This window comes from Prevotella sp. Sow4_E9_plate, from assembly GCF_052116205.1.
Taxonomy (GTDB): domain Bacteria; phylum Bacteroidota; class Bacteroidia; order Bacteroidales; family Bacteroidaceae; genus Prevotella.
Genome location: NZ_JBQKLN010000026.1, coordinates 1 through 52,500 on the forward strand (window position 1 = coordinate 1; position 52,500 = coordinate 52,500).

The window sequence follows — 52,500 nt, forward strand, 5'->3', positions numbered from 1 at the left end:
ATTGTCTACTTTTGCAAATGAAAAGGAACGAAATTTGATAGATATGTGTACTTTTAAAAATATAAATAATTAATAATCATTTTTTGTGTCCACTTTGGGGAACTGCTACAACTGCTACAATTCACGCATATTATTTCTCGGATTTGAGTATTTTATCGCCGATTATTTCTCGGATTTGAGTATTTTATCGCCGATTATTTCTCGGATTTGAGTATTTTAACGCGATTTATTTCTCGGATTTGAGTATTTTCACTACATTTGCACCTATTATTCAAACAGTTACGATTATGACAGAATATATACATAGAAACATAGACTCAGAACTCATCGCCTGGAAGGAAGATTCCATGCGGAAACCCTTGCTGCTTCGTGGTGCCCGACAGGTTGGAAAATCATCAGCAGTTAAAAACTTTGGAAAGCAATTCGAGTATTTCGCCGAGGTAAACTTCGAACGTAACAAGGCAATCAAAACCTTCTTCCAGGGGGATATTGACGTACGATTGATTGCTAAAAAAATCAGCAGCTATATCAATGTCCCTATAGAAGCAGGTAAGACGCTTCTCTTTCTCGACGAAATCCAGGAATGCCCTGAAGCCATCATGGCACTACGCTTCTTCAAGGAAGATTATCCTGAGCTGCATGTCATAGCCGCAGGATCACTTCTGGAATTTACGCTTCAGGAACTCCCTACTTTTGGAGTAGGAAGGATTCACTCGCTCTTCATGTATCCGATGACTTTCGATGAATTTCTGTATGCCAATCACGAAGAAGGGCTCATCCTTCTCCGAAATGAAGCATACGGAAACCAGTCTTTAGATCAAGCCTTCCATGATAAACTCGTGGAATACTTCCGCACCTACCTGCTTGTTGGAGGCATGCCGGAATCTGTTCTGGCATGGACCAAGACACACGATTTCAACCGATGCAGAAACATCCAGGAAGACATCATACTGACATACGAAGATGATTTCAGCAAGTATAAAAAGAGAGTCAACCCAAATTTACTGCGCACAACGATGCGTGGTATCTGTCATCAGGCAGGAGAGAAGTTGACATACAAGCAAATATCTGCAGATTATCAGAGTTCACAAATCAGAGAAGCCCTCCGTCTGTTGACACTTGCAGGAATCGTTACTCCTGTGGTCGCTACCTCGGGCAATGGTATTCCGCTGGATGCGGAAGCTGACGAGAAAAGCATGAAGGTTCTCTTTCTGGACCCAGGATTACTGTTAGCTGTGCTTCAACTGGAAGGCTACCTGTCTCAGCAGCTCATAGAACTTATTTTAGCCGGCACCCCTCAGGAACTTGTCAATAAGGGAGGTGTAACAGAAATGGTTGCCGGACTCGAGATGATGCGTTACAAACCATGCATCCAGCGCCAGAAGATGTTTTATTGGGAGCAGAAGGGGAAGAGTGTTGCCGAGATAGACTATCTGGAAATCCACAACATGAAGATTACCCCTATCGAAATCAAATCGGGCACCCAGGGCGGCATGAAGAGTCTCTGGCTATTCATGAGAGAGAAAAAGCTCACCGAAGCCTTCCGTTGTTCCTTAGAGAATTTCGGATCATTTGATTACATTGACAAGCAGGACGATGACGCCATAAGGCATGTCACCATACTGCCTCTCTATGCATTATCCCTATTGAGAAGCCGTTAATAGTCTGCAGAAATACTCAGACCGTATTATGGGCATCGGGTGCCCAAAGTAAGAGCCTGGATTTGGGCATCATCCAAAATTACGTCCCGACGTAGACTTTACCACATGGCAACGTAACCATTCATACGTCCCGACACAGAGATTCCTGCGTCGCCATGTAATTTCAAGGGCATCGGGAGAAAAAAACAATCCCTTGCGGCATCGCTGCCGCAAGGGATTCTCATCATCTTTTTACCTTATACAGAAAACTTGCGTTAAAAAACGCACCAACTCTTAGAATTTATATACCACAAAACTATTTGCCTTCATCTTGACATTCAGGACGTTACCGTTAGCCAGAGCATCAGATACTATAGGAACAACCACGTTCTTGTTGTCAATCTTGTTCTCTGCCTGGATATCGTCGGCATGGAGAACGGTTACCTTACCAGGGTTCAACTTCTTGATGCCATTGAAGGTTACGTTGATTTCCTTCTCCTCGTTAGAAGTGTTGGCAATCTTCACGATGTAGCTCTTGGTTGTCTTGTCGAAACAAGCGGTGGCATAGAGACCATTCTCGCCAGCTACCGCCTTGCCGTTCTCGGTAAGTTTTAACACATTGGTACCCTTGTTCTCGCCGTAGAGCTGCTGAACATAGTAGTTGGCAGAACGGACAGAGCTGAGGTTATCGAACCAGATGAGGTCCGGACGCCACTGCCATCCCTCTACATGAGCGAAGAGAGGTGCATAGGTAGCCTGATAAACCACATCGGCATTACGCTCCAAACCCGTCATGAAAGCTGCCTCAGAAAGCGCAGCCTCCCAAGAGTTAGGATCGTGCTCGGCATGGGCAGCATACTCGCCGGCAAATACCTTAGGACCCTTGCGGTCGTACTTGTCGTAACGGCTGGCATTGTTGCGGAACCACTCAGGGCTCTTGTAGTAGTGCTCATCCACCATGTCTACGCCCAACTTGCGCATCTGCTCCCAACCATAGTCGAAATCCTTGCCATCAGCAGATGGACCTGATGAACCGCAGATTTTGATCTTAGGATACTTGGAATGAATCTGCTCCATGAACTTCTGCAGACGCTCAGGGTACATAGGTCCCCACTGCTCGTTACCGATACCAATCTGCTTCAGATTGAATGGAGCAGGATGACCCATATCGGCACGGAGCTTACCCCACTTGGAGGTGACAGGACCATTGGCAAACTCGATGAGGTCGAGTGCATCGTCGATATAGCTCTGGAGATCCTTGACTGCCACATGCGCATTAGGATCCTTATCATCGTTCTGATACTGGCAAGCCAGACCTACAGAAAGAATAGGTAATGGCTCTGCACCAATCTTCTCTGAAAGAAGGAAATACTCATAGAAGCCCAAGCCCAATGACTGATAATAGTTAGGGAAAAGGCGATGTGGGAAGGTATCTCTCCAGCGGTTCTCGTTCAGAGGACGGTTCTCAGGAGCACCCACAGAGTTCTTCCACTCATAACGGGTATCGAGGTCGGTTCCCTCTACGATACATCCGCCAGGGAAACGGAAGATGCCTGGCTTCAGGTCGGCAAGATCCTGTACGAGGTCGGCACGGAGACCATTCCAGTTATCTTCTGGGAAGAGAGAGATATGGTCGAGGTCTACGCTCTCAGAACCCTTCTCCAGATATACTCGCATCAATCCCTTAGGATCGGTCTGAGGAGAAGTAAGGGTAGCAGTAAGCTTCTGCCATTTATTATTGGTGATGTTGATGACCTGCTTGGCAATGACATCATTCTTTGAATTGACGAGTTCTACACGAATCTTGCCCTGCTTGCCATCGATGAGATGAAGACGGCCATATACGGTGAAATCGTACTTCATATCCTTCTTCAAGCCCATGCCGAAGAAGCCACGGTTCTCAAGACCGGTCTGCTTCTCACGTGCGCCAGCGCTCTCAAGTGTTACATAATGAGGATTGCGGTCGAAGGCAGGTTTTACGTCGCTGAGGGTTACATTTCCGAATGTATTCCATCCCATCAGACGCTGTGGAAATTCGAAGGAACGGTTCTCTACCATCTCTGCATAAAGACCACCATCGGCACCGAAGTTGATATCCTCGAAGAAGATACCGTACATGGTAGGCTGGATTTCTGCTCCAGGCTTGTTAGCCTGAACAGTAAACTGATGCTGTGCGAAAGCTCCGAGTGAAGACATCGCCAGCAATGCTGCTGCGAAAATTTTTGCTTTTCTCATATTGTTCGTTATTGTTTATTTTTAGGCTGTACCTACACTTTTCCGTGATAGGTGGTGCAAAGATAAAAAAATCCACCCCAAATGAGGTGGATTTTCTGTTTAAATATATTGGATTTTTATCCAAATCCCTGTTTTTCTACTATTTATCTAATGGAATGAGCACGAAAGTGAAGTTCTTATCGCCATAATGGAGGCGATATTTCTCCAAAGGCCATGCACCCCAAGAGTTCTCACCAGCCACACCAGAATGCTCTGCATCGAGGAAGAGATTGGTGAATTTTGACTTCTTCAGGTTGAAACTGTGACGCTGATCCTTGTCATCACCATCATCCAGTTCTTCTGTATCGAAGTGGATAGCGGAAGCATAGAATGGCTTGCAGCTCTTCACCTTGAATCCGAAGCCGGAAGCATCGGTCTGGTTCCACCAGCGCATATCGCCCTTGGTTCCACTCTCCTGTGGACGGATGTATGGGAAGTACTGGTTGTCGGCATCAGCGCTGTAGATTCCGATACGCATGCAGTCCTCACGGTCTGAATAGTTCTCGATAGGACCACGACCGTAATACTGGCTCTTGTCCATATCGTATGGCAACTGCATCAGCATACCGAAACGGAACAGATCGCTGACCTTGGCATCATCAGAAGCATCAAACTCCTGGCTTACCTTCATCGCACCGGTGTTAGGCATGATGAGATATTCGATTTCCAGCTCGCCCTTCACTTCTGGCATCTCATAGGTTGCACAGATATTGATGGTGTTTGTCTTCTTATCCTTTTCAACAGCTACACCCTTCAGGTTCATGACAGGGTTCTTCCAAACCTTGAACTTCTTCTGCAGACCTGCACCGAAATCATTATCGGTAGGAGCACGCCAGAAGTTTGGCTTCAGGGTACCGCCCTCGCCGAGGAGCGACTTACCACGATAGGTATATTCAGAGATGAGACCGGTGGTACGGTTCACCTTCACGGTCAGATCAGGAGTAGTAACGGTGATATCCTGCTCGCCCTTCTTGTCGACGAGCTTAGCCTTCACCTTCTTGCCGTCCTGAACTTTAGCCATGTTGTCTGCACAATGACCGCAGCACTTCTTCTCCTTCACTGCCAGCTGGGCATAAGCCACAATCTGACCAGCCTCCATCAGAGGTTCAGCCTTCTTCAGACGGAAGTCGATGTTGAGGAACACCTCCTTGCCCTTTACCTTAGAAAGGTCGTAAGGGATGGTGAAGTTCTTGGTCTGCTGGGCAGCCACTTCGATATCAGCGATGGTACCGTTCTGAGTCTCCACGCCATCCTCAATGAGGCTCCATGCCAAGGCATAGTTGCCTAAATCGCGGAAGAAGTTCTCATTGTGTACACTTACTTCGCCCTTCTCGGCATTCACCATCTTAGCCCAGATGTTCTGATACTGGTAGGCTACCTCGTAGGCATGAGGATTGAGCTGACGGTCTGGACCGATGATACCATTGCAGTTGAAGTTGTTGTCGCTAGGGTCGTAATTGTTGTAATCGCCACCGTAGCAATATTCTATCTTGCGGAGCTCTTCATTGCTCATCTTCTCAGGATTCTTGATGGTCATCGGCTTCAATACCTTGCGGTGCAAGCCCTGGTCAACGAAATCCCAGTCGAAACCACCCTGGAGGATAGGATACTTGCGAATCAGATTCCAGTAATCCTTCAGGTTACCGCCTGAGTTACCCATGGTATGGTTGTACTCGCACTGGATGAGCGGCATCGGACTGTTAGGGTCCTTCGCATACTTTTCACAAGCACTTACAGGATAGTACATAGGGCAGAAGATATCGGTACCCTCGCCTCTGCGAGCCTGCTCATACTGAACCGGACGGCTCTGGTCCTGGCTCTTGATCCACTTGTAAGCCTGCAGGAAGTTATCGCCCATCACAGTCTCATTACCCATACTCCAGGTTACGACACTAGGATGATTGAAGTACATGGAAACATTGTGCTGGTTGCGCTCCAGAATCTGCTTGGCAAACATCGGCTTCTTGGCAGCTGCATCATCGCCATACTGGAAACCGTGACTCTCCTGGTTAGCCTCAGCTACCACATAGATACCATACTCATCGCAGAGCTCGTACCAGCGTGGATCATCAGGATAGTGGCAAGTACGGACAGCGTTGATATTCAGGCGCTTCATAATCTTGATATCCTGAATCATGCGCTCCATGCTCAATACGTAACCTCCGTCAGGGTCCATCTCATGACGGTTGGCACCCTTGATGAGCACAGGCTGACCATTGACAAGGAACTGCTTGTTCTTGATTTCCACCTTGCGGAAACCTACCTTGACAGGAGTCATGCTAGCCGCCTTCATAGCGTCCTTCTTCTGAGCACCCATCAGGGAAACCTGGAGTGTATATAAATAAGGTGTCTCGGCACTCCACTTCTGAGGATTAGCTACCTGCAGAGAGAAATTGGCAGTACCGTTCTTTGCCACGCCGGTGGTGGTTGCTACCTGCTTGCCGTCCTTATCGAAGAGGGTGAAGACGAGCTTGCCGTTACCCTTTACCTTGGTAGAGATATTGAGCACACCATCCTTGTAGTTGTTTACAAGGTCAGGAGTAACACGGATATCCTCCAAATGCAACTGGGCATCGCGGGCAAAGAGATAGCTTTCACGAGCCACACCGCTCAAGCGCCAGAAGTCCTGATCCTCATCCCAGGAGCCATCGCACCAGCGGAAGGTCTGGAAGGCAATCAGATTCTTGCCCTTCTTCAGATAAGGAGTGATGTCAAACTCGGCAGCCACCTTGCTATCCTCTGCATAACCGGCAAACTTGCCGTTTACATAGAGATAGATGTTGGAAGTAACGCTACCGAAATGGGCTACAACCTGCTTGCCATCCCAGTTGGCAGGGATGTCGATGATACGGCGGTAAGAACCAACATGGTTGTCCTTGGTAGGAACAGCTGGTGGCTGCTGGTCGAAATGTCCGCGCCAGCCAAAGCCTACGTTCACATATTCCGGATCACCGAATCCATTCATCTCCCAGTTGCCTGGAACATTCATGGTCTTCCATTTGGAATCATCAAGATCTTCCTTGTAGAAGTCGGTAGGACGCTGGTCGGCATTAGCCACCCAGTTGAACTTCCAGGTTCCGTCGAGCGAAAGGAAATACTTGCTTTCCGTCTTGTTCATGTGCAGGATATCATTGCTCACAATCTTACCGTCTTTCTCAGAAACCCAGTCATCTGCCGGATAGGTGAAGAAATTGGTGTGCAACGGAAAACGATTGATGGCATTCACCTGAAGGTCGTGCCATTCTGTGTAAGTTGGCTGCTGGACGGTCGCCTTATTCAACGACTTAATGGCAGCCTTCGGTTTGGTTGCACCGAAGGTTGCCATAGCCAATCCTGCCAAACTTAATGTAACGAACAGTCTCTGTTTCATGTTTGTCAGTTGTTATTAATACTATTTTAAATTGATATATACCTTATTATATACAAGCATCTTACTTGATGGCAAGATACTTATCATATTCGCAGGCAGTGAGAAGCATGGCTCCCACACCGAAGTTTGCCTGAGAGTTGGCATCAACAGTCTGACCAGGGATGGCTCTCTCGCCGATAGGCTGAACATATCCCACCTTGCCATCAGGCTGAACGGCAGTCTCTGTCAGATAAGTCCAGGCACGGTCGATGACCTTCTTGTACTCCTTCTTGTTGAGATAACCATTGTTGACACCCCAAAGCATACCGTAGGTGAAGAAGGCTGTACCGCTGGTCTCAGGACCTGGAGCGTGCTCTGGGTCCATCATCGAACGGGTCCAGTAACCTTCCGGCTGCTGGATTTCAGCTACCGCCTTAGCCAGTTTCTGGAACTTGTCTACGAAGAACTGATAGTGCTGGTAGTCCTTTGGCATATCCTGAAGCACCTTAGCCAAACCTGCGAGAACCCAGCCATCACCACGAGCCCAGAAATCCTTCTTGCCGTTGGCACTCTTGTGCTTTGGATAAACGTACTTGCCATCACGGAAGTAGAGGTTGGTCTCCTTGTCGAGCATAATCTCATCGGTGGTGAGGAGATTATCGTAGAGTTTGTCGAGATACTTGGTATCGCCGGTAAGCTTGTACATCTTGGTCATCACAGGCATCACCATGTAGAGGGCATCGCTCCACCACCAGTAATCTGTTGGCTGAGAGTAAGCCTCGTAGTGCATCACCTCCTTGGCACGCTTCACCATATATTCTGATGCTGCGGCATTTCCCTTGGCGGCCTCGATGTTATAGAGGTCGATGTAGGTCTGGAAGCAAATCTGCCAGTCGCCGAAGAGAACGTGATCTTTTCCCTCGCCGTATGGCTTATACTTCCACTTGGCTGGGTTTGCCTCTGTAGCACCGGTCCAGTCGTTGTGTTCAGCCCAACGGATAGAGTAGTCGAGCATTTTCTGGTCCATGAGCATCTTATATACTTCCATGTTGCCGGTATGATAAGCGGCATTGTCCCAGAAGGCACGAACCTCAGGCTTGTTGTTAGCCTGCCAGTAGTTATTCACCTTGGTGATGAGTTCCACCACCTGCTCATGATTCCATTTCCTGGAAGCCTTCACTTCCTTCTTATTCTGTTTCTTGACCTTAGCGGTCTTCCTGGCTGGCTGTGCTGCACTCAGAGGCAAAGCCAAGGCTGCAGCTGCCAACATCATCAATATCTTGCGCATGATTAATTATCAATTATAAATTACCACTTGTCCTTGGTAACAATCTCGTCCTTCCAGTGATGGTCCTTAGGGAACTGCTGGTTGTTCCATGCCTTCACCTGGGTCCAAGGCTGTGCTGCATCTGTCCAGAACGGATGATCGGCAGGCAGGCCGAGAGGCATGAAGGCAAGGGTGGTCATATAGAGCGAGCCGTTGTTGGTATACCAGTCGGCAACGTTCTTCTGGCTGTTTCCGCAGAAACCGATAGAGAGATAACCCTTCTCATTGAAGTTGTTCTCCTGGTCGAACATGCGATGCAGCACCTTGGTCAGGGCTGCACGAACCTGACCATTGCTCAAATCCTTAGGCAACTTCTGATACCATGCCATCAGAGCAAGCGGCTGCATGGTTGCCATGCGGTAAGGAATGCTTCTGCCGAAAGCCGGGAAGGTTCCTTCCGGAGAGATGAATCTTTCGAGAATGATGCTGTACTTCTGGCAGCGCTTCAACTCCCGGTCGTAGTACTTCTGATAGTCGAGGCGGGAATTCACCTTGGCATCCACCATCGCCTGGAGTGTTTCCAGATACATCGGATGGAACACATAGCTGCTGTAGTAATCGAAAGCGAACGAAGGACCGTCAGCATACCAGCCATCACCTACATACCACTCCTCTACCTTGCGGCAGGCAGAATTGACGCGATATTCATCGAAATCGCCACCCGCCTTTGCCATGAAGCTCTCGATGGTAGAAGAGAAGAGAAGCCAGTTGGTATAAGGAGGATCGATGTGGCGGAGCTTGGCAAACTCCTTCAGGTATCGCTGCTTGGTCACCTCGTCCAAAGGCTTCCAGAGTGTATCGTAAGCCCGGAGGAAACTCTCGGCGATATAGGCTGCATCAACCAGGTTCTGACCGCCGATGCCCCAGCAGAGATAGTCAGGGTTCTGAGGATCTACGGCATTCTTGTAAGAAGCCAAAGCCCATTCACGCAGCTGCTTGCGCTGCTTACCTTCGGCTGTAGCATCATCAGGAAGGGTGAGCCAAGGAGCCACACCAGCCATCAGTCTGCCGAAGCACTCCATATAGAGCACCTTCCTGTTGCGGTTGTCGAAGCTTGGACTGAACTCCGTCTGCATGTTCTTCTGCAGCTCGCCCTTAGCCATGTTCTCCAGAACAGGCTGGGCCATCTTGTAGGCAAGCGAGCACCAGTATTGGCGGTCGCTCTGCTGTACTGTTTTTTTCTTGGCAGAAATTCCCATGAAAGGAAGCAGCGCCAAGACAAGGGTCATCATGATACTCTTAAATATATAATTCATAGATAGTTGTATATTGTTTGTTGTTATTAATAATTGTAAGTTGAAAGTTGCCGGTAGCCTCAGCTAAGCAACTGCAAAGATATGTATAATTAATTAGAAACAAGCAGAGCGACCGTATTTTTTATTGTTTTTTCAACACTGGTGTACCGTTTTCCCAAGAAATAGGCACCCAGAGGTGACGACTGTCGCTCAAATGCTTCGGATTCCACATATCTGCCATGAATACATATTCGGCGCCATGGAACATCTTCTTCTGTGCTGCAGTTTCAACCTTATATATATAGGTACCCTGTGCACCGAAGGTCTTGTCGGCACCCTCACCACGGCAAGGATTAGGCAACTGCTCCCAAGGACCATAGATATTCTTAGCCTTGAACATGCGGGCAGCATTTGGAGCCCATCCGGTACATCCGCTGGTAATCATCCAGTAGATGCCATCCTGCTTGAAGATGGTTGGAGCCTCGTTCTGTCCGCCGGCAGCTACTCGTACGTAGCTGCCGTTGTGCTGCATGTAATCATCTGTCAACTGTGCGATTTGGAGTGTTAAATTTTCCTCTGAAGAATAGATATGGTAAGCCTTGCCATCATCGTCGATGAAGATGGTCATATCTCTAGACATCTGTCCTCCCTCAAAGTCTCTCATCCAGAACATGCCGCGCTCTATCTGCTTGCGCCATTCCGGAGTCCACCAGCTCTTCAATTCCGGGAAGAGAAGCTGATGCTTGAGGTCGGTAGTATCTGGCTTGGCGAACCCTACAGGATAGATACCCGGATTCACTCTTCCAGAACGGATGAACTTGAAAGGTCCGAAAGGAGTATCGCTGGTAGCCACACCATAGCGGGCTGCAGCATATCCCTGCCCCTTCAATTCGAGATGGAACCACATGACGAACTTCCCGGTCTTCTGATTATAGAGAACCTTAGGGCGCTCGATGATGCAACCACCCTCGATGTCGCTGCCTGGTTCATTAGAAACAGGGAGCACCAATCCATGGTTGGTCCATTTCTTGAGATCCTTGGAAGTAAAGCAGCTTACGCCGAGAGAGCTGTAAGGCTTGCCATCCTGCGAACGGCTTTCGCCATACCAGTAGTAGGTACCCTTGTAGTTGAAGATGTTGCCACCATGTGCATTGATATGCTTGCCGGTATTGTCTTTCCATACTCCTCCGTCCATCGGAGCCTGAGCCAGAGTCGGGAGACAAGACATCATCCACAACATGATAAATGTGAATAGTTTATTCATTTTACTGAAGTTATTATTAAGTTAGTGAATACGCTAATTGTTTATTCCGATTGCAAAATTAAAGAAAAAGCCCCTTTTCGGGGTCTATTATTCGGTATAAAAGGGATACAAATCGGGAAAATGCAGGAAAACAAATGCAAATCATCACTTCTCCCCCTCTACAAATTTGTTATTTACCATAGATGGCTTTTCCTATCACCATTCTGCGCGAAATGATGTATGATGTATTTAGAATCTTTGCATCAATAGTATTTATGAATACAGCTTCATAGAAACGACAAAAAGGGTGCATCATTAACTTATGACACACCCTCTTACTTCATATTTAGCAGATAAAAATATTATTTTTCATCAACCTCATAACCTGGATTTTGCTCCAATTTAGCATCCTTGTTAAGCTGAATCTCGGTCAAAGGAATCGGTAATAAGATATGCTTATTTGCATCAAAGCCAGAGATTCTCTTATTTTCTGATTTCTCTGCCCACTTGGTAACCATCATATTAACACGATTAGCAAGTTGTCCTGTTCTCATTAATGTGAAGCGTCGGTTTTCCTCGCCTACCAGTTCTCGGATACGCTCATCAAGGATGAAATCGATGGAAATATCAGAAGCACTAACCCTGCCAGCTCCAGGAGCAATCTGTCGATAATCCTTGAATGCACGGTCACGGAGAACATTGATATCATCAGCTGCCCCCTGACTATTGCCCTGACGGAAACGAGCTTCAGCTCTTAACAAGTAGGCTTCAGCAAATCGCATCAAAGGAATATCCTTGACCATTGCATACCCAAAGTCATCTGTAGGGTCGTATGCACCCCACTTTGTTGTATGTGGATACATTACATTCAAAGTGTCTGCTTCATGGCAATATACTTTATCACCCAATCCAATTGTAATCTTCTTGACAACTTTACTTTCGTCATTTTCCCAATATCCATTAGCATTGATACCAATGGTTGCCTTATCTGCCTTCGGTTGCTTGTTACAATAGATGGTACGACGGATATTGAAGTTGGAGTTACGGATGTCACCTTCCTCAAAAATTCCATATTTTACATAGTTACTCAAACGAAGGCGACCGTTTCCACGTCCACCTATAGAATCAGCATTCTGCATAAAGTCTGATAACTTGTGGAAGGCAGGAACCCAGTTACGACGCTGCTGTGCATTGTCAATAGTACCGCCAGATACAGAAGTATTATATTCCTGTTCATAAGTCCATATTCCTTCGGTATTACCTTGGCTTCGGCGTTGATTTCCCCAACGGAACATATCATGATAGTAATCACCAGCCTCACCCGTAAATTTACCATAACGTTCAGAAATCAGCTTGTAATTTCCACTGGTAATTGTTGGGGTTATAGCATCTTCAGCTTTCTTATAGTATGAGTTGTCACGCATACCTATACGAAGAAAAGCTTCTGCTGCAACCATACGAGCTGCATCCTTGCTAATTCGTGATTCTTTTGTCAATGCATTCACTTCAGGAAGACCTGCAATAGCCTCAGTGATATCCTTCTCTATCTGAACGTCAATCTCTGCCACAGGTGTACGAGTATAGTCTGTTTTTGGATTAGACGCAGACTCTGTTATCAAAGGAACTGCTCCCCAACCAGTAACCAACTTGTTATAACAATAAGCACGGAAAAATTTAGCTTCTGCTACACACGCTGTAGCACTGGCATCTTCTCCATTGGCTGAGATAATTTGATTTGCACCATTGATGATGCTATATAGTCTTTCCCAATAAAGACGTACGCCTAAACTCTCAGAGTTCAGCTCTCCATACTTATAGAATGGAACCTCTGAACCCTCTGTGTCGCCAGGAGCACCGACATCAGTACCATCTTGCCATATTCCCCAGAAACCTTGAGGCCATGATATTCCTAAAAGTTGACCTATCTGATAGTGTAAACCTAAAACTTTAGCATTCACATCAGAAACATCGGTTCCATAGTTAGAGTACATCTTCTCATCAAGAAAGCTATCGCTACATGATGTGCTTCCCAATGCCAATACAGAGGCTACTGCAGAAGCAATTATAATCTTATTTAGTTTCATTGTTTTCAATTTTAGAATGTCAAGTTGATTCCGAATGTATAACTCTTTGTCATTGGATAGTTGTCTTCCCAATTTCCTGATCCACGTCCATCCTGGCGAGTTTCAGGATCCCATCCTATCCAATCGGTAAAGGTGAAAAGGTTGCGACCAGTGAAGTATACAGTCAAGCCACCTAATCCCACTTTATGCATGGTTGTTTCTGGAAAAGCATAACTCAATGTAACATCTTTAACACGGGTAAAGCTTGCATTCTGGGCAAATCCATATCCATGTTTATTTGAGTTTTTGCGCAAAGAACGCCATTCATTACTCTTATTCTCTGGAGTCCAGTAGCCAATCTCTGTAGTTGTATTACGACGACCCATCTCATCTCCAGCCATACCAATAAGATTATTATTCTTCTTCATTCCCTGCACAGTTTGGATGAATACACTCAGGGACAAGCCTTTGTAGGTAAAGGTATTGGTAATACCTCCAATCCATTTTGGAGTAGTCTGTCCCTTAACATGTCGGTCGTTATCATCTATCTTACCATCGTTATTACGGTCTGCCAACTTTACGTCACCAGCTTCTGCTACCGGATCCCATTTCTTATGTAATCCAGCGGCTATTTCATCTTCCTGCCAGATTCCTACCATATCATAATCATAGATTACACCGATAGGCTGACCTATGAACCAACGGTTGCCCAAATCGTCCTTACCATCACCATAGAGATCCTTGATGCGGTTCTGGTTCCATGAGAATACCAAAGTTGTTCCCCAAGTAAAGTCCTTGGTAACAATATTCTTTGAGTTTACAGTAAATTCTACACCCTTGTTGGCTGTTTTACCCATATTGGCATATACATCACTGAAGCCTGACACCTTAGGCAAATTACGCTTCAGAAGCAAACCTGTTGTTGTTGAAGTGTAAATATCCAAGTTTCCATTGATACGATTATTCAACAGTCCAAAGTCTAATCCAACATTGAAAGTTTTGGTAGTCTCCCAAGAGAGGTTGGAATTACCCATACGACTATTTGGAACAAGACCTACTACAGAATTTTTACCCATAGCAAATTTTTTCACGTCCATTTTCATCAATGTCTGATATACGCCGATTGCCTCATTACCTGATTTACCATATGAAAGGCGAAGCTTTAAGTTATTCAGCCAATTCTGAGACTTCTGCATGAACTGTTCGTTTGCAATATTCCAACCCAATGCTACAGAAGGGAATACACCATACTTGTTATTCTCTCCAAATACAGAAGAACCGTCACGACGTACAGTAAATGTAAACAGATAACGACTATCATAAGAATAGTTCAAACGTCCCATTTGTGAAACGGTAGTGTATAAATCTGCATAAGATTTCACAGAAGCAGACTCTGCACCTTCCAAATTATCAAATCCGAGGTCATCATTGATAAACTTGCTACCTTTAGCTGTTGACTCCGAATATTTTTTACGAGAAGCAGCATACAATCCCGTTAAATCGAAATGATGCTTTTCGATATCCTTTGCATAAGTAAGGATATTCTCGATAGTATAGGTCTGAGTATCCTTGTTGATGATTTCACCAGTTCCATTCAGATCATTAGCTGCAGCACCTGTATAGGTATTTGTACGGGCTGGCGCATAAGAGAAACCTGCATTGAGTTTATATTTCAAGCCAGCTAATGGTTTCCAGATGTGTCCGAAATCCATTTCAGCAAAACCATTGATGCTAACATTCCATTGACGACGTTCTGCCTGCTTGGTCTGGCCGATCATAGGATTGGCCCACAACTGCTCTGAATACATAGGATAAATGCAGTAGCTACCATCTTCATTATACATCTTTCCCCAAGGAGACATAGCCTCTGCATTCAAGAAATTTACACGTCCTCCATCACGGTTATGAGATGCAATATAGGTGTTAGTTCCCACCTTCAAATAATCGGTAACATCCATATCAATATTGGTGCGGAGAGAATAACGTTTATAGTTGAATCCCTTCAATACACCTTTTTGGCTCAGATAATCACCAGAAACATAGTATCTGACTCTTTCTGCACCACCTGCGACACTGATATTATGGTCTGTGATAATTCCTGTTTGTGAAGCTTCATCATAAATCCAATCTGTCTGAATACCTTTCTCATAATTTTCAGCTTCATTTGCATACTTAACATTATCATTATACATGCTCTCACCAGGATTGATAGCAATATAATCCTTGTAACGCTGGATAATCTGGTTTCCATCGCAGAACTTCAATTTATGAGAAAAATCTTCTAAACCGATATAGCCACTATATCTGATAGTAGGTTTTCCTGATTTACCATGCTTGGTAGTAATCAGAATAACACCATTGGCACCATTGGTACCATAAATAGCTGTGGCAGAAGCATCTTTCAAGATTTCCATTGATTCGATATCAGAAGGTGCAATATCATTGAGAGAACCACCAGTCTTGTTGATAGGCACACCATCAACTACAATGTATGGTCCTGAATTAGCATTAATAGAGTTTTGACCACGTACCAATGCACTTGGAGCATCACCTGGAATGGAAGAACTTTGAGTAATGGTTACACCGGCTGCCGCGCCCTGAACAGCCTGCAGCACGTTAGTAACAGGAAGTTTCTCAAGGCGTTCTTTGTTTACAGATGTTACAGACCCCGTAACATCCGACTTTTTCTGGACACCATAACCTACGACAACCACCTCATTGAGTGTCTGGTTATCGTCCTGTAACGTTACCTTTACTGGTCCTTTACCGACCTTAATGGTCTGTGTTTTAAAACCAACATAGGAGATTTCTAAAGTTGAACCAGGAGCTGCGTTCAGAGTAAAGTTACCATCAAGGTCAGTAACTGTACCTCCTTTTTGCCCCCCTACTTTTACGGTAGCACCGATAATAGGTTCACCGTTGCTATCAACGACTGTACCTTGTACCTTACCTGACTGCTGTACAATCTGTACAGAAGGAACAGCCATAACAGACTGAGGAGAGAGAGCTAAGCCTGAGGCTATAGCAGCTAACGCCATCAATCTTCTAGACGTGATGTTTAGATTTACATTTTCCATTAGTTGTACATTTTTGTTAGTTATATACTTTTTTGTTATTTATATTTGTTTATTCTCGATTGTCATTTGCGGATTTACCAAATCTCGCCCATAGAATGTTCTTTGTTCTAGGTGCAAAATTCGGTCTTTTTTGTTAATATAAGGAGAAAATTTCGATATTCATAGGGAACATATCGTTAAAAACTACTTTTTTTTACCCTTTTTACTAAAATATTTATAACTTTGCAGCAAAAATTAAGAATCTAAAAATAACAGGTAAAAGACATGAAAACAACCATCTTTCACATCCTTATCGGTCTGATATGCTTTGCCACCCAGGTCAAAGCACAGGATTTTCCGTTCCGTTATCTCCCTCCTATCACCATTGCGCCTACCGAAGAGGCAAGCTGCATGTTCTTCGACAAGGAAGGCATGATGTGGGTGGGAACCAATGCAGGAGTGAAATCATACGATGGCTATCATGTGAAAACCTACAAGACGAATGCTTACCAGCCAGGCATTCTGCCCAACAACACCATCCGTTCCATAGCCGAAGATCATCAGGATAATCTTTGGCTGGGAACTCGCAACGGTCTGGTAAGGATGAACAAGCGCACCGGAAAGTTCAAGACTTTCTTCCTGCCAGATGAATCTCAGCGCATCATCTATACCCTCTTCGTATCAAAAGATGGAACTTTATGGATTGGAACTGATGGCGGTCTCTCCTACTTCAATTCCAAGACAGAGACGTTCTATACCTATAATAATAAGAATGCATGGCTCATTGATGAGGATGGCAGCAGAAAGAAAATGCCCGGCTATAGCGTGAAAGCCATCATAGAAGACAGAAACGGCGACCTGCTCATCGGCACCTGGTCGTCAGGTCTCATGCGCTTCCGCCGTGGAGGCAATACCTTCTACCGCTATCCGCAGCTCAATGCCACCAATTCCGCCTACTCCCTCTTCCTCGACAAGCACAACCACCTGTGGGTGGGAACCTGGGGATATGGCGTTGTACGTCTGGACAATCCGGGAAATGTACGACAGCCGAAAATGCATCAATACCCGTATAGCACCAGCCATTTTGATACCTTCTATAAGATAGTACACGACCCTGTAACAAAAACGCTCTGGGCATGTACCCGAGAAGGTGTGTGCTATCTCGAAGAAGATATGCCTAATGCAGAATGGAAAGGATATACCTCTATCGGCAACAACCCTCTCAACTTCAACAACGATATCGCTACCGATGGCAAAGGCAACATCTGGCTCTGTACGCAGAACAACGGTATTCTGCAGGTCAACACCCAGCCTTCGCTGTTCAAACTCTGGAATCTCGATACCAGTCATACTCATCTCACCATCAACTACTTATATTCCATACTCACTACCGATGGCGAAAATTTCTGGCTGGGATTGAATCCATACGGCATCGCCCTGCACAACCGAAAGACAGGTAAAACACTCTTCAACCAGGAAATTCCGGGATTTTCTGACATCCCATCCAGAGCCTTTACCACAAGTATCTCGGATATTGCCCAGAGAAGCAATGGAGAAATCTGGATAGCCAACAACAATTATGGCGTCATCGTCAAGCCATTGGGTAAACCAGCCTATCAGATTACGCACGAAAAGCATCCATCCATCATACAGGATAATTTCGTCAACACCTTGTTCAAATCGAAAGATAAAGTAATGTGGATAGGACAGCGCAACGGCTTGAGCATCGTAACTCCTGACAATCAGGGATATCGGATCACGATGAAGGAGGGAAAGAAGAACTTAACCTTATGCGACATCCGCCATATCTCGCAAGATAAGCAAGGAAACATCTGGCTGGCTACCGATAATGAAGGTATCATACGCATATCTGGCAACGCCAGGAACAAGAAGACTTTGAAATTCAAACAGTATAATCCAGACCATCATAACTTTGCCATTGATGATGCCACCGCCTGCCTCGAAGACTCGAAAGGAAGACTCTGGGCTATCTCAAACAGTGGCGGACTCTTCCTATATAATAAGGTGGAAGACCGTTTTGAACCAAAGAACCATGAATATCATCTGCCGGGCGACCGTGTGCTCACCATCAAGGAAGACGAGAAGGGTAATCTCTGGCTCACCACCGACTATGCCCTCGTGAACATCATCTGGGGCAATGACAGCGAAAAACCGCAGGACATCACCTACTTTACCAGCGAAGACGGCATAGGAAATGTTCTCTTCTCGCCAAATACGGCATGCAAGTATGGAAAGGAGCTCTTCTTCGGAAGCCGAACCAGCTTCTTCTCATTCATGCCGTCCATGAAGACTAGGCTAAAAGGCAATAGAAGTCCCAAGCTGGTGATAACAGATATCATCATTGATGACCTGCCATTCGCTCAACTCGATTCTATCGACAAGGAAGAGATTTCGAAAGAGATGCCAGACTATACCCGCAAAATCACGATACCGGCAAGGGTGAAGAAATTCAACGTGGAGTTCTCTCTCCTCACCTACGGCAATACAGAGAAAAACGTATACGCCTACCAGCTGAAAGGTTATGACGAAGACTGGCAATACTGCGCCAAAGGTGTCCATAGGGCTTCCTTCCAGAATCTTCCTTCCGGAACCTATCAACTGAGGGTAAAGGCTACGGACGGTTATGGTCATTGGCAAGAACTGCCCTACACCATCACCATCAAGGTGCTGCCGCCATGGTATGCCTCCAGAATAGCCTTCATGCTCTATATCCTGATGCTCATTGGCGGCATCTTTGCTACTGCCAGATGGTATAAGGAGCGGGTGAAGACCAGAAACAGCCTGCAGATGGGAGTTATCCTCACCAATATCACCCACGAGCTGCTCACCCCTCTTACCATCATCTCTGCCACCATCTACAAACTCAAGGCGATGGCACCACAGTATGAGGAAGATTACCTGGTGATGGACTGCAACATCAACCGCACCACCCGGCTCCTGCGACAGATTCTAGAAGTAAGAAAGTCGCAGGCAGGACAGCTGCATCTGCTCGTGAGCCGCGGCAACCTGATTTCGTTCATCGAAGAAGCCTGCGAGAATATCCGTCCGATGGCTGAGCATCAGAAGGTTACGCTATCACTGGAGAAGCCGAAGGCAGAAGGCACGGCATGGTTTGATGCAGACAAGATGGATAAGATTATCTACAACCTGCTCTCCAACGCCATTAAATATAACAAGGTGGGAGGCAAGATTGATGTATCGCTCAGTCTCAGCAAGGATCAGGCGGTCATCACGATTGCTGATAATGGCATCGGTATGTCGAAGAAGAAGATGAAGCATCTCTACACCCGATTCTTCGATGGCGACTACCGCAAGCAGAACATGCCGGGAACCGGCATCGGACTGTCGTTGACCCACGACCTGGTGAAACTGCATCATGGCGATATCCAATGTGAAAGTCAGGAAGGCGAAGGTACTACCTTCACCATCACCCTGCCTATCAGAAAAAGTGCGTATGCACCAGACGAAATAGACAACTCTGACAAACCAAATGCTGTAAACCAGGAAGCCATCAGACAGGCAAGCCAGGAAACGAAGCTGGATTCCCAACCTGCTTCCGATGACAAGCCTAAGCTGGCACCAGTCCACCAGAGCATCTTCATCCGCAAGAATGCAAGCAAGATCCTGGTGGTTGAGGACAACGAGGAACTGCTCGCCCTGATGCTGCAGGTATTGAGCAAGAACTATCATGTGTTTACGGCAAAGAACGGAAAGCAGGCAATGAGCATCATCATGAAGGAGAAACTCGACCTCGTGGTGAGCGACGTGATGATGCCAATCATGGATGGTATCGAACTGACCAAGCAGCTCAAGTCTGACAAGAGCTTCTGGCAGCTGCCTATCATCCTGCTCACCGCCAAGAATAAGGAAGAGGACAAGACCGAGGCTTATGCCACAGGAGCGGATGCCTACATCACCAAGCCATTCAAGTTTGACGAACTGGAAGTCCGCATCAATGCCCTGCTTGCCAACCGCAAGAAGATGATAGAAAAGATTCAGGCTGAAATTTCGCTCCAGACAAGCGCTGAGGACGAAGCACAGGCTGCATTACATTTGAGCAACCCAGACCAGGCATTCATCACTCGTGCCACAGAGGTAGTGATGCAACATCTTGCAGATGGCGATTACAACCGCGAGTCTTTTGCCAAGGATATGGCGATGGGTGAATCCACCCTATATAATAAGGTGAAAGCCACAACGGGACAAACGGTCATTGCCTTCATCACCAGCATCCGCCTGAAGGAGGCTCAGCGCATCATCCGGTCGAACCCAAACATCCTGATCAGCGATGTGGCAATACAAGTGGGCTTCAACACCCCGAAGTATTTCTCTAAGTGCTTCAAGAAGGAGTTCGGCATCTTCCCGAAGGAGTATGCTGAGCAACTGAAAGATATCAAATAAATACTATCTCCCTGCCACTATTCTGCGCGAAATCCATAGAAACCTGTCGTAATCTCATTTTTTTGTAACTTTGCGACAGGTTTCACTAATATGAGATAGACATGAAGGAGAGTATTATAAGCAGAGAACAGCAACTATCTGTTTGAAAAATAAGGAAATGCACCATTAAACTGGCGAAAAAAAGACGGACAAATTGAATTTGTCCGGCCCTTTTGCCCAGGCGTATATAATACACTGATAAACAAGTATTTAGAATCCTCTGGACAATTTGTCTGTGTTATTTTTTTTCGAGAACCCTGAAAGAATGGCAAGGTTTCCACCTAGCAGATGTATTCCCAAGAAGAAAACGATGCCTTCTCACAAAGGAAACGGTGAGTTTAGGGAGAGAAAGCTATGAGTTAGGATTTTTAACATAAAGCTCTAATGCGACCGGACAGGCACCAGAACACTACGAAGGGTCTATACGCCACCTGTTCATCGTGGCATATAGACCCTTGTCGTTTCCTGTGTGGTGCAATGTGTACCAAACCTGTTAATTATAAGTAATAAAAACAAAAAACTATCGTTTTTGTTACTTATACGAAACAAAAAGAGTATCTTTGCGGAAAGTTTTACTCGTATGAAACAAAAAATATTAGAAAGACTAGGGTATTCCAATCGTATCGAACGCATGTTTGGACGTGGAATGATGATTGCGTTGACGGGTCAGAGGCGTGTCGGCAAGAGTTGTGTGATGCGGCGAATTTATAATCACATCGCTGAGAATGAAGAAAATCACGTTATCTATATAGATAAGGAGAAAACCTCATTTGATATGATAGCCAACTATCAGAATCTGGAGGCTTATGTAGCAGCCAACATCGTTGAGGGTAAGGAAAACTATCTGTTTATCGATGAGGTGCAGGAAATTTCTGATTTCGAGAAAGCACTCCTCAGTATCCAATCGGATGATACCTGCCAGATTATGATTACCGGCAGCAATGCCAAGATGCTGTCGGGCGAACTGGCAACTCGCTTGAGAGGCAGATATATAGCTTATCGCATTCGAGGACTCTGCTATGAAGAGTTCCTGACGTTCCATGAACTGAAGGATGATGATGCTTCCTTGAACCTGTATCTGCAGTATGGCGGGCTCCCTCAGTTGCGCCATTTAGGGTTGGAAAATACTGATTTGGTAGAAGATTATCTTGACAATGTGTATAATACAATAGTGCTTCGTGATATCATAGAGCGAGAAAACATCAGAAATATACCATTGCTGCGAACGCTGCTGAAGTTTGTGAGCGATAATATCGGTAAACAATTCTCTGCAACGAGTATTGTAAAATTTCTGAAGAGCCAAAACACCGAAACGTCTGCCAAGATGATTCTCACGTATTTGGAGTATTTAAACAATGCTTTTATTATCGATCGAGTCAACAGATACGACATTCATGGCAAGCGACTTTTCGAGTTAGGCGACAAGTTCTATTTCGAAGACCTGGGAATCAGAAATCATATTATAGGTGGCAACAGGCGTTTTGATATAGAAAAGGTGATGGAGAACGCTGTATATATCCATTTGTGCAGGATGGGTTATAAAGTATATGTTGGTCAGATGTATAAGGCTGAGATTGATTTTGTAGCCGAGAAAGCGGATAGTGTGGCGTATGTGCAAGTTACCTATCTGCTGGCTTCTGAGGAAACGGTAGAGCGTGAATTCGGCAATTTGAAATTGATAAAAGACAGTCATCCCAAATACGTGATTTCTATGGATAGGCTTTACAGTCAAACCAATATTGATGGCATTAAGCACATTCATCTGCGAGATTTTTTGAAAATGACGACTTTGGTTTGATGCCAGGTAGATTACGAATATCACCATATAATCAAGAGTCTATACGCCACCTGTTCATCGTGGCATATAGACCCTTGACTTTTCCTGATTTCAGTAGACACTTTTTTACTTTATAAACTAGAAAGGTAGACACTTTCAATTTAATAAAACTGAAATAGTAGACAACATCAATAAAAGGATAAAAGCGAGATGCTTTGTAAAGAAAAGCTAAAAATCATGATACTTTGATGATACTTTTTGTAAAGTAATCCAAAAAATACCATTCTCTTATACAGCTATAAATCAAGTACATACAATATATTCTCAACCAAAGAATAAGACTTTGAGACTTTTTCTCACGAAAAAACTTTTTTCGCGAGAAAAAGACAAGTAAGAGAGTGGGGCATAAACTTTACCTCGTCCCTACGAACCGGTATTTCACTTTTGTCATCGGATAGTTATCGTTCAGTCGCAGAATGATGCGATAGACGTTATCCTTCCACTGCGTCTTCATGATGCCATCCGTCATCTGCACCTTTTCTACGGATGCAGAAAGATACTGCGCATCATATTCCAGACGAACCATACCGCCCTGAAGGAGGATTCTGCCAGCCTTCTGAACCACCGGCTTGCCATACGCCATCAGGATAATCTGATTATCAAAGACCTGACCATTCTGTCGGTCCTTCTCTGTCTGCAGGGAATCGAGCTTGTACTGTTCGGTTACTTCTACCCAGTTATATTCTCTATCCAGGGCAATGGTACGCTGCCATTTATCCACATGCGCTCCCTCGGTATAAGCCTTTTCGAGATTCAACGACAGGGAAGAAACACCATCTGCAAAGACATGATTTACCTTCTCGGCACGATACTTCCTGCCATCCTTCTGCTCCAGACCATTGATGATAGGAACGTTGTGATATGCCGAACGGCAGTTCATCAGCTCAAAGCGCTGGTTGCTGAACGACTTCGAGGTATAGGTATCACGTCCCAGGTCGATAACCACCGGCTGATTGTTGTGATAAACAATAAAGTTGCCGATATCGTTGTGGTTATGGCTTTCGGCATTGTTACCGCCTTTCGCCGCCACAAACCAGTTCTTGTTGCTCGCCACCATAATCTGGGAATTTACCAGATAGGCATCTTCCGTCTTAGGCTCTACAGACGCTGTTGCCTGATACTTCGGCAGCATGGAGAGGAGCATCAGTTCCCTGCCCAGCTTCGGATAGTTGCCCGATTTCAGGAAGAGCGTAGTAGGCTTGAGGGTATATTGATATTTCTTGCCCACATAAGCTGCCAACTGCATCATCTGCAGGTTCTGGAGATAGGCTCCATAAGGAAAGAGGATGTTGATGTTCGGAACGTTCTGAGCCTGCGCATCCGAGAAATTCACGAAGGTAAGGTCGTTGATATACATCGTAGTGATGAATCTACCCATATTCTCCACCTTCTTCTTCTGAGCTTCATTCAATGTCAGAACCGCCTGCTTGGGAGCAAACTGCATGAAATAGAGCGACTCGAAGAACGAGGCTCCGGCACAGTCCCAGTAGCTGACGCCTTCCTCGCAACCGCCATCATCGGGATAACCCTTCAGAAAGGTTCGCAGACATTGCTGCACTCCCTTGAAGGCAGCATCTCGCTGCTTGGCATCTGATTCGCAAATCAAAACAGTTTCCAACCAGTTGCTCGTAATCCAGGTATTCCAGTTGTTGGCATTGTTCTTCCAGCCCTGCGGCTGGTTCAACACTGGTTGCAGGAATCGGCGTTCTATCTCGTTTCTCACCTGATCGCAGAGTCCCTTTTCCTTCCTGTTGATTTCATCTTCCAGCATATAGAGGGTCCATGCAAGCATGCCTGCCGTCTCTGCATTGAAGAGATCTACAGGCTGGATATCCTTTTCAGGATGGTCTTTCGGATAATGTGCCGGGATTCCCCACCAGGGTTCCTTCTCTATAAAATAATGTAAGCCCTTGCGGATAGAGGGCAGAAACCGTCCCCTGCCCTGCATGATTTCTGCCATCACCAGACAGACAAACTGTTTTCTGATACCAAAGCTAGCTTCCTCGTATCGGGTACGGTTACCATTGGTTCGGAACTCGGCAAAAGTTTCAGCAGGGATGGCATTCCAAGGTTTCTTCTGATAGAGATTGCCCAACCGGATATAATCGTTGCGCATCGCCACCGGCACCTGCTTCTGCCAATACTTGTCACCAGCCTTCGGGAAAGGCACAAAAAAAGCCTGGGCTTTCATCAACATGGATGAAAGCACCAAGCCTAATATCATTATCAATTTCTTAGTCATATCGTTTACTTTTTGCGTACAAAGTTACGAAATAATAACAAGACCTAAGTCTAGAAAAAGATAATTTTAGAGAAAATATCGCTTTAAAGCGGTATTTTACGAGAGAGAATTTCACTTTTTCCTCAGTTTATACCTCCAGGACTTACTACTTCCTCAAAGAATTGGCTGTCAATTCCAGAAGGCTCTGCAGATATTCATCGTCTGTATCCTTCTTCATCTTATTCAGCGAAGTGGCGCAGAATTTCTTCTCATCGGCATTCAGCAACTTGCCATATCCCTTACAAAGCTTGACTATCTTGTTGGCTACACCCGTCTGGAGGGTACGTCGAGTTACCTGATTTCCCAAATAAGCGTATTGGTCACTGGCATTCTTAAAGGCAGCACGGAGCGTGTTGAGTTGCACCATAAACTCAGCCGCATCCTTTGGCGGAGTCATCTCCAAGTCATAACTGCGAGCCAGATTCCTGTTATACTTGACGTTGCCCAGGTAAACAAGAGAATCCAAACCTTGAACAGCATTCATCTTATAAGATAATGATATCTTATAAGCTTGCGGATCCTTGGAGTAGAACTTATATACACTGCCCTTTACCGAACGATCCATTCCCTGATACCATACCAAGGCATAAACATATCGCATGGTAGAATCTTTGCTGTCACGGAAATACTGCAGGTTATAGTTGCGGTCTTTGTGAGTACCAAACTCGTAAGTCATGGAATTATCCTTGCCATACCCCACCCGATTCGTTTCAAGACTGAGAGAGCCCGCTTTCTTGGTAAAACTAATATAAGCGAGGCGACTATTGCTCAATAAAGCCTTTTGAAAGGTATCCACCATTTTCTGCTTTCTCTCAGGAATAGCGAACTCAAATCCCTTCATCATACCTATATTATAGGTATTCATCGTGGAAGAAGTAACGAGGTCGTCTTGCAATAAATCCTGTACGAATTTATCAAAAGCCTGGTCGATAGCCGGTATAGGCTTCTGGGCATGGCAAGCCGAAGAGAGCACCATCAGGCAAGCCACAAATGCTAATTTAAAAGTTGTTTTCATATTCTTCTTCTTTTTAATTGTTTCTTGTTAATAAACCTCCTGGTCATCACTCACATGGTCCTCATCATGCACATTCTCCTCACCTTCGAACGAGGCACTGGCAATATCGGCATTGAGCGACTGGGTCTGAAGAGCATCGACGAGATAGAGTTTGAAGAACATTTCGTTCTGCTGTGCCTCCATCTCCCGGAGATGCTCATCGGCAAGCTTTTCCGGCTCTGCCAACAAAGAATCGGTAGCAATATTCTGAGCTATCCAAAGCTTTGGAGGAGCAGGAGCAAACAGATGCTGACGATATTGCCTCTGCTTGTGCTTCCTTGTCTTGGGAAATACGGAATCACCCGACTTTTTTATCTTTTCAGGCATGGAAAGATTGGCATCTGTCGATTTCTCCTCGTGGACAACAGCAGAATCAACATCCTCCTGAATCGTTCTTCCATCGAGTTGAGCCATCTTCGAATCATCCTGATGCCCTGTCTGTCGCCCTATCCAAGGAATGGCAATCACAAAGAGCAGGGCGATGGATGCAGCCATACCTATCGGCAACCATAGGCGACGCATTCGTGCCTTAGTCTTCGGATGAGCATCTTCTACATGATTCTCTGCCTCATAGTCGAGGGGCATCCCCTCATCGAAATATCCAAACATCAGCTGATATTCCTTCAAGTCATCGCTCACATCGGGATGCTGCCGAAACCACTCCCCTAGCAGAACCTCCTCTTCCAGGGAAGTCTCACCAGCCATAAACCGGTCAAGCAACAAACGTATGTCTTTTTCTTTTTCGTTCATATCCTATTTCCTCCTTTATTGATTATACATAAGAGCTATCGACATCTTTTTCTGATTTCCTGCAACATCTGCTTTCTTGCCCTCGAAAGCAAGACTGATACAGATTCAGGGGTGATGCCCACGATTTGCGCTATTTCCTCAGAGCTTTTCTTCTCTACCTGTCGCAGATAAAGCACCTGATATTGGTTGGAGGGCAGCGCCTTGAGGCGTTTTTGGAGCCACTGTTCGTTCTCCGAGTTTTCCACTTCCACATCGGGCGGCGCATAGGGGCTAGGCGACTTATCGAAAGGCTGGGCATCTATCGAAATCATCTTCCGCTTGCGAAAGAAGTCGATGCAAAGATGCTTGGCTATGCAGCCCATCGAACCTTTGGCATGAGCAGCAGACTGAATATCATCCTTGATGGCCCAGAGCTTGAGCATCGCATCCTGTGCGATGTCCTCAGCCTCATCACAGCCAACGCCATAACCCTGACTGATCTGCAAGGTTATCTGCCGCAACTGCGGAACGATATGGATGAATTCATTCTCTGTCATTTGCCCTTTTTTGTTTTATTTGTTCAAAACTACAACATAAACGGAAAAGAAGTGTTTTTCTTAATGGGATTAACCTATATTAACAAGAAAGCCTGGCAAACACCCTTGCCAAGCTTTCTTGATTTAAAAAACTATTTATTACTTATCCATAAACGACAAGCCCTGATAGAACCAGACATTCATCTGGTTGGCGCCACGATGATTCCAAGCATAGTAAGGAATCAGGGTGAGCTTCTGGTTCTTGACAGAAACGGTGCAATCAGCAGCCTGGTCGAGCACCTGAGAAGAGGTCTGGATAGCCTTGACAGAGAAGGCTGGAGCGCCCTTAGTCTCTGTGTTCTCGATGCTGTAGTTATCTACCAGCGAGAATGCAGGCTTCTTGGCCATTACGGCACGGAGCACTGGCTCGTTCTGATTATCCACAGCCTCAGCGCAATATACCAATGGTCCACGCTCTACGGCAACCTTACCCTTATCATCTGCTACCTTGCCATTAGCAACTACTGTACGAACCGGCATATCGAAGTGGATGCGGATGACATCGCCCTTCTTGATGTTCTTGACAGGGAGATAACCCTTGTTGGCATCGAGGTCAGCCTCCACAGCCTTGCCGTTTACGGTTACGCTATAAGCTGGCTTCTCGGCATCGCTATACTTGTAAAGATCGCTAGGCACCACCTGGTTGCGAACCCATCCAGGAATACGGACCAGGAGGTTGGCATTCTTTACGCCGCTCTTCTTCACAGCAATCTTGATATCGCCGTTCCAAGGATACTCGGTAGTCTCCTCCAGAACCACATCCTTGCCATTCACCTTGATGGTAGATGTATTGCCGGCAAAGAGATTCACATAGATATTGTTGTCCTTCACGCCATAGAGATAACCTGGAACAGAAGGGATGAAGCGGCACAAGTTACTCGGGCAGCAGGCACATCCGAACCAAGGCTGGCGGGTGGTGTTGCCATCGGCATTAAACTTATACTTGCCATCGCTTGACAATGGGTTTGGATAGAAGAATCTGCCGCCATCCATGCTCATACCAGAGATGACACCATTATATAAGGTACGCTCCATGCAGTCGATATACTTGCTCTCGCCGTGAAGCAGGAACATGCGCTCAAAGAGATAAACCATAGAGATGGCTGCACAGGTCTCGTTGTAGGCAGTCATGTTTGGCAACTCATAGTTATCACCGAATGCCTCACCGGCATGGCGGGCACCTACACCACCAGTAAGATAGTACTTCTTACCAACGATGTTTTCAAAGATACGGTCAATCACCTTCATATAGGCAGAATCCTTGGTCAGGGCTGCCACATCGGCAATACCGGCATACATATATCCGGCACGCACCGCATGACCTACCGCCTCATTCTGCTCCAGGATAGGAGCCTGACTCTGAGAATATGGGTTGCGGATATGAGTCTTGCCACGATAGTCAAGCAGATACTTAGCCTCATCCAGATACTTCTTCTCACCGGTCAAGGTATAGAGACGAGCCAAAGCCATCTCTGCAATCTGATGACCAGGAACGATGGTAGCCTGTCCTGGATTAGGTCCCACTTCCTTTACCACACAATCGGCATAGCGCTTGGCGATGTTCAGGAACTTGGTGCTACCCGTAGCCTGATAGTGAGCACAGGCTGCATCTACCATGTGACCGAGGTTGTAAAGCTCGTGGCTCGCCTCCTCGTCCTTGACCCAACGCTTATTTCCCGACCACCCGTGTGGATGCTTTGGGTTGATGGTACGGGCGGTATAGAGATAGCCATCTGGCTCCTGTGCCGCAGCTACCACATCGAGCACGCTGTCGATGTAAGCCTTCAACTTCTTGTTCGGATAAGTCTGGAGGATGTAGCTGGCACCTTCGATGGTCTTATACACATCGGTATCATCGAAAGAGAAGCCCATGAACTTGCTTACATCCCACTCCTTGGTATCCAACCCCGGGTGGTTAGGATGCTGCAGGGTATAGGCAGCCATCTCGAAGTTCTTGTAACGGTGCTCGCTCTCACACTTGCTGAAAGCCAATGGCACGGTTACCTCTCGGGCAGCCTTCAGACGGGCACCCCAGAAAGTATTCTGTGAAATCTTCACACTAGTAAAAGGAACCTGAGTAAATGGATAACCATTGCTCAATGTCTTTGCATTCTTCTGCGCCATCGTAGGCATTGCCACGGCTACAGAGAGCAATACTGCAGAAACTAATCTCTTCATATTGATAGGTTTAAAATTTATTATTGTTATATGTTTTGCGGTGCAAAGATAATAATAATTTTCGAATATAGTGTAAATCAGACAATAAAAGATGGGTGCTTATCGTTAAAAAGTAACGAAAGCTCCCATCTTTCACCTTATTTCTGGATTTTACCTCTTTACTTTTAAAAAGCCCTTTTTACTATTTTAGCTTTTTACTTTTTTACCTTTCCAAGATCAGTCCACCCTTAGGCTGCATTTCCACCTTCAGGTTTCCCTTCTTATCCACCTTCACGTTCTTCATCTGCGATACAGGCCAGAGTGCCTTCTTGTCCTTGCTGGCTGTTTCATGATAATAGGTAACACTCTTGCCGGCAAGCATTGGCAGATTCAGGGTGAGTTTCATCACCTGGTCGGTGCCGTTCAAACCTGCCACATACCATTTATCACCATGGCGACGTGCCACAACCGCATATTTTCCAGGATAACCCGCGATGAACTTGGTCTCATCCCAGGTAGTAGGAACGCTCTTCAGGAAATCAATCTCATGCTGAGGAAGCTCAGAAAGATTATTCGGATAGATGGCGATGCACTGGATAGCTGCCTGATTCATGATAGCCGAAGCCATCTCGAAAACATCGGTGGTATAACGGCGATGACGGCTCTTGTTATCCTTAGAGAGATACTTGTTCATGATGGTACCACCCCAATCCATCGCTCCCACAGCATTACGGCAGAATGGATGCATGGTGAGTTCGAAAGCCTCCTGCTTGGCATGATAATCAGAGAAGAATACATTCTCTGAAGCCAGTACAGCCTCGCTCGATACATAGTTAGGATACATGCGCTCCCAACCTCTTGGCAAAGTACAGCCATGGAAGATAACCTGAATGCCATAATCGTTGGCATCGCTGAGGATGTCTTCATACTGCTGCATGGTATGCTGCTTGTCACCACCAAAGAAATCCACCTTGATACCCTTGATGCCGATGCTCTTCATCCAAGCCATTTCCTTCTTGCGGGTCACGATGTTATCCATAATGCCACGAGGTCCCTGAGGTGCATCGTTTGCCACGCCATTGGAATTATACCAGAGCATCAGACTTACATTCTTGCTCTGCGCATACTTGCTCAATTCGGCAATCTTGTCTCTTCCAATTTGAGTATCCCAGAGTGCATCAACCAGCACATATTCAAATCCCATGGTAGCAGCCAGGTCGATGAACAGCTTCTGGTCGTTATAGTTGCAGGAACCATCCTGCCAGATGAGCCAGCTCCAGGCATACTTGCCTGTTCCGTATTTCTGGGAAGCCTCGAATCTTGGCTCCACTACATCGTATGGAATAGTGGTCTCTACCAATGGCTTCAAATCAGAACCCACGGTGATGGTTCGCCAAGGAGTGGACCCCGGAAAGATGAAGGCGCCCGATGTAGAACCTATGCCATCTGCCTCTTTCTCCATCGGGAAGGCTATCTGATAACCCTTTGCTGCATCGTAATCGCTGATATGACAACCCGGATAGTTGCCGTGAGTACCCGTCTCGCTGACCAATACCCAGCCATCGCCGCCTACCTTGAAGAGGCATGGGAAGGTATAGCCATGACCATAGCCGGATTTTGCCGTTAAAGGCTGATCTACCTTGTAATCCTCCTCATAGCTTGGTTTGGTTCGGGCAAAACCAATGAGCGGATCCGACTGTGGACAGAGGTAAGTGGTGGTTACCTTTGGAAGATTGAAGGCTGTCTTCTCTTCGTTTACGATGATATGCTGAGCCTTCAGTTGATCAAAAGTATAACGGAATGCCACGTCATTGTTGCTCACGTTGAAGGTAACCGTCATCGGCTGCTTCTTGCCGTTCAGATAAGTCACGTTGAGCTGGTTGGCATGATAATCTACATGCGAAACCTTGCCGGTACGGAGATCATAGCTCTTCTCCACCTTTGCTTCTTTCTTATTCTGATAGGTCAAGCCCTGACTGAAATCGCCCACATTGGCAAGGAGTCCGAGCTGCGATTCCTCCATCATTCGCTTGCCTGCATAGTCGATGGAATAATAGAGTTTGCCATCGCGGTCTTCCACCACGACATTCAACTTACCATCAGGAGAAGTGATGGTATTCTTTTCGGCATAGGCGCCGATGCCAGCCATCAATGCCAGCGCTACTGCTAAAACGTTTTTCTTCATTTCCGATTGCGTATAGTTTAGTTATGATTATATTTTTGTGATTGCAAAGATACAGAATTTAAACGATTATCATGTCCTCAAATCGATAGAAAAAGTATATAATTCATCATTTTGGCACAAATCATAAAGTTTATGTTACAATACAGACAATCCTTTTGAGAAAACTTTGGTGCGGTCAGTTTTTTATATTAACTTTGCAGCATAATAGCAAAATAAGACAATGGAAAAAACAAAACAGATTCCTTACCGTGCCATCGCCTTAGACTTGGATGGCACCTTGACAAACCACGAGAAGGTGGTCACCCCAAAGACTCGTGAAGCTCTCCTTCAGGCATCAGCCAAGGGAGCAGTAATCATCCTTGCTTCCGGTCGACCTACCTACGGCATCGAACCGGTGGCAGAATGCCTGGAGCTGAACAAGCAGGGAGGATACATTCTTTCCTATAATGGCGGCAATATCGTGAATGCCAAAACTGGCGAAAAACTCTTCTCGCAGTTCCTGCCAGATGAAGTGATACCAGAATTATATGCGTATGCCGAGGAGAACGGTCATGCCCTGCTGGGATATGCCGGCAACGAAATCATCACCGAGATGCCGGATGACCAGTATGTCAAGGAAGAATCACGCATCAACAAGATGAACATTCGAAAGGTAGAGAACCTATTTGAAGCCCTGGAGCCTCATCCAACCAAACTCCTCATGACCGGAGATCCATCGGATATGCTCAAGGCAGAGGAGGAATTAGTGGAAAAGCTGGGAGACAGAATGGATATCTTCCGCTCGGCTCCTTTCTTCCTGGAACTGGTTCCTAAGGGTATCGACAAGGCTAAGTCGCTGAGTCGTCTCTTAACGAAAATCAACCTCACCCCTGCCGATATGATTGCCTTTGGCGATGGCTACAACGACCTCAGCATGCTGAAGCTTGCAGGCATGGGAGTGGCTATGGAGAATGCTGCACCAGAGGTTAGAGCCGAGGCCGACTACGTAACTTTATCGAATGAAGAAGACGGTGTGGCAGCTGCTCTCGAACACTTCAACATGTAAATTCTACCACTTCTTCACTCATAAAGTTCGAATCATTCATATTTCAAGAAATCCCCCTACTTTGGGGGATTTTTTGTTATTCTCTATTGGAAAATTCGTTACTATCAGGTGTTTTTTCGCTATTATTCTGCATTTTTATAGATTTTCGAAAAACAATTATATAAAATCGAAACACATCCCAATGGAAAAGCCCTACCTTTGCTAGGTCAAATCATTTTAGTATGCAGAATATGTGTTCTGCATAAGATGAATTTGAGTGCCAAAAATAAATATCAATGACACAAACAAGACATAGGCAATCCAAAAAAAGATGCGAAAACGCTGGAACTCGCTTGGCGAGACATACTCAAGCAATTGAGCCTATAGGTATTCACTCGGCGAAACACCGAACTGCTTCTTAAAAGCTACAGAGAAATGAGCCGCAGTACTAAAACCAGTCAACACGGCTATTTCAGAAATACTGTACTTGCCTTCACGCAGCCAAGCTGCTGCTTTGTTGAGCTTATACTTACGGAAGAAGATACCAGGTGTCTCGCCAGTGAGTTCCTTAATCTTGTAATTAAACTTCGCCGGACTGATCAGCATGTCGCGACACACGGTAGCCACATTCAAATCCTGCTCCGCAGAACGTTTTTCCATCCATCCGTATAATTCATCCATAAACTTCCGGTTCACCCTAACAGAACCATGATGAAGTTCTACCAGACGCTTTACATAATAGAGTCCGATACCCGTACCCCAACCATACAGATCAGAATCCTGCGAATCAGCCAGCTGGTAATAGCGCTTGAAAACATCCTGCATCCTATCCTCAGCCATCAATTTGCCACTATTGAAGACAGATACCTTCAGAATATCATCGTCAACATGGGCACTTATTCTGATTACACCGCCAGGCGAAGTATGCTTCAAGGCATTGGTAAAAAGATTGCCCATGATTTTCTCCACCTTATCACCATCCAGCCACATCAGGTAGTTACCTTGCTTGATGACCAGTTCCAGTTTAATGCCTTTCACCCTGGCAGATTCTTCAAAGGAAGCTACCTGCTGACGCAACTCTTTCGCAGCATCAACCTCTACAACCCTAAGGCGCAGCTCATCGGTCTCCTGCTGGTTAAAGTCGAGCATCTGGTCGATAAGCCTCAGCATTCTATTCACACTTTATACAGACATGATTCAGGATGCGATGCACCGAATCGGGCAAAGCCTTGTCGGCATTCAGCATCATCAGCGGACCGGCAATGATGGTGAGAGGGTTACGAAATTCGTGCGAGATATTGGCAAAGAATTTCATATTCATCTCCTTGGCACGCTTCTCGCGCTCTGTTTCACGCTGTTCTTCCAGAAGACAAAGATGATTGGTACGGGCCTTCAGATAGAGCCTGTTGAAAGTATAGAGCACGAAAACGATGATACCAAAATAGAGCAACCATGCCGCTGACGACCACCAAGGAGCCGGCTTGATGATAATCTCTATCTTACGCTCTGCCAATGCAGGACGGTTCATGGAAGAAATCAATCGCAGATGGAAGGTGTATTTACCTGGTGCCAGATTGGAATAATGAGCCACACATTCGTAAGTAGGTGCCTGCCAATCCTTATCATAGCCCTCTAACCGATACTGACACAACAATGCCGAGCGACGACTGAAGGAAGGATAATAGAAACTAAACTTCAAGTCGTTCTCATCATAAGTAAAAGTATAACGGCTCAAACGCGATACTTCATCGGTAACGGCAAGCACCTTACCTTCTTGATTCTTCACCTCCAAACCAAAGATATTGAGCATCTTGCTGGCATGGGTACCAACATAGGTTCGCAGGAAATCAGTATTCATAGCCTGAGGAGGCATGAACTTACAACCGTCAGAACTGCCAAACACAACACTACCGTCAGGAGAAAGACAAACAGAATTGGCATAGAACTGCCAGTCATCCTGATCCTGGCTAGCCGATAGAAGACTGCTCATCAGGAAGGTTTTGTTGGCATGCGTCAAGAAGAAGGCATTTCTCATCCTGGTAACTCAGACCTGCCGGTTGGCATCTTCTAACATCGCTTCTATATGCTCATCGCTCAACAATAGATTCACACGGCGCATATACTGCTTCTTCATATCCATGAAATAAAGTCCATCCCGCATCGTGCCCAACCACAGATAGCCATACGAATCCTGCCTTACAAAAGCAGGGTCCATATTGCCATTATGAGGCATTCCCGCCACCTTCAGCTCCTTCAGCTTACCGGTCTTGGGAGAGAAGATTGCCAGATGCATACCCGCCATAAACAGCATGATATCGCCATTGCTTTATAATGGTTTTCTTTATCATGGCGACAAAATTACACATTATTATCGCATAAACAAAAATTAAATCAATTTATTTTGTGATTTCTTCAAATTAAAGTATCTTTGCAGAAATAATCAGACAGGATGACAAATCCTGTTGTAACAACAGACACAAAAGCATATCAGCAGTTATGTTACAACTAGATAATTTCTATAAGGCTCGCTTCGTGCTGAGCCAAGTGATCAGAAAAACTGAGCTGGTTCGTACACCAAGAATCAACCCAGAGAGTGATGTATATCTGAAGCCGGAATGCCTTCAGAAGACGGGTTCGTTTAAAATACGTGGTGCCTACTATAAGATTTCACAACTCACCGAAGAAGAGAAGGCGAAGGGAGTGATAGCTTGTTCGGCTGGCAACCATGCGCAAGGTGTGGCACTCGGGGCTACCGCTATGGGAGTAAAGAGCCTCATCTGTCTGCCAGAAGGTGCTCCTATCTCGAAGGTAGAAGCTACCAAGCGACTGGGTGCCGAGGTTTGCCTGGTGCCTGGAGTCTATGATGACGCATACCAGAAGGCATTGGAACTGAAAGATGAATGTGGCTACACCTTCGTTCATCCGTTCGATGATGAACATGTGATTGCCGGTCAGGGAACCATCGGACTGGAACTTCTCGACCAGTTACCTGATGTAGATGCTGTAGTTGTACCTGTTGGTGGTGGCGGTTTGATTTCTGGTATCGCCTTTGCCATCAAGTCATTAAATCCTAATGTCAAGGTTTATGGTGTTCAGGCAGAGGGAGCAGCCAGTATGCTTCAGAGTCTCCACGACCACAAGCAGGAAAGATTACCATCCGTAGCTACCGTAGCCGATGGCATTGCCGTAAAGGAACCGGGAAAACTCACCTTCGAGACCTGCTCCAACTACGTGGACGAAATTGTTACCGTGAGCGAGGATGAGATCTGTGCAGCCATCCTGAAACTCATAGAGAGTGAGAAGATGGTAGCCGAAGGCGCTGGTGCAGCTAGCGTGGCAGCCGTGATGTACAACAAGGTACCAGTCAAGGGAAAGAAAACCATCTGCGTGGTGAGCGGCGGTAACATCGACGTAACCATCCTGAACCGTGTCATCAACCGTGGATTGGTGAAGAGCGGACGTCTCTGTACCATCGAGATGGAGCTGGACGACAAGCCGGGCGAATTGGTTGAGGTAGCATCCGTCATCGCAAGCCTGGGCGGCAACATCACGGGAGTTCATCACGACCGTTCTGCCAATCGCAACAAGGTGAATGCCTGCGTACTCCGACTCACCATGGAGACCCGCGATTCTGCACATGTCAAGGAAATCAAGGAAGCCTTGGAACAGAAAGGCTTTCATCTCTGGATTGTATAGCGATAAGCTATAAATCGTAAACTACAAATTATTAATTATAAATAAAGATTATCATGAACGCAATTCACACAGACAATGCGCCTGCAGCTATCGGTCCATATAGCCAGGCTATCGAAGTAAACGGTTTCGTATTTGCATCAGGTCAGATTCCTATCGACCCAGCAACAGGCAATTTCGTAGAGGGTGGCATCAAGGAGCAGACTCGTCAGAGCCTCACCAACGCCCAGAACATCCTGAAGGCAGCCGGTACCGACCTTTCTCACGTAGTGAAGACTACTGTATATCTGAACAGCATGGACGATTTCGCAGCCATGAACGAGGTTTATGCCGAGTTCTTCAGCCAGCCATACCCAGCTCGTTCAGCCGTAGCCGTAGAGAAGTTGCCTAAGGGTGCATTGGTTGAGGTAGAAGTATTGGCTGCCAAGTAAATCTCCGCTTCGACAGTATAAACATTTCGAAGAAAGAAGATTTTGATGGGAACTACAATCACATTCAAGAATCTAACGATAGGCTATCGCTCGAAGCATCAGCTCAGAGCGGTAGCCTCATCTATTCATGCCCCACTCCAGGAAGACGAACTGACCTGTCTCATCGGAGCCAACGGAGTGGGCAAATCTACCTTGCTCCGCACCTTATCTGGATTCCAGCCACCCCTTGATGGAGAAATCCTGATTCAAGACAAACCTCTATCCGATTATTCAGCCCGCGAACTCGCCCAGGAAATAGGTGTAGTTCTCACTAACCGTATGGATACTCCCCAACTATCCGTTCAGGAAATCATCGGCATCGGCCGTTCTCCCTATACCGGCTTCTGGGGAACCTTATCCTCGGCAGATCAAAAGATAGTAGATGAAGCCATCCGGCAGACAGGCATCCAGCACTTAGCCTCCCGTTCTATCACAGAGTTAAGCGATGGCGAGCGCCAGAAGGTGATGATTGCCAAAGCGCTGGCTCAGCAAACCAACCTCATCATCCTGGATGAGCCTACCGCCTTCCTCGACTTTCCGAGCAAGGTGGCAACCCTCCAGATGCTCCGTCGCCTTGCCCACGAGCAGCATAAGTCTATCTTATTGTCAACCCATGATGTGGAACTGGCCCTGCAGATTGCCGATCAGCTCTGGCTGATGGAAGAAAACCATCTCTCCATCGGCACCCCAAAAGAGCTTGCAGAAGACGGCTCGTTATCCAGATTCATCGACCGGGATGGCATCAGATTTGATGTAGAGAAGATGAGAGTAGAATTATCTTCTACATTTTCATAGTGCAATTTCCTACCGCTTATTCTCTGTATCAAACCGCATAATCCCATCTCCCCGCATCATAGCCTCTATTAAGTAAAAACGCATTTTGATATTTCGGAGTTTTTGACTATATTTGCATCAGAAATCCAACAGATTTCCATGACAGGAAAGTCTGAAACTAGAAATCTATCATACTAAATAAGAAAATCAGCCATCCAGCAACATTCCGTTGCCAATTGGCTGATTTTTCATTTTTTATCCGTTCGCTATCGAAATTCATCTATCGGGATGCCATCTGGGAAAGATTGGAAGCGAATACATTTTGAGATAATTATCTATCACCCATCACGATTTACACACATTACAGACTCTAACATACTCATATACAGATATTTAAATAGCGTGATAGATACTCCGAAAAGCGGAAGTATCCATCACGCTATCCATCACGATTTAGCGTTATCCATCACGATTTTCGCACCACCAGATACCGCATGCCATCGTTGAAACGCTTGCGGTGAATGGATGGCATCTGAGAAAGTTTGCGGCCAAAGGTGATGAGATTGCTCAACTTCAACGATGAACCGATGTGACTCTTCAGTTCCTGGAAAATCTCGGCTGCCGTAAGATACTCACCCTGCTTGACATCATCGGTCACGTCGAAATAGAGATTGAAATACTGGTCTACCGGAGAAACCACCTCAAACTTCCTGTTGTTCGCCATGATCAGCCGGGTCTGTTCCGCATCAAAATAAGTCTTCTCGCCTGCCCGTAATGCAGAAAGCGCCTGCGCATAAAGCTGTTCATAATTCGGACGCTGGCTCACATCGATAGGACCCGTGAGCTCCACACCCAGAAAACGGCGATTACCGGAAGGATCGGAGAGGATATCCTCCATATTACTCGTAGCGATAAAAGACGCCATTCTCGGAAATTCCTGTACATGACTGCCATACGGAGGTTTTATCTTGACACTCGGCAACTGGATGATGTTCTTCAGGAATCCCTGCTGCACCTGAGGAGAAATCTGGTTGAACTCATCCAGGTTGATAACCAGCGACTGGCACATCGCCTGAAGCACCTGCCGTTTCTCTGACAATACGAGATTATCATTATACCCCCATTGCAACTCCGGCGGAACCAGAGACCGGCAGAAAGTACTCTTGTTGTAGCCCTGCTTGGAGATGAGAAGTGGTGCCACAGAGTTGCCGTATTTGCGATGACTGTAAGCACGCCACTGGTCAACCATCGCCAGGAACCAGGTATAGAACCAATCCTCCCAATAAGGATTATCAGTAGGCACCGTGCGCGCCAAGGCACGGATATGATCCTTACCGTCCCACTTCCCCTCACACTTGAACAGGAAGTTATCTACAGGATTATAGGTAGAAAGAAGATCCGACTCCAGATAATTGCGCACATCCTTGATGCTCACACGGATGTTGGCGAGCTGTACCTCCAGCGTCATACGCTTCTGCACACGGGCATCCACTGGCTGATAGCCCCAATAATCCTTTTCCTTTGGCCTATATTCTGTGCATTTCATTACCGAATTATAACGGAAATCATATTTCTTACACAGAAATCCGATCATACTCATGATATTGTCACTCAACTCCTTACGGTCGTTATCCACACCTCCGGAAGAGTGGTCAGCCTCTTTCTCATCAACGCTCTCCACAGGTTTTTCTGCGCCATGAAAGACTTCATTCAACGTCAGGGGCAAGGCATCTTCACGATAATAAGGAAAAGAATCTCTTGTCATCAGAAAATCGGAAAAGATAGAAGGCTCGGGCATCTGCATCTTTGCCTTTACTAGCGTCTGATAAAGCGGAGCAAAGGTCAGGAAGGCCTGCTTATAAATCCTGTCGGCAGCAACCTCCTCATCAGGTAACGTCCCCTTTGCCAGCGCATATTTCGCCAGAACATGCAGACTGATGCCATCGGCTCCCACAAAGGCTGCAAGAGTAGAAGGCAGACTGGCTACTTTCTGCTTGATGGCATCCACACCTCCATCCTCATTTATATCAACAAACGTAAGCAGCAGAACGCCGTTGTTTTTCTTCATCTTCAGGAGTCCATTCTCCGATTTCTGAAATTCTGCCGCAGGGTGAACATGCATCCAGGTTGGCATATCCTTATACCCATCATAACCATTCATGAGATAAGGTACATATTCACGGAAGTTCTCCACGGTATTCCTGGCGTCATCGTTTACGATGCGCCCCAGGAAACGTTCCAGACTCTTGGTACTTACCAGGAGCTGGTTCTTTTTATTTCTATGTGTTATGGTAAATTTCATTATCTGTCATTTTAAAAAGTTTATCGACACGAGACACTTTGTTTCATACCATGAAACAGTTTGTTTCAAGCCTAGAAACACTCTGTTTCACCCTGTGAAACAAACCGATACGTTGCATTCCCGCTTTCGATACATCGGCAGGGGATTGTGCTTTATTCGTAAACGAATCCGATTTCTTCTGCATAATGATCATAGGCAGGTTCCCCATAACCATATTCAGCAAAGACTTTCTTCACCTGCTCCTGCATTTCCGGCGTAAGATGTTTCTCCCCCCGATGTACACGATAATAGGTAGTACGGTTGCCCAGAACATCCATGACGCGGTACTTGATGGTCTGCATTTCGACATGTTTTACCTGGTCGTAGAGATGGGAAAATCCCCATGCTGCCTTGAACTGGTACACACGCATGAAATGGGAACAAGATGCATGGAGGTTTGCATCGGGATAAACAGCATTTCCGGCAGTAACATCATCGGGTTTGAACTTTGCCGAGATGAATCGGATGCATTCTGCTGCCCGAGGACAATCGGCATTGAAGCAGTACATCCAATGATAATCTACCAGACTTTTGATAAACGCAGGATCATTAAGATTTAATTCCATAAAAAATAAATTTTTAATTAAACATTAGGTTTCGCAGTGGTTATTGCCATTGTGGAATCTGTGTTGTCAACACTCCGCAAAGATACAAAATTTTAAAGCCAGATGCAAGCTTTGTCCCGAAAACTTTCATCTTTGTCCCGAATCACGTGCATAAAAAAAGCACTTTCAGCAAGAAGATAAGCTGAAAGACGTGATGGATAAAGGCAATAAGTGATGGATAGCATGATGGATTTTGTAAACATTTCGGCTATCTATCACGCCATACAAGAGAGACAACCACCTCATTATCAAATGATTAAAAATTCAAAAAGAGAAAATGTGAGGGATGTGAGGGATAAAAAGAGAAAAAACGATTTCCGTTTTTGTTGTTCTCTTATTATCCTGAACGCCAAATCGGTAAACTTTTTAAATTCTGCCTAAACCTGTCCTCTTCCAAAAGCCCAGAAAATGAGGGCGGCAGAGGCTGGTGCAGCATGTGTTCCTACATACTGGCGCATTTTGGGTAATAAAACTGAAGCCACTTACTCTCCATTAACGACCGCTTGTAATCTAAAACTTGCCCATTACCCCCAAACGCCGAAAATCCCATTTGCAACTTGTAGAAAAAATGGCTAAATTTGCAAGGAAACATTAATACATTTATAGAAAAAACAAGGTTACTAATTATTTAATAGATAAATACAATGAGAAGATTAGTTTATTTATTAGTGCTATTTGTTATGTTTATAACATCAGCCAGGGCAGAGATTTTTTATTCTACACTTAAAATTGGTGAACAAACCACACTAAATGCCTATGCTTCACCTTCCTCCAATCATTATATCAGCAAGTATGAATGGCGGTTTCCTTCAGTTTGTGTAACAGCCGCAGGAGGAGGCTCCAGGTTCGATAGCTATTGTACAATATTGGCAACGGGAGCAACCAAGTACGTTGCAGGTGGACGGGTAGAGGTAAAATGCCATGTCTACCAAAGGGAATATGGGCATTCAATAGACACGCCGTTGACAACTGTGACATTCGTAATAACGGTGAATGAAAATGGAGGCGGAGAGATAGAAGGGGGAACGGATATCAAGCTGGTCAGCTCCTCGCCAAAAGATGGAGACACGGATGTCGATGTAAACGTGAAACCTGTGCTACAATTCAATCAGGCGGTATCATATGTGAGCAACAAGCCTATATCCCAATGGATCAGGCTAGAAACAGACTATGGTTCAAAAATATACGTTGACAGCCATTTCGCAACCAATATAAAAGCCGATGGAACATCAGAAACCCAGGTAACCATCACACCTCAGAAGACACTTGAGGCTGGCACTCACTACACGCTGATTATACCAGCTGGTAGCCTTAAACTCAGGAATGGATCTCAAAACAGCAACGAACATAGGATAGGATTCACAACGAAGGATGTAAACACATCGATTGCCAACCCTGTCTTGAAAGAAAGCAAGAAAGGTCAGGTATACGACATGAGTGGCCGGCGCCTGAATGCTCCTAAAAAGGGCATCAACATCATCAATGGTAAGAAATATATCTGTAAGTAATAACGAATTTAAAGCTGAGCTATCGGCATGACGGGCACAAATCATGAAAAAAATACATTTTTCTTTAATGGCGTTTCTCATCGCCTTGTTGACAATGTTTTCTTTTACCGCTTGTTCTTCGTCTAGCGAGAATGAAGATGAAATTGAAGAAACAAAATCCGGTATTGAGGGATATTGGATTTGTTTAGAAAGCGTTCGTCAAAATGTAAAAAATGCCTATAATTACAATCCAAACGACTATACCGAAATTTTATATTTTGGAGCTTATTGGTCTGATGGCGTTTTATGGGGAGGTGGTGAAAGTTGTATTTATTTATGGCATTTTATTAATGCCAATACTGTTCAGCGCATTTGTTTTCAGATATACCAAAACAAAAATGATAATGCCTTTTATAAAGAAACAAATACTCAATATCCATTTTATCTTGCAGAATTTTCTGATAGGTATATATATACCTATGTTATTGCTAATAATAAAATTGTTTTATCAAATGGAGATTTGATTACTCTTTTGAATGGAAAACTTTATTGGGATGGGCAAATGAATGGATATGAAAGAGTGAATGGTATAAAAATAAAATAAGTGCCTTGAACCTTTCCTAGAGGAAGGTGACAGGTCTCGACAGGAAACTAGACAAGCAAGGAGGGGGATTACTGAATTTTAATGTTTTCCCCCACCTTGATTTTCACTTCATAGAAACTGGAACCATATCCCAGCCAATAACCCAAAGCACCCTGAACATTCGACTTCAAATTGGAGTTGACAGGCATCAGGGGAATTCTGGACAAGGCTGCCATATCTTCGAAACTGCGCCAAAAGGCATAACCTTCCTCACCTAATGAAGAAAACTTTACCCTTACTATTTCATTCTCCTTAAAAAAAGGAGTAAAATCTTTCTGTAGATTATCCCTACCCCGTTTTACCGAAATTCTTCCCTCTTCTCCTATCATTCCATCGTCAAAAAGGCCTAATTCAGCAGAATACATTTCGTTCTGATTTCCTACAGTCTGCGTAAAAAGTTTGCATTTTCCTCGATAAGACGTATAGGCATAAAGTTGGAAAAGACTATCTACATCAGTAGGTTCTACACGAAAGGAATCAATTTTTGCAGACACCGGAATACGGGTCGTTGCTTCTGCCACCTTGCCATCCGAAGCCTCTACCCTCAAGACATACTCCCTTCCTTCCACGCCACGCATATCAAAAGTGGTATAGATAAAAGGTGGAAAATATCTTTTATCATACCTCCCCGCCAAGACCTCTGTTCTTTCACCATCAGAAATGGTAATTTTCGCCCATCTGTCCATATAGCGAGAAAGGCTGTCTAATGACAGTTCATCCTTACCCAAAGGAATCGTTTTAGTCAGTTTTACGATAGGAAAACCACCAGCATCAATCCACCCTTCAACTACCAATTGCGATTCATCTGACGTAGAAACATCCTGGCTACATCCTCCAAATATAAAAGATAAAGCCAAGACGATTATGACAAGACTATTGTGACTGATTTTCATAAGCAGATGTTTCAAAATTTACAATAATAATTGATAGAAGGCATAATAGGCATCAAGAACTTAAAACCATTATATCTCACATGATTATCATACACCTTGATACGATAGAACAAATCATTTCCGTGCATCGTAACATTATAAAGCGAGAAATTTATTCCGCTACGAACGCTGCCCTTCGTTGCAAAATCATAACTTACCGACAAATCAAGACGCATATAAGGTTTTACCCTATCTCCATTATGAGGTCCATATTCCGTTACAAGATTGCCCGACATTAAATAAGCATAATTCACTTTAGTATAAGGGGTTCCGGAAGCCAGCACATAGGTTGAGCCTAAACTGACACGGCGATTTATACGATAAGTAGCTACGGCATTCAGCTCGTAAATACGTTCATGCCCGGCAGGATACCATCCCTGATATTGTTCGCCATCAAACTTTCGCATGGCGCGCCCCAAGGAACCACTCAGCCATCCCGTCAGTTTTCCCCTTCGTTTTTCAAGGAGAAGATTTAATCCATAATTGTAACCCTTGCCATGCAACAAGGAGCCATCAAAAGAATAAGAAGAGAAAAGGATATCAAACATATTGCTATTGTTCTCTATCTGGTTCATCAACCATTTATAATAAGTTTCCACACTCAACCGGTATTCCTTTTCGGCAAACCAGAATTCACCTTGCAAGGCAGCATGATAGGCATATTGCGGACGATGATTCTGATCGGCAGCAAACCAGAATTCGGTGGGAAGTCCAGCCGAAGAAAAGCCAGTCTGAAAAAGATACTGGTTACGGATGCCCAAATTGAGATTCAGTTTGGCTGATTGCGACAGGTCGTAATTAAACTTAAGATGAGGTATAACCCGATAAAAAGATTTCTGACAATGATAACCAGAGACTCTAGCACCCAGTTCCATCAAGAGATTTTCTCCCAAAGGTTGAGGTCGGCGCCTTTCAGATAGCAGCATTTCGCAACAATCAGTCTTTTCCATTGCTCTACCAGTTCCGGCTTGCCTCCGCATTTCAAGTTTCTGATTTGCAGAATCATCGAGTCGGGCTGGCTTTGCATCATCTGCTGATGCTGGGTTACAAACTCATCGATGGGTCTGTACCAGGAGTCATCCTCCTTTTTCTCTGAGGAGCACGCTGCCAGCAGCATCATGCATCCCATCAGCCATAGCCAGGTATATTTTTTCAGTTCTGTCATAAGTCTGTTTGCTTTTAGGTTGGTTTTTCGGGAAGATTATGATTCTCCCCTCGTTTTCTTATCGGCAATATACATACCCATCAGGATGCAGGCAGCACCCACCAGGAAATAAGGGGTGATTTGCTCATCAAGTACCCACGAAGCGAAAATCATCGTCGTTATCGGATTGAAATACACCCAGTTGGTTGCCTTTACCGTTCCGAGCTTGGAGATGCACCAGTTCCACGTCAGGAAGCAGATCATGGAAGCCAGACAGCCCAGGAAGAGCAGATTGCCGATAACCTGCGGACGGGTAAAGACTTCCAGAGGAGGAAAGCCCGGGATGATGAGATAATAAGGCAAGATGGTGAGTACGCCATAGAAGAAAACCTTTCTCGTAATGAAAGCTGCACTATAATCTCCCGTTACCGACTTCATCAGGAGCGAATAGATAGCCCAGCACATGCAAGCCGTAAACGCCAGAGCATCACCTACCGGAGAGAGATGGAGCACAAATCTGCCGTTCAATACCACGATGATCATACCCACAAATGCCAGAAGAGAACCCAGCAGCTGGACGATATGAATGCGGTTGGAATCCTTATAGACCATACGCACCAGCAGGGTGGCGAAGAGCGGACAGGAACACACAATGAGCGAGGTATTGGTGGTAGTGGTGAAGTTCATCGCCTCGTTCTCGCTACAGAAATAGAGCGAACCGCCCGTAATGCCCAGTAACGCCATCTTTAACTCATCCTGCCAGGAATCGGCAAAGAGACGGCGATGGTTGAAAGCCAGCATCAGTATGTAGGCGATACTGAAGCGCAGGGTAAAAATCTGGGCAGGCGACAGCCCGTTCAGCATCAATACCTTGGTAGATACGAATGTTGTTCCCCATATAGCCACCGTCAGGAAGGCGATCAGGTGATAGAATATGTTGCTATTTTGAGTATTCATCATAAATTTTCATTTTTATTTTGCAAAATTAAGACTTTTCTGTGGATAAACCAAGAGTTCTACTTGATTTTTTGTATCTTTGCAGCATGATTTTTCATTCCATAGACCAAGCCCTGCTATCAGGCATTGACATTCCCGAGCGCATGAACAATCCGCTCGATTATCAGCCTCATCCTCTTTGCATCGCCGTATGCAAGGAGCTGCAAACCTATCTATCGGAGCGTGAAGACTGGCGAGAGGAGATAGATAAAGGAAAAATGTTTGGCGTACTCATCGTTGAGAATGCCCAACCTGCATCAGGTGCCCCAGAAATAGGTTATCTTGCCGCCTATAGCGGACAGATAGGAGGAAGAAGCGACTGGGACGACTTTGTGCCTGCCGTTTTTGACTATCTGCAGCCCGACGGATATTTCAAGACCCACGAGGCTGAAATATCCGGCATTAACCAGAGCATCAGGAAATTGGAAGCCAACACCCACATGAAGGAAGCCAAAGGTCTCATCCTGCAACTGCAGGAAGAGCGGAAGCATACCATCGCTGCCTATCAGGAAAAGATAAAGAAGGCGAAGGCAAAACGTGATGCCCGACGGGAAGCAGGAAGTCTCAATCCGGAGGAAGAGGCTGAAATGGTAAAGGAAAGCCAGTTTATGAAGGCAGAACTACGCCGACTCAAGAAATCGCTTTCCGAAAAGACCAGCCTTGAAACGGAATACGAAGCCTATCAGGCGGATATTCTTAGCCTGAAGCAACTGCGCAAGACATTATCTGATGCCTTGCAGCAATGGCTGTTTTCGCAGTTCCGCATGCAGAATCATGAAGGCGAGAGCAAAGACCTGCTGGAGATTTTCAGAGATGCAGCCCTCAGGGATTATCCGCAAGCCACTATTGCAACGAGCAGAATAGCAGCCCTGAAGATGGTGCCACCTGCCGGAAGTGGCGAATGCTGTGAGCCTAAGCTGCTGCAGTATGCTTATTCTCTTGGCTACAAACCCTTGCAGATGGCTATGTTCTGGTGGGGAGAGAGTCCGAAGGAGGAAATCCGTCATCATCTTCACTTCTACCCAGCCTGCAACGGCAAGTGCAAGCCGATATTGCAATGGATGCTGCCAGCTTCCACCTTCGAACCGGCTGCCGTAGACCTCTCTCTATATAATAAGGTGGAAACGCTTTATGAGGATAGAGAAATTGCGGTCATCCATAAGCCCGAAGGATTGCTGTCTGTACCGGGAAAAGACGCAGCCCAGCCTTCCGTCTACGCCCTGATGCGCAGCAAATATCCGGAGGCTACCGGTCCGCTAATCGTTCATCGCCTGGACATGTCAACCAGCGGCGTGATGATGATAGCCAAGACAGAGTTTGCCTATCATCGGCTGCAGAAAGCGTTTCTGAATCATCAGATACAGAAGAAGTACGTTGCCATCATTTCGGGAAAGGTTATTCCTGAAAAGGGAATCATCTCGCTTCCTCTAATGCCCGATTATCTGGACCGTCCCCGTCAGATTGTAGACCATGAGCAGGGCAAGGAAGCCATCACGGAGTATGAAGTACTGGAACCTGTCGACGATTCCCATCTCCGAATAGCTCTCTATCCGAAAACCGGCAGAACCCACCAGCTCAGAGTGCATTGTGCCCATCAGGAAGGACTGAAAGCGCCCATCCTCGGCGATCCGCTCTACGGCAACGAGAAGGCTGCCCGACTGCATCTCCATGCAGAAGAAATAACCTTCGAGCACCCATTGACTGGAAAGAAAATGACCATAACAAGAAAGGCTGATTTCTAAATCTGATTTAGGCACGGATTAAGCTGATTTAGGCACGGATTACACGGATTTATGGCGCTAATGTGAATAAAGCGTATTTATAGTATCATAAAAAAATCCGTGTAATCCGTGCCTAAAAAATTAAAAAGCCGTGCCTAAAAGTTTACCCCGTTTCCTTTCAGACAAAGAACATCACGATGACCTGGGCTATCACCACTCTGATGAACATGCCGAGCGGATAAACCGTAGCATAACTGATGCTAGGCGTATCGCCATCCAGCGTCTCGTTGGCATAAGTCAAAGCCATCGGATTCGCCATACTGCCACAGAGAATGCCGCAGATGCTTCCGAAGTCGTACTTCTTGGTCTTCAGGATGATAAGGCCCACAATAACTACAGGCACTACCGTGATGAGGAAGCCGATGCCTACCCACATCAAGCCTTCTGGACGAACCACCGTCTCGAAGAACTGTCCACCTGCCGACAAGCCCAGACAACCGAGATAGAGGGCAAGACCCAGTTCTCTCAGCATCAGGCCCGCACTACGGGTCATATAAGAGATGAAATGCACACGAGGTCCGAGCGCACCAATCAGAATACCCATCACGATAGGACCACCCGCAATACCCAGACGCACCGGAGCCGTCATTCCCGGAATGTCCAGAGGAATGGTTCCGATGGCAAGTCCGAGGATGATTCCGAGGAAGATGGCGCCCAGGTTAGGCTCGTTCAAGGTCTTCACGGCATTTCCCAGGAACTGCTCTACATGGTCGATACTCGTAGGGTCGCCCACCACCGTCAGACGGTCGCCGTACTGCAGACGGAGGTCATCGGTAGCCAGCAGACGGATATCACCACGCAGCACTCGGCTCACGTTGACGCCATAGGATTTTCTCATCTGCAGGCTTCCCAGTCGCTTGCCGTTCAGTCCCGGACGGGTCATCACGATGATGCGGCTTTCCACCTTTGCATCAATCGCATTCCAGTCTACCTTATCATTATTCCACTCCTTGTTCACCTTTTTTCCGAAGAGAATCTGCATCGCCGAAACCTCATCCTTATTGGTAACCACGAGCACATTATCATTGGTATGGAGAACCGTATCAGCCTGAGGCACAATCACCAGCTCTCCTCTCCATACACGTGAGATGATGAACTTGCGATGGGTCATCATCGAGATTTCGGCGATGGTATTGCCATTGAGTGCCGGGTTCACGATGACGTACTGTCCGATGGCTGTATGGTCGTCTTCATCGGCACGTCGGATTTCCAGGTCAGCCGGCTTGACGAAGAGCTTGCGCAGGAACATCATCGCCAGGATGACGCCCACCACACCCAGCGGATAGGTGACGGCACAGCCCAGGGCTGCCCCACCACTAGGCAATCCCAACTGCTGCAGCGCCTGCTGGGCAGCACCCAGAGCCGGCGTATTGGTAGTAGCACCACAGAGAATGCCCACCATATCAGGCAGGCTCACGGGCAGCACCAGGCACAGGGCGAGCGAGAAAACGGTTCCCACGGCGATGACAGCCAGGCTCCAGAGATTGAGCGAGATGCCCTCGTGGCGCATCGAACCGAAGAAGTTAGGACCCACATAGAGTCCCAGCACATACACGAACATGGTGAGTCCGAAACTCTCGGCAAACTCCAGCATGTTCTCATCGATGGTGAGTCCGAGATGACCCGCCACGATACCCACGAAAAATACGAAGGCTATGCCGAGGGAGATTCCCTTGACATGAATCTTGCCCAGGGCAAGCCCCAAAGTACAAATCAATGAAAGAATGACGATGCCCTGCACCGCCGAATGCACGTTGATTAAATTATCAAACCACATAATATAGTCTAATCTATTCTCTAGATAATGTTCAAATTATTTAAATCCGGTGCAAAGGTACATTAAAATACGAATACCACCAAAAGAAATCCGGCTTTTTCTTCTAAATATTTGCCATAAAAGCAGAATTAAAAGAAAAAATTCTGAAATACTCAAAGTTTTTTTGTAACTTTGCAGTCGTTTTAAATAGAAAAAATGAAAGATATTTGTTGTATCGGTCACATTACCAAAGACAAGATTGTGACCCCGAATCGTACTGTATACATGGCAGGCGGAACTTCCTTTTACTTCGCCTACGCCATCAACCAGTTGCCCAAGGATGTGAGTTTTTCACTCATCACGGCAATGGACCCAACAGAGAAAGAACCTGTTGAGAAGATGCTCGAAGCCGGCATCGACGTTACGTTGAACCCTTCCCGCAACACGGTTTTCTTCGAAAACATCTACGAAGAAGACCAGAACAAGCGCAAGCAGCGTGTACTTGCCAAGGCTGATCCGTTCACCATCAGGCAGCTGGAGCATGTAGAGGCCAAGGTTTATCATCTGGGCAGTCTGCTGAGCGATGATTTCTCGCCAGAAGTAGTGGCTTATCTTGCCGGCAAGGGTAAGGTTTCCATCGATGTGCAGGGCTATCTGCGCGAGGTGAGAGACGAGAAAGTTTACGCCATCGACTGGAAGGACAAGCTTGATGTACTCAAGAACACCTACTATCTGAAGGTGAACGAGACGGAGATGGAGACCATCACGGGGCTGAAGGAGCCACGCGAGGCCGCCAAGCTGATTCATTCCTGGGGCGTTACCGAGGTAATCATCACCCTGGGAAGCGAGGGTTCTCTGATTTATGTAGACGACACGTTCTACGAGATTCCAGCCTATGCTCCTCATGAGGTGGTGGATGCTACCGGATGCGGCGACACCTATTCTGCCGGTTATCTCTACAAGCGACTGCAGGGTGCCACTCCTACCGAGGCTGGCAAGTTTGCGGCTGCCATGTGCACCATCAAGCTGGAGCACAACGGTCCGTTCAACCGCACCATCCAGGACGTAGAACGCGTCATGAAATAAATTTTAGATAATTTATCCTATTATCTTCTTATTTTTGCCTGAATTGGTGTAACTTTGCATCCAATTATGGAACAGATTTCACCAATTCAGGCATTATTGCAACAACGCACCCTGCTCCAGCTGGAGTATTATACCGAGAAAGAAGCCTTCCGCAAGCTCACCGAACAGATGGGAATGCAGCGAAAGGTGAAACGAGGTGACGCCTGGTTCCCGCTCCGTGTGGGAAAAAGCTTTTATAATTCGCTGAACCAAACAGCCATTGAGGTCTTCCGTACCTCTGATCAGGATATCGAGCACAATTTTGAGTTCGGTCGCCCCGTCATGTTCTTTATGGTCAAGAAGATGGGCAAGAATGAGAACCAGGGCAGTACAGCCCTCCAGCAGTCAGAAAACGCTAATCAAAAAGTTCAAAGTTCAAATCTCAAAGTTCAAAGTAATCAAAAAATTCAAAGTATAAAATATTTTTCCTTTACGGGAACCGTAAGCTATGTGGATGGCGACAGAATGGTGATTACCGTTCCCGATTCTGCCCCATTGCTCGACTTGCAGCAATCTACGGAGCCTATCGGCGTGCAGCTATCCTTCGACGAAACCAGCTACAAACTGATGTTCGAGGCCTTGGACCGCGTGATGAAGGCGAAGAACAACCGCCTGGCTTATCTCCGCGATTTATTCTATTCCCATCAGAAGGCAGGAAGATTTTCCTTCGAACCGATGGAGTTCCCTTGGCTCAACCCTACCCAGGAAAGGGCTGTGAATGAGGTGCTTTGGGCAAAGGATGTGGCCATCGTTCACGGACCTCCGGGAACCGGAAAGACCACAACCCTGGTGGAAGCCATCAACGAAACCCTGATGCGAGAGACTCAGGTGCTGGTGTGTGCACAGAGCAACATGGCGGTGGATTGGATTTCTGAAAAACTGGTGGATAGAGGTGTGAATGTGCTCCGTATCGGAAACCCTACCCGTGTGAACGACAAGATGCTGGGCTTCACCTACGAGCGCCGTTTCGAGAGTCATCCCGACTATCCGCAGCTCTGGGCTATCCGCAAGGCTATCAGAGAATTAAGAAAAAACAGGAAGAAAGGAAGCGAGAACTATCATCAGAAGATGGAGAGGCTGAAGAGCCGTGCCGCCGAAATAGAAATCCGCATCAATAGCGAACTCTTTGGCGAGGCGCGTGTCATCGCCTGTACCCTGGTAGGTTCTGCCCACAGATTGCTGGAGGGAATGAAGTTCGGCACCCTCTTTATTGACGAGGCTGCGCAGGCTTTGGAAGCTGCCTGCTGGATTCCTATGCGAAGAGCCAGCCGGGTGATTCTGGCGGGCGACCATTGCCAGCTGCCGCCTACCGTAAAGAGTATTGCGGCATTAAGAGCCGGCCTTGGCAAGACCCTGATGGAACGCATCGCCGAAAACAAGCCCGAGGTTGTAACCCTACTGAAGATTCAGTACCGCATGAACGATGAAATCATGCGATTCTCCAGCGACTGGTTCTACGGGGGCAAGGTGGAGAGTGCGCCACAGATCAAATACCGAAGCGTATTGGATTACGACCATCCGATAACGTGGATTGATACTTCGAACGAGGAGAATCAGATAACGATAGAAGGAGAAGATGTTCCTGAAGATTCTGCTTCCACATCATCTTCTGTATCTGCAGCCAATCAGAATTCTGATTTGAACTTCAAGGAGCAGTTTGTGGGCGAGAGTTTCGGGCGTATCAACAAGGCAGAAGCCGAGCTAACCCTGCTCACCCTGGCGGAATACTTCACCAAGATAGGCAAGCAGCGGGTATTGAGCGAGAGCATCGACGTGGGCATCATTTCGCCTTATCGTGCCCAGGTGCAGTATCTGAAGAAGCTCATCAAGAAGTATGAGTTCTTCAAGCCTTACCGCCGCCTGATCAGCGTAAACACGGTGGACGGTTTCCAGGGGCAGGAAAGAGACGTGATACTCATCTCGCTGGTACGTTCCAACGACGAGGGACAGATCGGATTCCTGAAAGACCTCCGCCGCATGAACGTGGCGATGACGAGAGCCCGAATGAAGCTCATCATCCTGGGCAACAAGGACACGATGACGAAACATCCTTTCTACAAGAAACTGTGGGAGTATGTGGAAGCAATCAATAATTATGAATAAGATGGGAAAGCTGTTGTCATGAACGTAATATGCTGCCCCTCAAAAAGTAGACACAGAAAGGTGGAAAACTGATGGAAAATGATTACCTTTGCAAGCAGATAGAGTTGTGTGCCCTGTAGAGAGGGCGTAGCCCGAACGT

General features: G+C 46.1%; 35 protein-coding genes. 12 read left to right on the forward strand and 23 right to left on the reverse strand.

The genetic code is table 11. The features are described 5' to 3' along the window. Positions 1-287 precede the first annotated feature (287 nt). Positions 288-1,661, forward strand: coding sequence for an ATP-binding protein (locus tag ACTQ53_RS10755; RefSeq protein ID WP_441933015.1), 1,374 nt, complete (start codon positions 288-290; stop codon positions 1,659-1,661). Positions 1,662-1,934: 273 nt separating this feature from the next. On the opposite strand, the gene ACTQ53_RS10760 is transcribed toward ACTQ53_RS10755, so the two are convergent. The 7 genes from ACTQ53_RS10760 to ACTQ53_RS10790 all read right to left on the reverse strand — a co-directional run bounded on the left by ACTQ53_RS10760 (position 1,935) and on the right by ACTQ53_RS10790 (position 16,208). After that, positions 1,935-3,875, reverse strand: coding sequence for an alpha-L-arabinofuranosidase C-terminal domain-containing protein (locus ACTQ53_RS10760; RefSeq protein ID WP_441933016.1), 1,941 nt, complete (start codon positions 3,873-3,875; stop codon positions 1,935-1,937). 139 nt (positions 3,876-4,014) lie between these two features. Next, positions 4,015-7,284 carry a glycoside hydrolase family 2 TIM barrel-domain containing protein gene (locus tag ACTQ53_RS10765; RefSeq protein ID WP_441933017.1) on the reverse strand — a complete coding sequence of 1,090 codons (3,270 nt, stop codon included), beginning with the start codon at positions 7,282-7,284 and terminating at the stop codon, positions 4,015-4,017. Positions 7,285-7,345: 61 nt separating this feature from the next. Beyond that, a complete protein-coding gene (locus tag ACTQ53_RS10770; protein ID WP_441933018.1) occupies positions 7,346-8,551 on the reverse strand; it encodes a glycoside hydrolase family 88/105 protein in 1,206 nt (401 codons plus the stop codon). A 20-nt stretch (positions 8,552-8,571) separates the two neighbouring features. Beyond that, positions 8,572-9,822 (reverse strand): DUF2264 domain-containing protein, encoded by a 1,251-nt coding sequence (locus tag ACTQ53_RS10775; protein ID WP_441933038.1) that lies wholly within the window; start codon positions 9,820-9,822, stop codon positions 8,572-8,574. Positions 9,823-9,967: 145 nt separating this feature from the next. Then, the gene (locus ACTQ53_RS10780) at positions 9,968-11,089 is read right to left on the reverse strand and encodes a glycoside hydrolase family 43 protein (protein ID WP_441933019.1); all 1,122 of its coding nucleotides are present in this window, start codon (positions 11,087-11,089) and stop codon (positions 9,968-9,970) included. A gap of 341 nt (positions 11,090-11,430) precedes the next feature. Further along, positions 11,431-13,152 carry a RagB/SusD family nutrient uptake outer membrane protein gene (locus ACTQ53_RS10785; RefSeq protein WP_441933020.1) on the reverse strand — a complete coding sequence of 574 codons (1,722 nt, stop codon included), beginning with the start codon at positions 13,150-13,152 and terminating at the stop codon, positions 11,431-11,433. 11 nt (positions 13,153-13,163) lie between these two features. Next, positions 13,164-16,208, reverse strand: coding sequence for a SusC/RagA family TonB-linked outer membrane protein (locus tag ACTQ53_RS10790; protein WP_441933021.1), 3,045 nt, complete (start codon positions 16,206-16,208; stop codon positions 13,164-13,166). Between the two features lie 264 nt (positions 16,209-16,472). Here ACTQ53_RS10790 and ACTQ53_RS10795 point away from each other — a divergent pair, with 264 nt between their 5' ends. Both ACTQ53_RS10795 and ACTQ53_RS10800 read left to right on the forward strand, forming a co-directional pair. Further along, a complete protein-coding gene (locus ACTQ53_RS10795; protein WP_441933022.1) occupies positions 16,473-20,609 on the forward strand; it encodes a hybrid sensor histidine kinase/response regulator transcription factor in 4,137 nt (1,378 codons plus the stop codon). A 619-nt stretch (positions 20,610-21,228) separates the two neighbouring features. Then, positions 21,229-22,446 (forward strand): ATP-binding protein, encoded by a 1,218-nt coding sequence (locus ACTQ53_RS10800; protein ID WP_295347004.1) that lies wholly within the window; start codon positions 21,229-21,231, stop codon positions 22,444-22,446. Between the two features lie 391 nt (positions 22,447-22,837). Here ACTQ53_RS10800 and ACTQ53_RS10805 read toward each other — a convergent pair whose 3' ends face one another. From ACTQ53_RS10805 to ACTQ53_RS10830, 6 genes are all read right to left on the reverse strand, one after another. After that, positions 22,838-24,727 (reverse strand): heparinase II/III domain-containing protein, encoded by a 1,890-nt coding sequence (locus ACTQ53_RS10805; protein ID WP_441933023.1) that lies wholly within the window; start codon positions 24,725-24,727, stop codon positions 22,838-22,840. A gap of 145 nt (positions 24,728-24,872) precedes the next feature. After that, entirely contained in the window at positions 24,873-25,781 is a 909-nt protein-coding gene (locus ACTQ53_RS10810) for a hypothetical protein (RefSeq protein WP_441933024.1), read from the reverse strand. Positions 25,782-25,808: 27 nt separating this feature from the next. Then, positions 25,809-26,570, reverse strand: a complete 762-nt coding sequence (locus ACTQ53_RS10815; RefSeq protein WP_441933025.1) for a hypothetical protein — start codon at positions 26,568-26,570, stop codon at positions 25,809-25,811. Positions 26,571-26,605: 35 nt separating this feature from the next. Next, entirely contained in the window at positions 26,606-27,106 is a 501-nt protein-coding gene (locus ACTQ53_RS10820; RefSeq protein WP_441933026.1) for an RNA polymerase sigma factor, read from the reverse strand. A gap of 138 nt (positions 27,107-27,244) precedes the next feature. Further along, positions 27,245-29,323 (reverse strand): glycoside hydrolase family 127 protein, encoded by a 2,079-nt coding sequence (locus ACTQ53_RS10825; RefSeq protein ID WP_441933027.1) that lies wholly within the window; start codon positions 29,321-29,323, stop codon positions 27,245-27,247. Positions 29,324-29,525: 202 nt separating this feature from the next. Next, positions 29,526-31,487 carry a glycoside hydrolase family 97 protein gene (locus ACTQ53_RS10830; protein ID WP_441933028.1) on the reverse strand — a complete coding sequence of 654 codons (1,962 nt, stop codon included), beginning with the start codon at positions 31,485-31,487 and terminating at the stop codon, positions 29,526-29,528. A gap of 238 nt (positions 31,488-31,725) precedes the next feature. Between ACTQ53_RS10830 and ACTQ53_RS10835 the strand changes: the two genes are divergently transcribed. Next, positions 31,726-32,532, forward strand: a complete 807-nt coding sequence (locus tag ACTQ53_RS10835; RefSeq protein ID WP_295347072.1) for a Cof-type HAD-IIB family hydrolase — start codon at positions 31,726-31,728, stop codon at positions 32,530-32,532. A 360-nt stretch (positions 32,533-32,892) separates the two neighbouring features. On the opposite strand, the gene ACTQ53_RS10840 is transcribed toward ACTQ53_RS10835, so the two are convergent. From ACTQ53_RS10840 to ACTQ53_RS10850, 3 genes are read right to left on the reverse strand one after another with little or no spacing between them, the layout of a single operon-like run. Further along, positions 32,893-33,681 carry a helix-turn-helix domain-containing protein gene (locus ACTQ53_RS10840; protein WP_441933039.1) on the reverse strand — a complete coding sequence of 263 codons (789 nt, stop codon included), beginning with the start codon at positions 33,679-33,681 and terminating at the stop codon, positions 32,893-32,895. Between the two features lies 1 nt (position 33,682). Further along, entirely contained in the window at positions 33,683-34,546 is an 864-nt protein-coding gene (locus ACTQ53_RS10845; protein WP_441933029.1) for a triple tyrosine motif-containing protein, read from the reverse strand. 9 nt (positions 34,547-34,555) lie between these two features. Next, on the reverse strand, positions 34,556-34,822 hold the full coding sequence (locus ACTQ53_RS10850) for a hypothetical protein (RefSeq protein WP_441933030.1): 267 nt from the start codon (positions 34,820-34,822) through the stop codon (positions 34,556-34,558). 185 nt (positions 34,823-35,007) lie between these two features. Between ACTQ53_RS10850 and ilvA the strand changes: the two genes are divergently transcribed. From ilvA to ACTQ53_RS10865, 3 genes are read left to right on the forward strand one after another with little or no spacing between them, the layout of a single operon-like run. Next, complete coding sequence (gene ilvA / locus ACTQ53_RS10855) at positions 35,008-36,207, forward strand: threonine ammonia-lyase (RefSeq protein ID WP_441933031.1); 1,200 nt, start codon at positions 35,008-35,010, stop codon at positions 36,205-36,207. Positions 36,208-36,260: 53 nt separating this feature from the next. After that, positions 36,261-36,635, forward strand: coding sequence for a RidA family protein (locus ACTQ53_RS10860; RefSeq protein WP_006848032.1), 375 nt, complete (start codon positions 36,261-36,263; stop codon positions 36,633-36,635). 45 nt (positions 36,636-36,680) lie between these two features. Then, positions 36,681-37,469, forward strand: coding sequence for an ABC transporter ATP-binding protein (locus tag ACTQ53_RS10865; protein WP_441933032.1), 789 nt, complete (start codon positions 36,681-36,683; stop codon positions 37,467-37,469). 445 nt (positions 37,470-37,914) lie between these two features. Here ACTQ53_RS10865 and ACTQ53_RS10870 read toward each other — a convergent pair whose 3' ends face one another. Then, on the reverse strand, positions 37,915-39,750 hold the full coding sequence (locus tag ACTQ53_RS10870; protein ID WP_294971591.1) for a VapE domain-containing protein: 1,836 nt from the start codon (positions 39,748-39,750) through the stop codon (positions 37,915-37,917). A gap of 152 nt (positions 39,751-39,902) precedes the next feature. Further along, positions 39,903-40,355, reverse strand: coding sequence for a DUF6078 family protein (locus ACTQ53_RS10875; RefSeq protein ID WP_118151447.1), 453 nt, complete (start codon positions 40,353-40,355; stop codon positions 39,903-39,905). A gap of 1,010 nt (positions 40,356-41,365) precedes the next feature. On the opposite strand from ACTQ53_RS10875, the gene ACTQ53_RS10880 reads away from it, so the two are divergent. Both ACTQ53_RS10880 and ACTQ53_RS10885 read left to right on the forward strand, forming a co-directional pair. Next, positions 41,366-41,902 (forward strand): Ig-like domain-containing protein, encoded by a 537-nt coding sequence (locus tag ACTQ53_RS10880; RefSeq protein ID WP_294971598.1) that lies wholly within the window; start codon positions 41,366-41,368, stop codon positions 41,900-41,902. A 43-nt stretch (positions 41,903-41,945) separates the two neighbouring features. After that, on the forward strand, positions 41,946-42,485 hold the full coding sequence (locus tag ACTQ53_RS10885; protein ID WP_294971600.1) for a hypothetical protein: 540 nt from the start codon (positions 41,946-41,948) through the stop codon (positions 42,483-42,485). Between the two features lie 68 nt (positions 42,486-42,553). Here ACTQ53_RS10885 and ACTQ53_RS10890 read toward each other — a convergent pair whose 3' ends face one another. The 4 genes from ACTQ53_RS10890 to ACTQ53_RS10905 are packed head-to-tail and all read right to left on the reverse strand — an operon-like array spanning position 42,554 to position 45,557. After that, the gene (locus ACTQ53_RS10890) at positions 42,554-43,417 is read right to left on the reverse strand and encodes a DUF4249 family protein (protein WP_441933033.1); all 864 of its coding nucleotides are present in this window, start codon (positions 43,415-43,417) and stop codon (positions 42,554-42,556) included. 11 nt (positions 43,418-43,428) lie between these two features. Continuing rightward, a complete protein-coding gene (locus ACTQ53_RS10895) occupies positions 43,429-44,406 on the reverse strand; it encodes a hypothetical protein (RefSeq protein WP_441933034.1) in 978 nt (325 codons plus the stop codon). Continuing rightward, on the reverse strand, positions 44,331-44,621 hold the full coding sequence (locus ACTQ53_RS10900; protein WP_294971607.1) for a hypothetical protein: 291 nt from the start codon (positions 44,619-44,621) through the stop codon (positions 44,331-44,333). Before ACTQ53_RS10900 ends, ACTQ53_RS10895 begins: the two co-directional genes overlap by 76 nt. 36 nt (positions 44,622-44,657) lie before the next feature. Beyond that, the gene (locus ACTQ53_RS10905) at positions 44,658-45,557 is read right to left on the reverse strand and encodes a DMT family transporter (RefSeq protein ID WP_441933040.1); all 900 of its coding nucleotides are present in this window, start codon (positions 45,555-45,557) and stop codon (positions 44,658-44,660) included. An 86-nt stretch (positions 45,558-45,643) separates the two neighbouring features. Between ACTQ53_RS10905 and ACTQ53_RS10910 the strand changes: the two genes are divergently transcribed. Then, a complete protein-coding gene (locus tag ACTQ53_RS10910) occupies positions 45,644-47,338 on the forward strand; it encodes a pseudouridine synthase (protein WP_441933035.1) in 1,695 nt (564 codons plus the stop codon). Between the two features lie 157 nt (positions 47,339-47,495). Here the strand turns inward: ACTQ53_RS10910 and ACTQ53_RS10915 are convergent, their stop codons facing one another. Continuing rightward, on the reverse strand, positions 47,496-49,154 hold the full coding sequence (locus ACTQ53_RS10915; RefSeq protein ID WP_441933036.1) for a putative transporter: 1,659 nt from the start codon (positions 49,152-49,154) through the stop codon (positions 47,496-47,498). Positions 49,155-49,349: 195 nt separating this feature from the next. Here ACTQ53_RS10915 and ACTQ53_RS10920 point away from each other — a divergent pair, with 195 nt between their 5' ends. After that, positions 49,350-50,219, forward strand: a complete 870-nt coding sequence (locus ACTQ53_RS10920) for a PfkB family carbohydrate kinase (RefSeq protein ID WP_294971614.1) — start codon at positions 49,350-49,352, stop codon at positions 50,217-50,219. 66 nt (positions 50,220-50,285) lie between these two features. Further along, entirely contained in the window at positions 50,286-52,361 is a 2,076-nt protein-coding gene (locus ACTQ53_RS10925) for an AAA domain-containing protein (RefSeq protein WP_441933037.1), read from the forward strand. The last annotated feature ends 139 nt before the right edge of the window (positions 52,362-52,500 follow it).

Bases quoted from the DNA above. Each gene is read 5' to 3' on its own strand.
- ACTQ53_RS10755 (WP_441933015.1), top strand. From the start codon at position 288: ATGACAGAATATATACATAGAAACATAGACTCAGAACTCATCGCCTGG.
- ACTQ53_RS10760 (WP_441933016.1), bottom strand. From the start codon at position 3,875: ATGAGAAAAGCAAAAATTTTCGCAGCAGCATTGCTGGCGATGTCTTCA.
- ACTQ53_RS10765 (WP_441933017.1), bottom strand. From the start codon at position 7,284: ATGAAACAGAGACTGTTCGTTACATTAAGTTTGGCAGGATTGGCTATG.
- ACTQ53_RS10770 (WP_441933018.1), bottom strand. From the start codon at position 8,551: ATGCGCAAGATATTGATGATGTTGGCAGCTGCAGCCTTGGCTTTGCCT.
- ACTQ53_RS10775 (WP_441933038.1), bottom strand. From the start codon at position 9,822: ATGATGACCCTTGTCTTGGCGCTGCTTCCTTTCATGGGAATTTCTGCC.
- ACTQ53_RS10780 (WP_441933019.1), bottom strand. From the start codon at position 11,089: ATGAATAAACTATTCACATTTATCATGTTGTGGATGATGTCTTGTCTC.
- ACTQ53_RS10785 (WP_441933020.1), bottom strand. From the start codon at position 13,152: ATGAAACTAAATAAGATTATAATTGCTTCTGCAGTAGCCTCTGTATTG.
- ACTQ53_RS10790 (WP_441933021.1), bottom strand. From the start codon at position 16,208: ATGGAAAATGTAAATCTAAACATCACGTCTAGAAGATTGATGGCGTTA.
- ACTQ53_RS10795 (WP_441933022.1), top strand. From the start codon at position 16,473: ATGAAAACAACCATCTTTCACATCCTTATCGGTCTGATATGCTTTGCC.
- ACTQ53_RS10800 (WP_295347004.1), top strand. From the start codon at position 21,229: ATGAAACAAAAAATATTAGAAAGACTAGGGTATTCCAATCGTATCGAA.
- ACTQ53_RS10805 (WP_441933023.1), bottom strand. From the start codon at position 24,727: ATGACTAAGAAATTGATAATGATATTAGGCTTGGTGCTTTCATCCATG.
- ACTQ53_RS10810 (WP_441933024.1), bottom strand. From the start codon at position 25,781: ATGAAAACAACTTTTAAATTAGCATTTGTGGCTTGCCTGATGGTGCTC.
- ACTQ53_RS10815 (WP_441933025.1), bottom strand. From the start codon at position 26,570: ATGAACGAAAAAGAAAAAGACATACGTTTGTTGCTTGACCGGTTTATG.
- ACTQ53_RS10820 (WP_441933026.1), bottom strand. From the start codon at position 27,106: ATGACAGAGAATGAATTCATCCATATCGTTCCGCAGTTGCGGCAGATA.
- ACTQ53_RS10825 (WP_441933027.1), bottom strand. From the start codon at position 29,323: ATGAAGAGATTAGTTTCTGCAGTATTGCTCTCTGTAGCCGTGGCAATG.
- ACTQ53_RS10830 (WP_441933028.1), bottom strand. From the start codon at position 31,487: ATGAAGAAAAACGTTTTAGCAGTAGCGCTGGCATTGATGGCTGGCATC.
- ACTQ53_RS10840 (WP_441933039.1), bottom strand. From the start codon at position 33,681: ATGCTGAGGCTTATCGACCAGATGCTCGACTTTAACCAGCAGGAGACC.
- ACTQ53_RS10845 (WP_441933029.1), bottom strand. From the start codon at position 34,546: ATGAGAAATGCCTTCTTCTTGACGCATGCCAACAAAACCTTCCTGATG.
- ACTQ53_RS10850 (WP_441933030.1), bottom strand. From the start codon at position 34,822: ATGCTGTTTATGGCGGGTATGCATCTGGCAATCTTCTCTCCCAAGACC.
- ilvA (WP_441933031.1), top strand. From the start codon at position 35,008: ATGTTACAACTAGATAATTTCTATAAGGCTCGCTTCGTGCTGAGCCAA.
- ACTQ53_RS10860 (WP_006848032.1), top strand. From the start codon at position 36,261: ATGAACGCAATTCACACAGACAATGCGCCTGCAGCTATCGGTCCATAT.
- ACTQ53_RS10865 (WP_441933032.1), top strand. From the start codon at position 36,681: ATGGGAACTACAATCACATTCAAGAATCTAACGATAGGCTATCGCTCG.
- ACTQ53_RS10870 (WP_294971591.1), bottom strand. From the start codon at position 39,750: ATGAAATTTACCATAACACATAGAAATAAAAAGAACCAGCTCCTGGTA.
- ACTQ53_RS10875 (WP_118151447.1), bottom strand. From the start codon at position 40,355: ATGGAATTAAATCTTAATGATCCTGCGTTTATCAAAAGTCTGGTAGAT.
- ACTQ53_RS10885 (WP_294971600.1), top strand. From the start codon at position 41,946: ATGAAAAAAATACATTTTTCTTTAATGGCGTTTCTCATCGCCTTGTTG.
- ACTQ53_RS10890 (WP_441933033.1), bottom strand. From the start codon at position 43,417: ATGAAAATCAGTCACAATAGTCTTGTCATAATCGTCTTGGCTTTATCT.
- ACTQ53_RS10895 (WP_441933034.1), bottom strand. From the start codon at position 44,406: ATGGAAAAGACTGATTGTTGCGAAATGCTGCTATCTGAAAGGCGCCGA.
- ACTQ53_RS10900 (WP_294971607.1), bottom strand. From the start codon at position 44,621: ATGACAGAACTGAAAAAATATACCTGGCTATGGCTGATGGGATGCATG.
- ACTQ53_RS10905 (WP_441933040.1), bottom strand. From the start codon at position 45,557: ATGAATACTCAAAATAGCAACATATTCTATCACCTGATCGCCTTCCTG.
- ACTQ53_RS10910 (WP_441933035.1), top strand. From the start codon at position 45,644: ATGATTTTTCATTCCATAGACCAAGCCCTGCTATCAGGCATTGACATT.
- ACTQ53_RS10915 (WP_441933036.1), bottom strand. From the start codon at position 49,154: ATGTGGTTTGATAATTTAATCAACGTGCATTCGGCGGTGCAGGGCATC.
- ACTQ53_RS10920 (WP_294971614.1), top strand. From the start codon at position 49,350: ATGAAAGATATTTGTTGTATCGGTCACATTACCAAAGACAAGATTGTG.
- ACTQ53_RS10925 (WP_441933037.1), top strand. From the start codon at position 50,286: ATGGAACAGATTTCACCAATTCAGGCATTATTGCAACAACGCACCCTG.